The organism is Paenibacillus oryziterrae, from assembly GCF_042610485.1.
In the GTDB taxonomy this organism is placed as follows: domain Bacteria; phylum Bacillota; class Bacilli; order Paenibacillales; family Paenibacillaceae; genus Paenibacillus_AQ.
Genome location: NZ_JBGJZO010000008.1, coordinates 1 through 57671 on the forward strand (window position 1 = coordinate 1; position 57671 = coordinate 57671).

General features: G+C 48.5%; 47 protein-coding genes and 11 tRNA genes (1 of these 58 running past the window's edge). 37 read left to right on the plus strand and 21 right to left on the minus strand.

Going from position 1 to position 57671, the window contains the following annotated elements; all coding sequences use genetic code 11:
• Window positions 1-145 precede the first annotated feature (145 nt).
• From ACAN55_RS10800 to ACAN55_RS10850, 11 genes are all read left to right on the plus strand, one after another.
• A tRNA-Glu gene (locus ACAN55_RS10800) sits at window positions 146-220 on the plus strand.
• Window positions 221-227: 7 nt separating this feature from the next.
• A tRNA-Val gene (locus tag ACAN55_RS10805) sits at window positions 228-303 on the plus strand.
• Window positions 304-330: 27 nt separating this feature from the next.
• Window positions 331-407: transfer RNA gene (locus tag ACAN55_RS10810), tRNA-Met, on the plus strand.
• A gap of 4 nt (window positions 408-411) precedes the next feature.
• Window positions 412-489: transfer RNA gene (locus tag ACAN55_RS10815), tRNA-Asp, on the plus strand.
• Between the two features lie 153 nt (window positions 490-642).
• A tRNA-Gln gene (locus ACAN55_RS10820) sits at window positions 643-717 on the plus strand.
• Window positions 718-727: 10 nt separating this feature from the next.
• Window positions 728-800, plus strand: a tRNA-Lys gene (locus ACAN55_RS10825).
• A 16-nt stretch (window positions 801-816) separates the two neighbouring features.
• A tRNA-Leu gene (locus ACAN55_RS10830) sits at window positions 817-900 on the plus strand.
• A gap of 6 nt (window positions 901-906) precedes the next feature.
• Window positions 907-981, plus strand: a tRNA-Gly gene (locus ACAN55_RS10835).
• A 10-nt stretch (window positions 982-991) separates the two neighbouring features.
• Window positions 992-1068: transfer RNA gene (locus ACAN55_RS10840), tRNA-Arg, on the plus strand.
• A gap of 155 nt (window positions 1069-1223) precedes the next feature.
• Window positions 1224-1297: transfer RNA gene (locus ACAN55_RS10845), tRNA-Pro, on the plus strand.
• A gap of 12 nt (window positions 1298-1309) precedes the next feature.
• Window positions 1310-1383: transfer RNA gene (locus ACAN55_RS10850), tRNA-Gly, on the plus strand.
• Window positions 1384-1621: 238 nt separating this feature from the next.
• On the opposite strand, the gene katA is transcribed toward ACAN55_RS10850, so the two are convergent.
• Entirely contained in the window at window positions 1622-3079 is a 1458-nt protein-coding gene (katA, locus tag ACAN55_RS10855; RefSeq protein WP_379131983.1) for a catalase KatA, read from the minus strand.
• A gap of 331 nt (window positions 3080-3410) precedes the next feature.
• Window positions 3411-5027, minus strand: a complete 1617-nt coding sequence (glgP, locus tag ACAN55_RS10860; RefSeq protein WP_379131986.1) for an alpha-glucan family phosphorylase — start codon at window positions 5025-5027, stop codon at window positions 3411-3413.
• A gap of 346 nt (window positions 5028-5373) precedes the next feature.
• Here glgP and ACAN55_RS10865 point away from each other — a divergent pair, with 346 nt between their 5' ends.
• The 3 genes from ACAN55_RS10865 (at window position 5374) to aroD (ending at window position 8187) form a co-directional block, all read left to right on the plus strand.
• Window positions 5374-6291 (plus strand): copper amine oxidase N-terminal domain-containing protein, encoded by a 918-nt coding sequence (locus tag ACAN55_RS10865; protein WP_379131990.1) that lies wholly within the window; start codon window positions 5374-5376, stop codon window positions 6289-6291.
• A 177-nt stretch (window positions 6292-6468) separates the two neighbouring features.
• Window positions 6469-7383: a ribokinase gene (gene rbsK / locus ACAN55_RS10870; RefSeq protein WP_379132406.1), complete on the plus strand. Its 915-nt coding sequence runs from the start codon at window positions 6469-6471 to the stop codon at window positions 7381-7383.
• A gap of 39 nt (window positions 7384-7422) precedes the next feature.
• Window positions 7423-8187: a type I 3-dehydroquinate dehydratase gene (gene aroD, locus ACAN55_RS10875; protein WP_379131992.1), complete on the plus strand. Its 765-nt coding sequence runs from the start codon at window positions 7423-7425 to the stop codon at window positions 8185-8187.
• On the opposite strand, the gene ACAN55_RS10880 is transcribed toward aroD, so the two are convergent.
• From ACAN55_RS10880 to ACAN55_RS10890, 3 genes are all read right to left on the minus strand, one after another.
• Window positions 8175-9056: a LysR family transcriptional regulator gene (locus tag ACAN55_RS10880; RefSeq protein ID WP_379131995.1), complete on the minus strand. Its 882-nt coding sequence runs from the start codon at window positions 9054-9056 to the stop codon at window positions 8175-8177. The two genes, aroD and ACAN55_RS10880, sit on opposite strands and share 13 nt — an antisense overlap.
• Window positions 9057-9276: 220 nt before the next feature.
• Window positions 9277-10041: a MerR family transcriptional regulator gene (locus ACAN55_RS10885; protein ID WP_379131998.1), complete on the minus strand. Its 765-nt coding sequence runs from the start codon at window positions 10039-10041 to the stop codon at window positions 9277-9279.
• Window positions 10042-10200: 159 nt separating this feature from the next.
• Window positions 10201-10953 carry a 3'-5' exonuclease gene (locus tag ACAN55_RS10890; protein WP_379132000.1) on the minus strand — a complete coding sequence of 251 codons (753 nt, stop codon included), beginning with the start codon at window positions 10951-10953 and terminating at the stop codon, window positions 10201-10203.
• 223 nt (window positions 10954-11176) lie between these two features.
• On the opposite strand from ACAN55_RS10890, the gene ACAN55_RS10895 reads away from it, so the two are divergent.
• The 8 genes from ACAN55_RS10895 (at window position 11177) to ACAN55_RS10930 (ending at window position 21940) form a co-directional block, all read left to right on the plus strand.
• The gene (locus ACAN55_RS10895) at window positions 11177-12388 is read left to right on the plus strand and encodes a chromate transporter (protein ID WP_379132002.1); all 1212 of its coding nucleotides are present in this window, start codon (window positions 11177-11179) and stop codon (window positions 12386-12388) included.
• A gap of 148 nt (window positions 12389-12536) precedes the next feature.
• Window positions 12537-14654 carry a LuxR C-terminal-related transcriptional regulator gene (locus ACAN55_RS10900; RefSeq protein ID WP_379132005.1) on the plus strand — a complete coding sequence of 706 codons (2118 nt, stop codon included), beginning with the start codon at window positions 12537-12539 and terminating at the stop codon, window positions 14652-14654.
• 196 nt (window positions 14655-14850) lie between these two features.
• Window positions 14851-16422 (plus strand): methyl-accepting chemotaxis protein, encoded by a 1572-nt coding sequence (locus tag ACAN55_RS10905; protein WP_379132008.1) that lies wholly within the window; start codon window positions 14851-14853, stop codon window positions 16420-16422.
• A gap of 14 nt (window positions 16423-16436) precedes the next feature.
• A complete protein-coding gene (locus ACAN55_RS10910; protein WP_379132010.1) occupies window positions 16437-16862 on the plus strand; it encodes a chemotaxis protein CheW in 426 nt (141 codons plus the stop codon).
• Window positions 16863-16884: 22 nt separating this feature from the next.
• Window positions 16885-19434 (plus strand): chemotaxis protein CheW, encoded by a 2550-nt coding sequence (locus ACAN55_RS10915; protein WP_379132015.1) that lies wholly within the window; start codon window positions 16885-16887, stop codon window positions 19432-19434.
• A gap of 4 nt (window positions 19435-19438) precedes the next feature.
• Window positions 19439-19780: an STAS domain-containing protein gene (locus ACAN55_RS10920; protein WP_379132018.1), complete on the plus strand. Its 342-nt coding sequence runs from the start codon at window positions 19439-19441 to the stop codon at window positions 19778-19780.
• Entirely contained in the window at window positions 19777-20187 is a 411-nt protein-coding gene (locus ACAN55_RS10925; protein WP_379132023.1) for an ATP-binding protein, read from the plus strand. The genes ACAN55_RS10920 and ACAN55_RS10925 overlap by 4 nt, the downstream gene beginning before the upstream one ends.
• Before the next feature lie 64 nt (window positions 20188-20251).
• Window positions 20252-21940: a SpoIIE family protein phosphatase gene (locus ACAN55_RS10930; protein WP_379132025.1), complete on the plus strand. Its 1689-nt coding sequence runs from the start codon at window positions 20252-20254 to the stop codon at window positions 21938-21940.
• Here the strand turns inward: ACAN55_RS10930 and ACAN55_RS10935 are convergent.
• From ACAN55_RS10935 to ACAN55_RS10955, 5 genes are all read right to left on the minus strand, one after another.
• Window positions 21933-23429, minus strand: a complete 1497-nt coding sequence (locus ACAN55_RS10935; protein ID WP_379132028.1) for a response regulator — start codon at window positions 23427-23429, stop codon at window positions 21933-21935. The genes ACAN55_RS10930 and ACAN55_RS10935 overlap by 8 nt on opposite strands.
• Before the next feature lie 31 nt (window positions 23430-23460).
• Window positions 23461-25275, minus strand: coding sequence for a cache domain-containing sensor histidine kinase (locus tag ACAN55_RS10940; protein ID WP_379132030.1), 1815 nt, complete (start codon window positions 25273-25275; stop codon window positions 23461-23463).
• Between the two features lie 27 nt (window positions 25276-25302).
• Window positions 25303-26136, minus strand: a complete 834-nt coding sequence (locus ACAN55_RS10945; protein ID WP_379132032.1) for a carbohydrate ABC transporter permease — start codon at window positions 26134-26136, stop codon at window positions 25303-25305.
• Between the two features lies 1 nt (window position 26137).
• Window positions 26138-27031: a carbohydrate ABC transporter permease gene (locus tag ACAN55_RS10950; RefSeq protein WP_379132035.1), complete on the minus strand. Its 894-nt coding sequence runs from the start codon at window positions 27029-27031 to the stop codon at window positions 26138-26140.
• Window positions 27032-27158: 127 nt separating this feature from the next.
• Window positions 27159-28502, minus strand: coding sequence for an ABC transporter substrate-binding protein (locus ACAN55_RS10955; protein ID WP_379132037.1), 1344 nt, complete (start codon window positions 28500-28502; stop codon window positions 27159-27161).
• Window positions 28503-28747: 245 nt separating this feature from the next.
• Here ACAN55_RS10955 and ACAN55_RS10960 point away from each other — a divergent pair, with 245 nt between their 5' ends.
• The 6 genes from ACAN55_RS10960 to ACAN55_RS10985 all read left to right on the plus strand — a co-directional run bounded on the left by ACAN55_RS10960 (window position 28748) and on the right by ACAN55_RS10985 (window position 36469).
• A complete protein-coding gene (locus tag ACAN55_RS10960) occupies window positions 28748-31321 on the plus strand; it encodes a beta-mannosidase (protein WP_379132040.1) in 2574 nt (857 codons plus the stop codon).
• 315 nt (window positions 31322-31636) lie between these two features.
• Window positions 31637-32131: a CYTH domain-containing protein gene (locus ACAN55_RS10965; protein ID WP_379132042.1), complete on the plus strand. Its 495-nt coding sequence runs from the start codon at window positions 31637-31639 to the stop codon at window positions 32129-32131.
• Between the two features lie 248 nt (window positions 32132-32379).
• The gene (gene thrC / locus ACAN55_RS10970) at window positions 32380-33768 is read left to right on the plus strand and encodes a threonine synthase (RefSeq protein WP_379132045.1); all 1389 of its coding nucleotides are present in this window, start codon (window positions 32380-32382) and stop codon (window positions 33766-33768) included.
• A gap of 236 nt (window positions 33769-34004) precedes the next feature.
• Window positions 34005-34991 (plus strand): Gfo/Idh/MocA family protein, encoded by a 987-nt coding sequence (locus ACAN55_RS10975; RefSeq protein WP_379132048.1) that lies wholly within the window; start codon window positions 34005-34007, stop codon window positions 34989-34991.
• A 19-nt stretch (window positions 34992-35010) separates the two neighbouring features.
• A complete protein-coding gene (locus tag ACAN55_RS10980; protein WP_379132051.1) occupies window positions 35011-35886 on the plus strand; it encodes a radical SAM/SPASM domain-containing protein in 876 nt (291 codons plus the stop codon).
• Between the two features lie 166 nt (window positions 35887-36052).
• A complete protein-coding gene (locus ACAN55_RS10985; protein WP_379132054.1) occupies window positions 36053-36469 on the plus strand; it encodes a hypothetical protein in 417 nt (138 codons plus the stop codon).
• Between the two features lie 10 nt (window positions 36470-36479).
• On the opposite strand, the gene ACAN55_RS10990 is transcribed toward ACAN55_RS10985, so the two are convergent.
• From ACAN55_RS10990 to ACAN55_RS11000, 3 genes are all read right to left on the minus strand, one after another.
• Entirely contained in the window at window positions 36480-36815 is a 336-nt protein-coding gene (locus ACAN55_RS10990) for an ArsR/SmtB family transcription factor (protein WP_379132057.1), read from the minus strand.
• Between the two features lie 246 nt (window positions 36816-37061).
• Window positions 37062-37967: an EamA family transporter RarD gene (gene rarD / locus ACAN55_RS10995; RefSeq protein ID WP_379132059.1), complete on the minus strand. Its 906-nt coding sequence runs from the start codon at window positions 37965-37967 to the stop codon at window positions 37062-37064.
• Window positions 37968-38084: 117 nt separating this feature from the next.
• Window positions 38085-39002 carry an AraC family transcriptional regulator gene (locus ACAN55_RS11000; RefSeq protein WP_379132062.1) on the minus strand — a complete coding sequence of 306 codons (918 nt, stop codon included), beginning with the start codon at window positions 39000-39002 and terminating at the stop codon, window positions 38085-38087.
• Between the two features lie 157 nt (window positions 39003-39159).
• On the opposite strand from ACAN55_RS11000, the gene yicI reads away from it, so the two are divergent.
• Together yicI and ACAN55_RS11010 are read left to right on the plus strand one after the other, a co-directional pair.
• Entirely contained in the window at window positions 39160-41481 is a 2322-nt protein-coding gene (gene yicI, locus ACAN55_RS11005) for an alpha-xylosidase (protein ID WP_379132065.1), read from the plus strand.
• Window positions 41482-41613: 132 nt separating this feature from the next.
• Complete coding sequence (locus ACAN55_RS11010) at window positions 41614-42801, plus strand: SGNH/GDSL hydrolase family protein (protein WP_379132067.1); 1188 nt, start codon at window positions 41614-41616, stop codon at window positions 42799-42801.
• A 128-nt stretch (window positions 42802-42929) separates the two neighbouring features.
• Here ACAN55_RS11010 and ACAN55_RS11015 read toward each other — a convergent pair whose 3' ends face one another.
• The 4 genes from ACAN55_RS11015 to ACAN55_RS11030 form a co-directional block, all read right to left on the minus strand.
• The gene (locus tag ACAN55_RS11015) at window positions 42930-44291 is read right to left on the minus strand and encodes an ABC transporter permease (RefSeq protein WP_379132069.1); all 1362 of its coding nucleotides are present in this window, start codon (window positions 44289-44291) and stop codon (window positions 42930-42932) included.
• Window positions 44278-46743 (minus strand): COG1361 S-layer family protein, encoded by a 2466-nt coding sequence (locus ACAN55_RS11020; RefSeq protein WP_379132072.1) that lies wholly within the window; start codon window positions 46741-46743, stop codon window positions 44278-44280. The genes ACAN55_RS11015 and ACAN55_RS11020 overlap by 14 nt, the downstream gene beginning before the upstream one ends.
• On the minus strand, window positions 46733-47461 hold the full coding sequence (locus tag ACAN55_RS11025) for an ABC transporter ATP-binding protein (RefSeq protein WP_379132075.1): 729 nt from the start codon (window positions 47459-47461) through the stop codon (window positions 46733-46735). The genes ACAN55_RS11020 and ACAN55_RS11025 overlap by 11 nt, the downstream gene beginning before the upstream one ends.
• 246 nt (window positions 47462-47707) lie before the next feature.
• Window positions 47708-48544: a helix-turn-helix transcriptional regulator gene (locus ACAN55_RS11030; protein WP_379132078.1), complete on the minus strand. Its 837-nt coding sequence runs from the start codon at window positions 48542-48544 to the stop codon at window positions 47708-47710.
• Between the two features lie 147 nt (window positions 48545-48691).
• On the opposite strand from ACAN55_RS11030, the gene ACAN55_RS11035 reads away from it, so the two are divergent.
• The 3 genes from ACAN55_RS11035 (at window position 48692) to ACAN55_RS11045 (ending at window position 51924) form a co-directional block, all read left to right on the plus strand.
• A complete protein-coding gene (locus tag ACAN55_RS11035) occupies window positions 48692-50722 on the plus strand; it encodes a beta-galactosidase (RefSeq protein WP_379132080.1) in 2031 nt (676 codons plus the stop codon).
• Window positions 50723-50869: 147 nt separating this feature from the next.
• Window positions 50870-51322 carry a VOC family protein gene (locus tag ACAN55_RS11040; RefSeq protein WP_379132083.1) on the plus strand — a complete coding sequence of 151 codons (453 nt, stop codon included), beginning with the start codon at window positions 50870-50872 and terminating at the stop codon, window positions 51320-51322.
• Between the two features lie 44 nt (window positions 51323-51366).
• Window positions 51367-51924, plus strand: a complete 558-nt coding sequence (locus tag ACAN55_RS11045) for an SLOG family protein (protein ID WP_379132409.1) — start codon at window positions 51367-51369, stop codon at window positions 51922-51924.
• A gap of 195 nt (window positions 51925-52119) precedes the next feature.
• Here the strand turns inward: ACAN55_RS11045 and ACAN55_RS11050 are convergent, their stop codons facing one another.
• The 4 genes from ACAN55_RS11050 to ACAN55_RS11065 form a co-directional block, all read right to left on the minus strand.
• Window positions 52120-53577 (minus strand): amidase family protein, encoded by a 1458-nt coding sequence (locus ACAN55_RS11050; protein WP_379132086.1) that lies wholly within the window; start codon window positions 53575-53577, stop codon window positions 52120-52122.
• A gap of 134 nt (window positions 53578-53711) precedes the next feature.
• Window positions 53712-54248: a DUF4269 domain-containing protein gene (locus ACAN55_RS11055; protein WP_379132412.1), complete on the minus strand. Its 537-nt coding sequence runs from the start codon at window positions 54246-54248 to the stop codon at window positions 53712-53714.
• 24 nt (window positions 54249-54272) lie between these two features.
• A complete protein-coding gene (locus ACAN55_RS11060) occupies window positions 54273-54995 on the minus strand; it encodes a hypothetical protein (RefSeq protein WP_379132089.1) in 723 nt (240 codons plus the stop codon).
• Window positions 54996-55200: 205 nt separating this feature from the next.
• Complete coding sequence (locus ACAN55_RS11065) at window positions 55201-55698, minus strand: hypothetical protein (protein ID WP_379132092.1); 498 nt, start codon at window positions 55696-55698, stop codon at window positions 55201-55203.
• Window positions 55699-56060: 362 nt separating this feature from the next.
• Here ACAN55_RS11065 and ACAN55_RS11070 point away from each other — a divergent pair, with 362 nt between their 5' ends.
• The 4 genes from ACAN55_RS11070 to ACAN55_RS11085 form a co-directional block, all read left to right on the plus strand.
• Complete coding sequence (locus ACAN55_RS11070) at window positions 56061-56444, plus strand: (deoxy)nucleoside triphosphate pyrophosphohydrolase (RefSeq protein WP_379132095.1); 384 nt, start codon at window positions 56061-56063, stop codon at window positions 56442-56444.
• A 3-nt stretch (window positions 56445-56447) separates the two neighbouring features.
• A complete protein-coding gene (locus tag ACAN55_RS11075) occupies window positions 56448-56765 on the plus strand; it encodes a phosphoribosyl-ATP pyrophosphohydrolase (RefSeq protein WP_379132098.1) in 318 nt (105 codons plus the stop codon).
• 25 nt (window positions 56766-56790) lie between these two features.
• Entirely contained in the window at window positions 56791-57144 is a 354-nt protein-coding gene (locus tag ACAN55_RS11080; protein WP_379132100.1) for a DUF1648 domain-containing protein, read from the plus strand.
• Between the two features lie 82 nt (window positions 57145-57226).
• Window positions 57227-57671, plus strand: partial view of a Gfo/Idh/MocA family protein gene (locus ACAN55_RS11085; RefSeq protein WP_379132103.1) — the beginning only. 554 nt of this gene lie beyond the right edge of the window; only the first 445 of its 999 coding nucleotides appear in the window; its start codon is at window positions 57227-57229; its stop codon lies off the right edge, out of view.

Genomic DNA, 57671 nt, shown 5'->3' on the forward strand with positions numbered 1-57671 from the left:
CCGAGTTTGGCCGAAGGAGCACGATTGGAAATCGTGTAGGCGTCACAAGCGTCTCGAGGGTTCGAATCCCTCTCTCTCCGTTGCTGTACTTTCTTACATAAGTGTTATTACTTTAGTAAGCTGTTATCGTATGTTTAAGCTGCATGGCCCGTTGGTCAAGGGGTTAAGACACCTCCCTTTCACGGAGGTAACAGGGGTTCGAATCCCCTACGGGTCACCATAATTACGGAGGCTTAGCTCAGCTGGGAGAGCATCTGCCTTACAAGCAGAGGGTCGGGGGTTCGAACCCCTCAGCCTCCACCATATAAGTTTATAGATGTATTTTACTGACGCGGGGTGGAGCAGCCCGGTAGCTCGTCGGGCTCATAACCCGAAGGCCGCAGGTTCAAATCCTGCCCCCGCAACCAATTTGGAACCGTGGTGTAGTTGGCCTAACATGCCTGCCTGTCACGCAGGAGATCGCGGGTTCGAATCCCGTCGGTTCCGCCATTGATTTATCTTCAGGGATGAGAACAAGGTTCGTTGGAGCATAAGCTTCGACAGAGCTGCATCGCAATCTCGGAGCGGAGCGGAGAGTATCCCGTCGGTTCCGCCATTATTTTGAGGATCCCGTGGGTTCCGCCAATAGTAGATTATTATTGTTGGGGATTAGCCAAGCGGTAAGGCAACGGACTTTGACTCCGTCATGCATAGGTTCAAATCCTATATCCCCAGCCATTTTTATTGCGAGCCATTAGCTCAGTTGGTAGAGCACCTGACTTTTAATCAGGGTGTCGAAGGTTCGAGTCCTTCATGGCTCACTTTTATCAGTTTCATGCGCGTGTGGCGGAATGGCAGACGCACCAGACTTAGGATCTGGCGTTTCACGACGTGGGGGTTCAAGTCCCTTCACGCGCACCATGTTTTGCGGACGTGGCTCAGCGGTAGAGCATCGCCTTGCCAAGGCGAGGGTCGCGGGTTCGATTCCCGTCGTCCGCTCCATATAGATTTTGCGCCCTTAGCTCAGCTGGATAGAGCGTTTGACTACGAATCAAAAGGTCGGGAGTTCGAATCTCTCAGGGCGCGCCATTATTACTTCTTGAATATACAAAGTGTCCTTAAGATTCGAATGAGTGGAGTTCGTTGAAGCATCAGCTTCGATAGTCCTACTTCGCAATCGGACGCGTGAGCGGCCGTATCTCTCAGGGCGCGCCATTATTACTTTATAAATAACTTTATTCTGTCGGGATGTAGCTCAGCTTGGTAGAGCACCTGGTTTGGGACCAGGGGGTCGCATGTTCAAATCGTGTCATCCCGATTTTATATCTTTGCGGGTGTAGTTCAATGGTAGAACTTTAGCCTTCCAAGCTAATAGCGTGGGTTCGATTCCCATCACCCGCTCCAATAACAACAATCCAAAACCTTTGAGATTCAAAGGTTTTTTTATTTGTTCATTTCAAACAGGCTGCACCGTGTGAATTCGGTGCAGCCTGTTTTTTTGCAAATACTTATTTAATGATCATTATAAAAGTGACGATGCTAGCCAAGTCTCCCGTTGGAATCGTTCCCGGTGGATTATCGTTAGCTGAATCGTCAGCTAGAACTCTGAGGAGATATGGTTTATTAAAAGGTAGCTCACGTTTCATATTTTGTGAGGGACAGGCAATCCTAACCCCTCTGCGATTCGATGGCCGAACTCCGGATCAGCCTTGTAGAAATGACCGATCTGCCGGGTTTTAATTTCATCTCTCTCCACGGGTCTCATGGCATCTACGATATTTTGTACAAGACGGGTACGTTCATCTTCGCTGAGCAGACGATATAGATCGCCGGGTTGGGTGTAATGGTCGTTGTGGTCATAGGCCGTACTTTCGGCAAGGCCAGACACTTCAAAAGGAGCTGGTTTATGCTGCTGTGACTCTGCAGGACCACCGAAGCTGTTGGGCTCGTAATAGACTGAACCGCCGCCGTTGTTGCCGCTGGTCATTACGCCATCTCGCTGATAGTTGTTCACGTCCGCTTGTGGACGGTTAATTGGCAGGCTATTATGATTTGCTCCTACGCGGTATCGATGGGCGTCAGAGTAGGCAAATAGGCGGCCCTGAAGCATTTTATCAGGAGATGCCTCTATTCCAGGCACGAAGGAACCGGGGGAGAAGGTGGCTTGTTCGACTTCGGCAAAATAATTCTCCGGATTGCGGTCCAGCACCATGCGTCCGACTTCAATCAGCGGATAATCTTTCTGCGACCATACCTTAGTAACATCAAACGGATCGAAACGGTAGGTGTTCGCGTCTTCAAGCGGCATAATCTGTACATAGAGTCTCCAGGCTGGGAAATCTCCAGCAGCAATCGCATTGAACAAATCCTCTGTATGATAATCCGGGTTCTCACCAGCGATTTGGGAGGCTAGCTTCACATCGAGGTTTTGGATGCCCTGCTCTGTCTTGAAGTGGTATTTCACCCAGACTGCGGTGCCTTCTGCATTCACCCATTTGAATGTATGGCTTCCAAAACCATGCATATGCCTGAAAGTGGCTGGAATTCCGCGGTCAGACATAAGTATGCTAACTTGGTGCAGTGATTCGGGAGACAATGACCAGAAATCCCATACGGCATTCGGGTTCTTCAGGTGTGTCTGAGGGTGGCGTTTCTGTGTATGAATAAAATCCGGAAATTTAATGGCGTCACGGATAAAGAATACAGGTGTATTATTACCAACCAGATCATAGTTGCCTTCTTCTGTGTAGAATTTAACGGCAAACCCGCGGGGATCGCGGACAGTATCTGCGGAACCTAGCTCACCGGCAACGGTGGAGAAACGGATAAACATCGGAGTACGTTTACCTGCCTCTGATAGAAAGCTGGCTTTCGTATATTGGGACATGTCATGAGTGACCTCAAAATGACCATGCGCTCCGGCACCTTTGGCGTGAACGACCCTCTCTGGCACACGTTCTCTGTTGAAGTGCGCTAGCTTTTCCAGCAGATGCACATCTTGGATCAAGGTTGGTCCACGGGATCCTGCAGTCATGGAGTTCTGATTGTCGCCTACAGGAGCACCCCAGCTTGTTGTCAGATTGTTTTGGTTGGAACTCATTAATAAGCCACCTCTTTTTTTGATATTTGATTTTAGAATAAGTATAAATTTATGATAATGATTCTCATTAAAAAATGCAATCTTTTTTATAATAATTTTAATTAAAATTATTTTATTAATGGTATGCATGGTATGGAGTGCTCAGAACGAACGAAGGTACTGATATTAGTGGTATTGGGTTAGAAATGAATAGAGGGAAACACATCGGCGGAAATGGCTTTATAAGTACGATAAGTGAAGGGGTCACTATAACCGCAAGCATAAAAAAACCTCCGCGATAAGCGGAGGCTGCAGGTGTCTATAGATGCCAAGTGAAGGAATAGCGGGTATGCTATGCTTTGATGTACATCTTCTGAAAATATTCTTCAAGCATACGTTTGGTGGCGAATTCGGTACGTGTGGTCTCAATGCTTCGTTTCATCATTTGAACCCACTTCTCACGGTCCTCATAGAAGGTTGGCAAAACGCGGTTCAGCAGTGTGTCGTACAGCGCATCACTATCATGACGGTCGAGCTCCTCGAAATCCGTGGTTTCGAATCCGTCGCCGATCTGCCAGCCATTCTCACCATCGATGCAAGCTTCAGGCCACCAGCCATCCAGGATCGAACAGTTGAGCACGCCGTTCATAGCTGCCTTCATGCCGGAGGTGCCACTGGCTTCCAGCGGACGGCGCGGATTGTTGAGCCAAATATCGGAGCCGCGAGTAAGCTGTGCGCCAATGGTCATATCGTAATTTTCCAGGAAAACAACGCTTTTTGGATATTTTTTCATCATGGCTACAAGATTGCTGACAATCTTCTTCCCATTGTCATCAAGCGGATGAGCTTTACCGGAGAAGACAATCTGTACTTTTCCGCTCTCCAGATAGGGCTCAATAATGTCAGGCTGGGAGAATAAAAGGTCACTTCTCTTGTAAGGAGCGGCCCTACGTGAGAAACCGATTAGCAGATTATCCGGATTCAAGGTTATGCAGGAGCGTTCTTTAATGAAGCTGATCAGCTCCGCCTTGATTTCGGCATGTACGGCCCATAGATCACTGCCATCCTCGAAAGCACGGGTGATGCGTTCATCGACCCAGGTTGGCGTATGAATCGCATTGGTGATCCCGATAATGGAAGATCTCCCGGCCACTTCTTTCCACATTTTATTCGCCGTGTCGGCATGAAGCTGGGCAACACCGTTGGAGATGCGGGATAGACGAAGACCGGCAACCGTCATATTAAAAGGTTCGCCTCCGATCCGTTCCATTTGCTCCCGGGTCAGACTATTGAAAGCACTCATATATTCCAGGCGGTCCAGCGGGTGGGTCTCATTGCCTTCTTTGATAGGTGTATGTGTAGTGAACACGACTTCCTCGCGGGTGGCCTTCCAGGCTTCCTCAAAAGTACTGCCTCCCGACATTTTCTCGCGGATCAGCTCAGTAGCTGCCAGCGCGGCATGTCCTTCATTGAAGTGATAGACATCAATAGGAATCTCGAGGGCCCGCATGGCTTTTACGCCTCCGATACCAAGAACGATCTCCTGTGCGATACGCTCTTCACCGAACCAGCCGTAGAGCTGTCCTGTAATCCAGGCATCGTTGTTCTCAGGGATATCGGTATCCAGCAGATATAGAGGATTGTTGCCGAAGTGCTCTGTTCTCCATACTTTACAGACCACATCAGCCTTACGAACCTTTACGGTAACCTTTACACCGGTATCCTCAAGGAAGTCATATACATAGTTGTGATAGGAGTCATATGGACGCCCGTCCGCATCAATCTTTTGATCCGTATAACCTTGCTTCCATTTCAGGCCGATCGGAATAATCGGGGCACCGATATCCTTGGCTCCCTTGATGTAATCCCCGGCCAGGATACCAAGACCCCCGGCGTACATTTTGAAATCGGAATGAAGCCCGTACTCCATACTGAAGTAAGCAACTGTCGGTAATTTTATCTCGTTCACTTGATAAGCCTCCCACTCACGAATTTAGATTCAATACAGGAATACTGTCGGCATTATCTTAGATGCAAACGTTTGCTCAAAAAGCTGTGCTCAACCACCGTTGGAAGCGATTGCAGCTATATTCTAGCATACAACCTGTATGAATGCATAATATTAGTTTTTGCAGGAAGGCCACGTCAGATTCAGGGATCGGATTTTATTTTTAGGTCTGTGCGGCTAGGGCGTTGGTAGCGCTCCAATTCATCCACTGTGCTATATCTCCTGAATATCTTATAATCACTAAACATGTTCAGAGGCAAAGCCGACAATAGGATGGTTAGACACAACTATGAGGAGGTAAGGGAACATGAAAAAAGGTATTATGATTCTTACTAGCTGCATTCTGGCAGTCAGCCTGGTATCAGGTTCGGCATGGGCAAAATCTGAAAAAAGTAATGGGGCGGATAAGAAACCAGTAACCACAACTGCTAAACCCATTACCGCAACATCCAAGCCTAATGAAAAAGAAGTAAAAGAGAAGGTAACTGTAATATCGGCTACATATAATCCTAAGGATAAAAATGAGAAGCCGAAGGTTACTGTGACAACCGCTACATATGCCGTCTATGGTAATGGTCATAACGGATACAAAGGCCTCCTTCATGCGATCGAGAATGTGAAGGACAAGCCAGCCGGTGCGGTAATCGCCGATCTTTTGTTGACCAAGTATAATACACAGCTTACACCTGAGATGAAAGCGAAACTGGAAGCCATTAAGGATAGAAGTGCGGCTTTAAATGCACTTGCCGATTTGCTTCATGAAAGAGGAAGCGTAACGGATGCTGTCTACGTGGAGAAAGAAGCAATTCTGGCGAACGTCAAGAATATTAATTCATACAAAAAGCTCGGAGAGCTGTACGATAAGCTCGGTGTAGAAGGTGTTAAGCTGTTCGTTAACGGTGAAGAGATTACTTCTACTGTTGCTCCGGTACAAACAAGCACATCTGTATTGGTACCCTTCAAGGTAGTATCTGAGGCGCTTGATGCCGATGTAGTCTGGAATCAAAAGGAACGTTCCGTTGCATTGACCAAGGACGGGGTTACTGTGAAGCTGTTTATTAATAAAAAGACGGCTTTCGTAAATGGCAAAGCCGTAACTCTTCAAGCAGCGCCTACAGTTGTGAACGGTAGTACGCTGGTGCCGGTTCGTTTTGTAAGCCAAAGTCTGAATACTACAGTCCAATGGGAACCGGAATCACAGACAGTAGTCGTCTACGAGGAATAGACTTTGATTGAAAGATAGGGTACTGCCTTAGACCGGGGCAGAAGTATTAACCAAGGGGATGGAATTTGATGCCATCTCCCTTTTTGCTAAGGATTCATTTAAATGGTTTGATAAACAGAGCTAAAGCCAATAAGATATAGAGTAATAAATAGTTGGTGGTGACTTCGTTTGGGTATAGTGGTGGTCGGAAGTTTAAATATGGATATGGCTGTCCGGACAAGCCGTGTGCCGGGACCCGGCGAGACATTGTTTGGACAACAGTTTGATATGTCTCCGGGGGGCAAGGGAGCCAATCAGGCCGTGGCCGCAGCTCGTCAAGGAGGTCATGTCACGATGATCGGCAGAGTCGGGAATGACGCATTCGGCAGTGAGCTGCGGGAGATCTTACGGCAGGAAGGCATAAATATAGACCCTATCTCAGCCAGCAGCACTCTGGCGACAGGTATCGCCTCTATTATTTTGGAAGCGGACGGAGAGAATAGGATCATTGTCGTGCCGGGAGCCAATATGGAGCTGAGTGCGGAAGACATCTTCGAACTGGAGTCCGTGATCAGAGGGGCGAAGCTACTGGTAATACAGCTTGAAATGGAACTTGGAGTGTGTGAAGCAGTTGCAGCCATTGCGTCCCGCAACGGTATTCCACTTATCCTGAATCCGGCACCGGCCAGAATACTTAACGAGCAGTTGTTAAGTCAGGTTACGTATTTAACCCCGAACGAGACAGAGGCGGGATTATTGTCTGGAATGGCAGTAGACAGTCTGGAGACAGCTGAGCTGGCAGCCCGCGCGTTGATACACAAAGGAGTGCAGCATGTTATTGTGACCCTTGGCTCTCAAGGCGCGCTAATCGTTAGCGGTGAATCTGTCATGCATGTCCCGGGATTTCCAGTACAGGCTGTGGACACTGTTGCCGCCGGTGATTCCTTTAACGGTGCTCTCGCCGTGCAACTGGCCGGCGGGCAACCTCTTGAGGAGGCGGTGCGTTACGCCAATGCGGCCGGGGCATTAGCAGTCTGCAAGCAAGGAGCCATACCATCACTTCCAAGCCTGGCGGATGTTGAGCAATTTCTCAAGAATACTGAATGTGTTTGACGCAGTATCATACATAATTGCCAAAGGAGCTGGAGATATATGAGTGCCACAGTAACCGTAAGAAATGTAGTTATCGGAGAAGGGATGCCGAAGATTTGCGTCCCGTTAACCGGTGTTACACTTTCGGAGCTGAAGCAGGAAGCTGAAGCCATCAAGGACATTCTGCCGGATCTGGTGGAGTGGCGGGTAGATTTCTATGAACAAGTAGAGGATATGGATGCTGTTGTGGAGGCACTCGGAGCAATAAGATCTATTCTTCCGGAACTGCCGCTCCTCTTCACCTTCCGCAGTGCGAAGGAAGGTGGACAGAAGCAGGTCAGCGAGGCTTATTACACTGCCTTGAACAAGGCTGCTGCAGAGAGTGGTCTGGCTGATCTGGTTGATGTGGAATTATTCAGTGGAGATGAGGTTATTAGCGAGATCGTTGCTACCGCACATGCTTGTATGGTACCGGTTGTGATCTCTAACCATGATTTTAATGGCACACCGCCAAAGGAAGAGCTTGTAGCACGCCTGCGGAGAGCACGGGAGCTTGGAGCTGATCTGCCAAAAATCGCTGTAATGCCCAAACATGCCAGCGATGTATTAACATTGCTGGATGCTACGCTGACGATGAAGGAGCAGTATGCAGACTGCCCGCTGATCACGATGTCCATGTCAGGCGAGGGGGCTATCAGCCGTCTGGCTGGTGAGGTTTTTGGCTCAGCAGTTACCTTCGGCTCCGCGGGCAAGCCGTCCGCACCCGGGCAGATCGATGCTGGTGAGCTGCGTAAGGTGCTGAACCTGCTGCATTACGGTTTGTAATGGATAACGAAGTTCCGGAACATTCGTGCTGCTGGCGACATATAGCGGTTACGTACGCTTGCGAGGCAGATAAATTGCTGGTAATGCGGATGGGCAATAGTTAAAGCCTTAATATCAAAATGCCCAAGTATGTCAATGCGGGGCATGATACCGATGCCGTAGCCAACCGCTACAAGTCCGGCCATGCCGGTGGCATCTTCGATTTCGCAGGCAATGTTCGGGACTAGATCTACTTGATCGAACAGATCGTCTATCATCGGGCGCAGACCGCTCGTCTGATTGAAACAAACCATGGGATACGCCGCCGCATCCTTTAGATCAATACTGTCAAACTTGGCTAATTCGTGGTTTGAAGGCACGATCAGCACAAGCTCCTCTTCCATCAGCGGAACGAAATCAATATCCGGTTCATTATCCATATACGGGCAGAAGGCAAGATCAAAGCTGTCATTCTTCAGACCCTGGATTATGGATCCGGCATTCCCTTGATGGAAGGAGAGGGATATACTCTTGTGATTATCGTCCGTCGTGAAAGCCTGTACAAAGGCTGGTGCAAAATGCGAGCCGAGCATGTAGGTAAACGCCAAATCAATTTTACCCGTTCCGGGGCTTGTCATCTCTCGAAGCTGCCGTTCACCGTTATCAAGCTCGTCCAGTGCGCGGTTCACATATCCGAGGAAATGCCTGCCGTATTTAGTGAGGCGAATATTCCTGCCCTGTTTCTCGAAGAGTTGTGTGCCTAGCTCCTTTTCCAGTTCGGACATTGCATGGCTGAGACTAGGCTGCGAAATGGACAGCTTAACCGCTGCTTGCGTGAGGTGCTCTATCTGGGCGATGACCCGGAAATATTGTAAATGCCTTAAATTCATGATAGCGTACCTTCCTTCAATACATAGATGAAATTGATAAAGAATCACTCAGGGACGAATTAGATTCATATTAGCATTTGCTTGTCTTTTATCATGTGAAGAAATTCACAAAGTGATGAATGCAAGATAAATACAGGAAGAGTTCCTGCATTAAATAAAAAAAGCGGCAGCGGGAAGATCCGCTGCCGCTTCGCTATAATTGCCTCAATCAGGATGAAACCTACGCCTTCATCCCTGTGTAGATGTGTACCGCATCCCTTAGGAAGGCGGCGAGACCAGGCTGATGCTGATCATAGTAGACGGTGAAACGTTCATCATCCACATACATCTGCGCAACACCTGCATGTGCTTCCTTGGAGTATTGATCCCAGTAGAAGCTGAGCCACTGGCGGTGCAGATCGGCTGCCTTTTGCGCCGCTTCGCCGGCAGGATTGCCTTCCTCCATACCGATCCGCAGTGCCTCGAACATGTCCTTCTCCAGCTTCTGAATATCGGCATATTGTTCTTCTGTCATATGTTTCAGCTTCTGGTTCGATTTATCCACGACGCTGTCCCCGTATTTCTCACGAGCTTCCCGCCCGTACTTTTGCTCATTATCGTCAATCATCTTTTGCTTGAAGCCCGCGAATTTCTCCTTATCACTCATAACTATTCTCCCTTCCGTTAGTGCCATTGTCTTCTCGACGTTAGCGATAAGAACGTCCAGTTGATCTCTCCGCTGAAGCAGTTTGTCATGGTGTTCCCGCAGTGCTGCGGCCCCATCAAAGGTAGGAGCTGTTACAATTTCTTTAATCCCTTCCAGGCTGAGGCCCAGTTCCCGGTAAAAAAGAATCTGCTGCAGCCGGTCCACTTCGGCCTTACCGTAAATGCGGTACCCCGAAGAGTTGATTCTCGCCGGGTTGAGAATGCCAAACTCATCATAATACCGGAGTGTCCGCGTACTTATTCCTGCCAAAGTTCCCAGCTTCTGCACTGTATATTCCATATTGCACACCTTCCTGCCCATTCTTATGCGGATGCCATCCTGGTTGTAATCGCCAAATGAAGTGTAAGATACTCCTTACAAAATCAATGTACACCTTGACGTAACGGCAATGTCAACTGCTTTTTCAGATAAAAGAGAGGTTGTTATTGTTGAAGGAATTTATTTCTTCGTGAACTGCGCAGCGAAATATTCCTGGAGCTCAGCAAGCTTCCGGGGGTCTGCAAGCACTGTCTTATCCGGGAAGTAATGCTCGGCTATCAGATCCCAGGTAGGGACGACCTTCTGTGCAGTAATGGCCTTGATGGCAATTTTCACGGTCTTGCGTTCTCTGGCATTGGAGAACTGGTCCTTGTAGAGCTGGGAGCGGCTGAAGTCCAGCTCATCGAACACCGCGCGGAAGATCTCCGCAGTCATCTTCGCATCATCAAGTGCACGGTGCGCAGAGCCGCTTGGCTCAAGCTCGAACAAGGCCATCGCTGCTTCAACGCTGATGTCGTTCGTGAGGCTGCGCGCACGCAGAACACCTTTCAGGAGATCGAAATAGGTAGCGGCCATCCAGTAGGAATCGTCCATTTTGTGCATCCGTATATCCTGAATGATCCGCTTCATATCTTCGCCGCCCCAGGTTAGCAGAAGCACTCCGTCCGTGCTTAGGCCGAGCCATTCCATAAACGCAGTGATCACCTTTGGAAAGCGGCGGGCGACATCAATTTCCTCTTGGGGAATACCGGTCTTTTTCTTAATAAAAGAATTCAGGGTCGAGAAATATATAGGTTTGATTAAGGAAGAGAACTCATCCTTATACTGCAATGAAGCGTCTAGCCGGACAGCTCCAATCTCAATGACCTCCATCGGGTGCTCACTTGCAAATTTGCGGCCATTGAATTCGATGTCCAGAATAATATAATCCACGGGTCTTGCCTCCATTTTCCTTGACTGGCGCGGTAATAAGCTGCACGCCGACATTTCTATTTTAGCAAAAAAAACGGAGGACAGGTAATCGAAGTCAGAGAACCACTTTTTTAAGTTGAATTGTAAATTTTCTGTAAAAGGCTTGAATGTATAGATTCATACCCCTTACTATGAATTCAAATTCTAAAATTCTTAAAAGCGTAGAAGAGAGGTAGCCCACGATATGGAAGAGATCCGGCCAAACGCTCCACAGCTCACGCAAAAAAGGAAATTCGCTGCACTTATCGAGGTGCTAGGTGTATCAGCTAAACTTGGGTTAACGTCTTTTGGAGGACCGATTGCTCATTTAGGTTATTTTCATAACGAATATATCCGCCGCCGGAAATGGATGGATGAACAAAGTTATGCTGACCTCGTAGCCTTATGCCAGTTCCTCCCCGGACCAGCTAGCAGTCAGGTTGGAATTGGCATCGGGATTGCCAGAGCAGGGCTGCTGGGTGGAATAGTTGCCTGGATAGGTTTCACACTGCCTTCTGCTATCGCCTTAGTTGCGTTTGCCTTCCTGCTGCAAGGCTTTGACATCGGGAATGCGGGCTGGCTTCATGGCCTGAAGATTGTGGCGGTAGCGATTGTAGCGCAGGCGATCTTGGGAATGGGACAGAGGCTTACTCCGGACCGCAGCCGTGTCACAATTGCAGTGATTGCCGCAGCCATTACCCTATCCTGGCAGACGGTATATGCACAGACCCTTATTATTGTAGCAGCAGGGATTGTCGGTTTATGGTTATATCGAAAAGAGCCTTTGAAGGAATCTCCTGACTTCTTCTTTGTTATAAAAAAATCGTATGCGGTGATTGCTCTTATTGTATTCTTTACGCTTCTGCTCGGACTGCCATTGCTGCGGCAATGGGATGGTAGCCGGTCGATTGCGATGTTCGACAGTTTCTACCGTTCAGGTGCACTGGTGTTTGGGGGAGGACACGTCGTATTGCCGATGTTGGAGCGGGAATTGGTTCCTACAGGTTGGATAAGCCGGCAGGATTTTCTGGCTGGTTACGGTGCAACCCAAGCGGTCCCAGGGCCGCTGTTTACGTTCGCCGGCTATCTCGGGGCTATGACAGGCGGATTGGGGGAAGCCGTTCTGGCCATTCTGGCCATCTTCCTGCCGGCATTTCTGCTAATTGTCGGTGTGCTCCCCTTCTGGAATGGTCTGAGACGAAATTCAAAGGTTCAGGGCGCGCTTATCAGTATAAATGCTGCTGTTGTGGGGATTCTGTTGGCCGCACTATATAATCCTTTGTGGACTACGTCGATTGTGAAGCCTATGGATTTTGCACTCGCTGCAATTTTATTTGTTATGCTGGTATTTTGGAAACTTCCACCCTGGGTTATTGTGATTGCTGGAGCGGCAGGAGGACTGGTGTTGTTTAGTTAATAGATGCGAGATTTACTGTAAAATATTGTATTCCAAAAAAAGGGAAAATTATCTATGTTTTTCTGACGTCATCGTGTTATATTTAATGTGTAAAAATAGTCCGAAAGATAGAATAAAACTTCCAAATATTGGAATGGGGATAACGACAATGATTAAGCTTTTACAAAGTCTCCAGGAGGCCTACTCTTCCTTAACGGGTCTCACCATTATGATACGGGATTTAGAGGGCAACCCTTTGACGCAACCTTCGGGGCTTACAGAGATTGCAAGCCTCCTTTTGGGGTACCATAATAAATCGGTGGAAGACTCCATTGTGAAGATTATGGACAAGGTCAAGGATATCGAAAAGCTGATTGTATATGAGACAACAACTGGATTTAAGCTCCTCGTTATGCCTGTTAGAATCAAGGGGAGAACGCGTTATTTTATTGTTGCCGGGGTCTATGTAGAGGATAGCAATAGAGGCCTTATCGAAGATAGAATTTCGGAAGATTTAACGCTGGACGAACTGATTGTCTGGAAGAATGCCTTGAAGGCTGCACCTGCTTATCATCAGGAAAAAATGTCTGCCGTTATTGTTCAACTTGAGGAATTAGCAGAAATGATTGAGAAACTTCTGGATAACGAAGAAGACAAAAGGGAGCGCGCGAAACATCTTCAGCTTCTGAACCTTACGTATTTAATGAATTCTCATGATCCAAGCTGGCTTCAAGGGATTCTAGGAGTGTTTACCCGGATTATGAAAATGGAGTTTGCCGGATTTGCCAGGCAATCAGCTAAAGAGGAACAATATACCATAATTGAAACTGTCGGATTTCAGCACAATAGGAAGCTTCAGGGGGAGTCCTTTTTTCAGGGAGAAGGGTTACTCGGTCAGGTGGGGCTTACCAAACAAATGAGTTATTGGGAAAGGTCGGATCGGGATCCCAGAGTATCCTTTTTCACCAAGAGAGGAATTGAACCTAAGGTTATTATATGCTACCCCATCAAATACAAGGAGCAATTCTTCGGGTTATTATTCGCCGGAGACTCCGTAGTACAAGAGCTTTCAGAAGAGCAGGCGGATCTGGGAGCCTTGTTAGCCAACCAGTTGGCTATTGAATTGAATACTTTGGCAAACGATGACTACAATGAACGGCGAGAGAACCGTATGCAGGTATTTAGGGATATCTCGCAGGGTGTTCTGGCAATTAAGGACAAAGATAACTTCTATCGAAATCTTATAGACTCGCTGCAACGAACGTTCAATCTATCCTTCATTTGTCTGATGCTTAAACGGCCGGGGGAAGAGAATAGAACCCTGTACGCATCTTCCGGAAGCTCTGAAGAACAATATAGTGCTTATGCGCTTGATGTGGAGAATAACTATTTCGGAGAGGGAAACCAAGGTTTAAGCTTTATGTATAAGCCTGCCCAAAGGAAATGGAATGGCATCAATATGCTGGAGGTTCCCTTGCTTCTGGATCACAAGCTTTATGGCATACTGGGTATCACTATTAATGAAGAGGTTAAAGACAAGGAGAATAGGCCACTGCTTAATGCAATGAATGCCATTGTAATCACTAGGCTTAAGCTTGAATCTCAAGCAAGCTCATTCTCAAGCTCAGATGCTGCCGCTTTGCTTCATCAGGCATTGCTGGTCTGGAATCCGCAGGCGTACTATAAGTCAGTTAAGATTAAAGAGCTTGCCCAGGCGTTCCTGAAGCAGGTGAATGGAGCTGCTGAAGATCTGGAATGGATTGGTCAGGCGGGACTGCTCTTGGAATACGACCCCGATATGCTCTCATCCTCCATTGGAGAAAATCCCGCAGTTGTCTGGCTTCGGCAATTACGGCGCTATACATCTGGAGATATTAGCAGAACTAAAAGTTCAGAAACAATACACCATACATTAGCCGAGAAAATCTTCTGCATAGTCCTCTGGTATTATGAGCATGGAGAGAAGAATTGGTTAACAACGCTCCCTTGTGTGATAGATGAGCCTTTGAAACACTCCTTTGAATTGTTTATCTCGACACATAAGGAGCTGGTAACCAGACCGCTGCTTGAAAGACACTTTCATCTAACACCCCGTGAGGAAGAGATCCTGCAACTTGTTCTTCAGGGGCTGAACAATCTTGAGATTTCAGAGAAACTCTTCATCAGCTCTCATACTGTTAAGAATCACATTACCAAAATCTACGAAAAGCTGGAGGTTAGCGGCCGCGCACAAGCGATTGCGAAGATGTACCAAGCAGCTGTTACCGATCCGGTTCAAAAGCGATAGCACCGCATTTCTGCGGGCCGTCGCTTTTTTTTTGTGCGTAAATGCATTCATATAGGAACAAGTTCCTGTATCGAATCGACAAAATACCTCAAATCAGGACAAGGTGGTGATAGGCAATTCGACCCACCGACTGCCATAATAAGGATGAAAATAATCGTGTTAGCGCTATCAAAATAAGAATCTGGGAGTGTTTCACTTGAAATTAAACATTCGGACAAAATTATTGGGAAGTTTCATGATTGTCGTGGCCATGCTTGTGGCAATAAGCTGGTTGTCCATTGATCGTATGGGGCAGATGAAATCCAATTCAGAGAAGGTACGAGATAATGGGCTTCCTGGAGTCGTTAATATGGAGAGCATACGTACAGACCTATATAAGCTCCGCGGAGATATGATGAAGGTAATACTTGAAACCGATGACACTGAAATGGTGAAGATCCAGCAGATCATCAAGGATGATCAATCGAAGCTTGCAGATAATTTGAAAGCCTATGAAACGCTGGCACTTAGTGATGAGCAGAAGACTACCTTAACTGTAATAAAGGAAAATGTAGATGTCTACAATACCTTCGCTCCAAAAGCCATTGAGTATGGTCTTAAGAACGACACTGTCAATGGTTATGCGGTGCTGGTGGAAGCATTGCCTAGTTTGCAGGCAGCGCTTGAGGCATCGGAACAGTCGGTAGAAGGTGTTGTTCAAGCTGCAAGTGATAATGTAGATAATATTTTAAGCAGCTATAAATCGGGCAGTACAACCATAATCATTGTTGCTGTAGCGGCTGCTGCTGCGGCAATTCTGCTAGCCTTCTTTATCTCACAAGGAATTGTACGTTCGGCTAACAAGCTGCTGTACTTAATGGGAAAAGTAGCCGGTGGTGATCTTAGAGAAACTGTGGATATTCAAAGTAAAGACGAATTTGGTAAACTTTCGGCAACAGTCAATGATATGGTTGCTAGCTTAAGGAAATTAATCGGAGGAACCATTGAGGCTGCTCAGAGCGTTGCGGCTTCCTCCGAAGAAATATCAGCGACAACAGAGGAAATTGCCAGCAGTAGCCAGTCCCAGGCAGAAGCAGCTCAAACCATCAATCATTTGACGAAAGACCTTGCCCGTGGAATTGATGAAGTGGCGAAAAATGCAGAACAAGTGTCTGAATTGTCCATTCAAACACGACTAGGAGCGGAAGAAGGTAGCAAGGCTGTAAGAGAATCAAGCTTGGGAATGAGTAAATTATCAGAGAAGATGGGGCTTCTGGAGCAGGATTCTCAAAAAATCGGCGAAATTATCGAGGTTATTGACGAGATTGCTGAACAAACAAATCTGTTGGCCTTAAATGCTGCAATTGAAGCTGCACGTGCCGGAGAGCAAGGACGCGGTTTTGCGGTAGTCGCAGATGAAGTCCGCAAGCTTGCAGAACGTAGCGGTGAGGCTACTAAGCAAATCGCTCATATTATACGGGGAATGCAGCAGAATACAGTATCCAGTGTTCAAGCAGTGATGGAAGCATCTTCGTTATCTGATAAAACAGAGCGATTAATTGAAGGAATCGTTGCTCGTGTGGATGAAACCTCCCAACAAATTACCAGTATTGCTGCAGCCTGCGAAGAACAATCTGCACAATCCAATGAAGTGCTTCTCTCTATTGAATCAATAGCTTCAGGAAGCCAGGAAGCAGCCGCTGCGGCTGAACAAACAGCGTCATCTTCACAAATGCTGGCGGAATTAGCTGATGAATTGAATGCCTCTGTGTCCGCATTTAAGATATAAGGGGAGTGATGACATTGTCAGCAGTCACTGAGCAGTATATTGTCTCCCGGCTTGGAAGTGAACGTCATGCTTTTAACATTCGAGATGTAAATGAGATTATTAAAATGGAGCATATCACAGATGTGCCGAATAGCAGGCCCTACATTCAAGGGGTCATTAACTTACGGGGGAAGATTGTTCCTGTTGTAAGCATGTGCAAAAGATTTGGTATCCCTGAAACGCCCATTGGCAGCCTGTCACGGATTGTTATTGTACGGTATGAGAATGAAGCCACAGGTATCATTGTGGATGCTGTTGAGAAAGTGACTTCATTCCAAGAGATCCAGCCGCCGCTGGATGCCAATGAAGCTTATGGTATTCAATTTATGGATGGCATTGCCCAAGGGAATGATGGGCTGGTGGGCATTTTAAGCATAGATCGTTTGTTTGGTGAAGGATAGCAGGAGAGGAGGTAATTTTGGGATGAATGATTTTCATAACTCTACTTATTTGGGCGTTTTTCTTGATGAAATGGATGAGCAGTTACAATGTTTGGATGAATCTTTGTTAGTGCTGGAGAATGACGGAAGCAAGAATGATACGATCCAGACGATTTTTCGTGCAGCGCATACCCTCAAAGGTTCTTCGGCAGTAATGGGCTTTGAGAAGCTGAACAAACTCACACATCAGATGGAGAGCGTGTTTGATTTAATCCGTAACGGGCAGCTTGAAGTGACTTCGGATCTGTTAAATATTTTATTCGATTGTATTGATTATATTAAGCAGCTTCGTCAATCCTTCTTGGCTGGAAATATGGCTGAGGGGGAGACTTCTACCCTGTTGATACGGCTGGATGAAATCCGGAGTCAGGCAGTAGGTACTACTGCTGAGATCAATGCTGGCATAGAAAAAAAGGAAACGTCTGCCCTGCACGTAATTTTTGATGAGGCTCAGAAGGAACAAATTCAGCAAGCTTTATGTGGTGGCTCTGAAGTGATGGCGATATATATTCATCTGTCACAGGAAGAGTCCATGAAGTTCGTACGTGCAAAGCTGATTGAGATCAATTTGATGGAACAAGGGGAAGTTGTTGTCTGTTATCCTGAGCTGAAATTGCTGGAGACCGATACAGAATTCTCAGGCACCCTGGTATATATTCTGATTACGAAAGAGAACAGAGATGCGATTATTAGCAGTTTGAATCAAATCTCCCAAATCCATTCGGTGCACATTGAGTCGATTACGAAGCAGAACTTGCATACCTTTGTGGCAGGGAAAGAAGTTCAAGTGGTAGAAGCTTCGACAAAAGATCAAACCATAGTTAAAGAGATTAGCATATCCGAGAGTAAGGTACAGGTTACCCAGACGGTTCGGGTTGACGTGGAGCGTCTGGAGAGCCTGCTCAATTTAGTAGGCGAACTGATTATTGACCGGACAAGACTTAGCAGCACTTGCACCAAATTAAACGAACAGTTCAGGAATAATCCGGAGGTCATGCTCCTTAACGATATTGCCAATCATTTGGGTGCAGTTGTTACGGATCTGCAGGAAGGTATGATGAAGACGAGAATGTTGCCGATTGAGCATTTGTTCGGCAGGTTCCCGCGGATGGTCCGTGACCTGGCGCATAAGTCGAACAAAGAGATTGAACTTATCGTGGAAGGAAGAGAGACCGAACTAGACCGTACACTGATAGAGGAGATTAGCGATCCGCTAATTCATATTCTGCGTAACTCAGCGGATCATGGTATAGAGCTGCCTGAAGAGCGTATTCAAATGGGTAAGCCGCGCAAAGGTACCATTGTCTTAAGAGCCAGCCATCAAGGGAACATGATAGTCATTACGGTTGCTGATGACGGAAGAGGTATCGATGTGGACAAGGTGAAGGCCATGGCGATCCGGAAAGGCTTTGTAACAGAAGAAGAAGCGGCAGCGATGACGGAGAAGGAACTTATCTTCCTCATATTCCGTTCAGGAGTTTCAACGGCGAACCAGGTAACAGACTTATCTGGACGGGGTGTTGGAATGGATATTGTGAAGTCGCACATTGAGAAGCTGAATGGTGTTATGGATATTGAAACCACCAAGAATGAAGGAACGGTTTTTACAATCAAGGTACCTTTGACATTGGCCATTATTCGTTCCTTGCTGGTTAAATTTGGTACAAGCACTTATGCTATCCCACTTGTAAATGTGATTGAGATCTTTAGAATCAAGAATAATGATATCCGGTTGGTACAGGGAAGAGAAGTATGCATGTTCCGTGGCCAAGTACTGCCGCTTGTCCGTCTTCACAAGAAGCTGGGGATTCAGGAGGGCGAGGGACATGGAAATGAACATTTGTTTGTTGTCATCGTCGGACTGGCTGATAAACGAATCTGTCTGGTCGTCAATCAGACCATCGGAAACCAGGAAATTGTGATCAAATCTCTAGGGAATTATATTGGAAGTGTTCCATACATTGCCGGTTCAACGATCCTTGGGGATGGCCACGTTGCACATATACTGGATATCGGATCCGTTGTCCGCGAAGCAGGCACTTACGATAAAAAAGTGCTGGATTACACTGAGGTTTCACAGCTCGACTCCAGAAATGAGAAGTATGTTACCTTTGGGTTGGCAGGTATTGATTTTGGAATACCAATTAGCAAAATGAAGGAAATCGTTCCTGTACCAGAGATTCATCCGCTGGTTTCAGCGCCAGTACATGTGCTGGGTATGATTAATCTGCGTGAAATATTATTGCCTGTTTATGATTTGAGGTTTAGATTAGGTATAGATGTCATAGACCGCAGCTCTGATTCACGAATTATGATCTGCGAAGTATCCGGACACGAAGTGGGCCTCATCGTTGATAAGGTTTCTAAAGTCAGCCGGCTGTCCCAAGCTGATCTGGAAGAGGCTCCTGATCATGTGCTGCGGAACTCAGATTACTTAGAGGCTATTTATAAGAAGGATAACGAATTTATTCATCTGCTCAATCTAGAGAAACTGTTGAATTTAGAACAAACTAAGAAGAAAGAGGCGGGCTAATCCAATGACGAATTCGGTGCAGGACAATGTCTTTTTATTAAGCTGGGACAAAGATGTGACTTTAAAGAATGTGGATGAATTCCGCGCGACAGTTCGTACGTTGCTCGAAAGTGACAAAAGAAAGCTTCTTCTCAAGCTATCGGGTGTTTCCTATTTGAACAGTGCTGCACTTGGGGTGATCGCTGATGCGGTTCTGGCTTCAGGGAGGATGGACAAGGAACTGGTTCTTGCCGATATTCAGCCGACAGTTGATGAAATCTTCCAAATCGTTCATTTCAGTACCTTTATGAAAATATTCATGGATATCGAAGATGCTTATGCTTATTTCCAAGGTGAAAATGGATGAGTATAAACCCGACTCCTAGAGAGACTTTAATTGTACACGGCAGTGACGATATCGTGCTTGCTATGGAGACTACGCGCAAAATTGCGGAAACAGCAGGATTCTCAGAAAGAACTTCCGTTCTTCTCCAGCTGGTTACAGAGGAAGCGTGTATGAATGCCTTTGAGCACGGTTGTCCCATAGGAAATTGCGAGTTTATTGTAAGCTGGGTGGTTGAGTCAGAGGTTATAGAAATAACGGTTCGACAGAATGGAGAGGCTTACGAGTTGCAGCATGATCTCCCAAATCCCATCAAAGGAACATCACGTGGAAGAGGGCTTGTACTTATTCAGGGAATTATGGATGAGGTCAAGCTGATCCCGACAGGGGCTTATGTAACACTTTCAATGCGTAAAAGCAGAGGAGCTTGAAATGAATACGATTCCTGTCTCTTTTAAGAAGTGGGCTATCCGAAAAAAGTTTGCTCTTATAATTATGATTCTACTTGTACTGAATCTGTACAATTTAATATTCGTAGATAAAGCCTTTAAGTATGAGTTTGTAGTGGATATTATCACGCAAGGTTTCATATTAACTCCGCTGATTGTAATGTTCAAACGGCAAGATAGCAATATATCAATGCTGATAGATAGTGAACAGCGGTACAAATCACTATTCAGGTACAATAATGCGGGGATCTATGTCGTGAATCTCGATGGGACGTTCAATACCGCAAGTCCGAACCTGATCGAAAGTTTGGGTTACAAAGAAGATGCCCTTATCGGACAATCATTTATGTCCCTGATCGCTCCGGCAGACAGATCTGCTATTATGCAGGCATTTTCCGATATCATCTATGGCAAGGTAACTTCTTCATCCAGTAAAGCAAGAATATTGCATAAAGACGGCAAACTGCTCACCTTTGATCTGTCCAGTGTGGCGCTGATGGTTGAAGGACAGATCGAGGGTGTTATCGGATTTGCCAAAGATATAACTGAGCTTGAAAAAGTTCAGAATAAACTGAACGAAATGCAGACACAGATGAGACATATATTTGAAACGATTGATATTGTGTTGTGGTCCATGGATGTGAGGAGGAATAAAGTCGTCACTCTTTCACCCGCGAGCAAGAAGCTGTCCGGGTATACGCCGGAGGAATATTTCAAGAATCAGGATTTATGGCACAAGTGGATCTATTATGAGGACAGAGAAGCAACTGTGAAAAGGCTGGAAGACGTCTCCCAAGGTGTTAAGTACTTTAATAATCTGGAATACCGCATTGTCAATATGAGTGGTGAAATACGCTGGGTGGAGAGCCGCCTATTTCCTTCCGTCAATGATTTGGGGGAAGTTACTGTTGTAAATGGAATCATTTTTGATATCACACAGAAGAAGCTGGTTGAGCAGAGCAAGCAAGCTGATCTAGAATTGGCGAAATTAGTACAAAAAAGTGTGCTTAGTCTGCCTGTTCAAACTCCATTCTTCTCCATAGATGCACGTTACATCCCTTCAGAACAACTGGGGGGAGACATGTATGCCTGGTATCCGATCGATGAGCACCGATATGGGGTTTTGATCATGGATGTTATGGGACACGGGATCTCCTCATCCCTGATTTGCATGTCGATTCGTTCATTATTAAAAGGAATTATCCAAGCGTGTCCTGATCCCGTTGAAGTCATTCAGGAGCTGAATGGTCATATGCATAAGCTGTTTAGCGGGACAAAATCGACTGCCAATTTCTTTTTCACGGCGATATCTGTGATTGTGGATAAGAAGAATAACACCATCGACTATATTAACGCAGGGCATCCGAGTGGTTTGTATATGAATGATTTAGGGGAGATCCTGACGTTGGAATCAACCTGTATTCCGATAGGTCTGATTCCAAACATGAACATCCAGAAGCAAACTATACGGATAGATGGCCCCGCAAGATTGTTGCTGTATACAGATGGACTGATTGAGACTCCGGGGATCTTATTACAGGAACAGCTTGGTCTAGTGCGGAATTTGATGCTGCAGTCCCGTACGGATTCCAAAGAGGAGTTTATGGACAAGCTCCTTATGTTCAGCGGCGAGAATAAAAATGCCCATCAGGATGATATTTGTCTGCTCTGCATGGATATTAACCGTAAAGCTGAAGAAGTTAATCCTCCCAAGGCGCAGGAGTACCTCATATAAGCGCTATTCGTTTATATTCGTTAGGAGTAACACCGACGACACGCTTAAAGAGTTTATTAAAATAAGCGGGATCGGAATACCCAACCTCGAAACCGATTTCGTGAATTTTTAAGTCTGGAGAGTTCTTAAGCAGCAGCTTGGCTTTCCGGATCCGGATTTCAATGATGTAATCAGTAAGGGTGAGACCGGTCTCTTGCTTAAACAGCTTGCTCAAGTAGCTTGGTGTCAGAAATACCATACCTGCAAGTGTGTTCAATTCTGCATGCTGATTGTAATTCGCTGATATCCAGCGTTTTATGGTCTCAACAGCAGTACCGGACATCTCCAGGCGGTGTGAACGGAATTGATTCAAGGCCGCATAGAGCCTGGATGCGAAATGTTCCTGGGTAGCATCAAAGTTCATAGAGGTACGGATCTCCTCCTCCAGCCGTGAGCCGGTATGGAATCTGTATACTTCATCGAACTCCTGAATTTCCTTGCCTGCGGTTTCTATAATCAGACGACAGATCTGGTGTATCACTTCCGTATCGGCTTGCTGTGACTTAAGAGTCCAGAAGAGGTTGTGTATCCGCTCCATAATGGCCTGTACGTTCAGGATTTGTAAATCATGAATCAGAGCTTCCCGGTGTTGAATGAACAGCTCCACCGGACCGGTCTCCGGCAGCTTAATATCTTCAATATGGGCATAATGCATCTGGCCCGGACTATAAATGCCGGCGTCGCAGGCTAACCTGGCTTCCAGAAAAGCCTTACTGATTCTGGCGGCATCCTGATAAGAACGGCTTGAGCCTGCGTGTACAACATAGCCTTGGGGGATGGAACGAAGGGCATCTGCATTTTCAAGCAGCATCCCCCGGGTGTGAGGTACCTCTGAATAACAGATACAAAGATGAAGCCCCGGAAACAACTCCAAATGGTCGAACACGGAATCCTTTTCTTGCCGCAGACTGTCTGTAGCCGCACAGACCGCTTCGTAGCTGCTCCCTTTAAGGGCAAACATCGAATAATAAGGCTGGGGCAAAGTAAGGGAGGTAAGCAGAGCAGGTGAGGGCTCATCGATATGAAGCAGCGACAGCAGCAGTCCGGATCTCTGGCGTTCTTCCTTCTCGCATTGCATTCTGCGTTCATTCTCCAAACGATGCAGCAATTCGAACAACTGCTCTTTGTTGATCGGCTTGAGCAGATAGTCCACCGCTGAGCTGCGGATCGCTTCCCTGGCATAATCAAACTCAACAAATCCGCTCATCAGGATCGAACGAATCTGCGGATGGCTGACTTTAAGCTGCTTGATTAGTTCAAGCCCATCAATCTGCGGCATACGGATGTCCGTAATAACGACTTCGAACTGGAGGGCAGACAGCTCTTCAAGCACCTGCTTCCCGTCGGGATAGGTGCCTACGATCTGAAAATTGCTGCTTTCTTTACTAATCATGCGGGCCAGGCCCTCGCGAATCAGAACTTCATCATCTACAATCACTATTCGCAGCAAATGAGATCTCCCCTTTCTTTGCAAGCTTAGGTTATTCACAGTTCCTCTCAGAAAAGAGTTCAATTCGTAAGGTGACACGGGTTCCCTGTCCCGGTTCACTCTGAACGCGAAGTCCGAAGGCATTCCCGTAATGCAGGCGAATCCGTTCATTCACATTTCTCAGGCCGATCCCGAACTTTTCTCCGGCAGATCCATCCGTTAGGCTGCTATTCAATGCCTTTAATGTATGCTCATTCATTCCAACCCCATCATCCTCAATGCAAAACACGGCATTATCGTCTTCTCCCCAAGCGGTGATAGACAACGTTCCAAGCCCTTCTTTCTGATCCAGTCCATGGAACACCGCATTCTCCACAATCGGTTGGAACACCAGCTTAATGATAGGAAGGTCCAGAAAGGCTTCAGGAACATCAATGTTCAGGTTGAATTTATCAGGAAAGCGGATTTGAAGCAGGTGAAAATAATTCCTTACATGATCCAGCTCATGACGGATCGTAACAGCTTCCTCGCTACGGACGATGCTGTAGCGCATTTGTTGTCCCAGTAAATACGTCAGCTTAGCAACCCGCGGATCATCGTTGCTCTCCGCCAGCATGCGGATGGACTCCAGCGTGTTGTATATAAAATGTGGATTAATCTGATTCTGCAGTGCCCGCATATCCGCCTTTTGCTTACGTTTCTCGGTGACCGATACTTCGTTCAGCAGATCTTTGACACGGATAATCATCCGGTTGAAATGACTGCCAAGCATTCCAATCTCATCATTATATTTCGGATGGACCCAGACGTCCAAATTACCATGCTGTACCTGCTTCATTAGCCGGACAAGGGACTTCAGCGGTTTGGTTAAGGCATGGGAGATGACGGTGGCCACAATCAGGGCGAACAAGATAATCAGCAGTGTGGTCAGAACCACAGTGTTACGGTTCTTCTGTACAGGCGACAGAATTCGTGACAGCGGAATGGTAACCATTGTTGTCCAGCCGGTCTCTTTGGAGACAGTATAAACGCTCAAGTATTTCTGGCCGTCCAAATCCATCTGGAAATGACCTTCCGGCTTAGTAGCCTTTTTCAGCAAAAGTTGCGTATTCCGGGCTTGCTTCTCGGCCAATTGTCCCTGTGTGTCATTCCCGGCATACATGAGGACGCCTGTACTATCTGTTATTATCGTGTTCCCTTGGGTAACGGCATTCACCGGATCGATAATGGCCTTGAATAGCTTAATGTCGATATCAAAGTTAATAATTCCTATCGTCCGGAGTGTACTAACAGAAGAAACAGTACGCATGATGCTAAAAACTTCTTTATGCTCATTTGAATTAACCCGGATGGTATGTCTGCCTTCAATGACAGGAGCTACACCCGCCGCTTCACTGAGAGCTTTCCATTTCGCCTGCCGTTCCGCAGGGAATAATTGATTAATCGGCGGATTCTTATCATAAAAGACAGTGCCGTATTTATCTACAAGATAAACGGCAACGACTTCGTCTTTGGTATGGCTCAGATAACTCAGGAACATCGCCATTCCCGTATTCTTTTCCCAGTCGGTACCCTCCTGCTCCAGATAGAACTGCACATCCGTATTGTACAGGGGCAGTGCTGTGTATCGCTTCAAATCAGCCACATAACGGTCGATGGTATCCGAAGCGTTCGTTGTCATTTGGCCGGCGCGTTCAGTCGTATTGACCAGCGCGGAGTTGAACATGGAGGAGGAGGAGAGGTAGGTGACGTAAGTGATCGGCATTGAGATCAGAAATACGAAGATGACGATCAGCTTACGCTCCATCGGCAGATTGGCAAGGAACAACCACATGCTGCGAAATACCTTCCGGGTGAATGACATCATAGCTGTAATTCCTTTCTGGCCTCTTCCTTATTTAACTGCGCCGCTGGTTACTCCTTCAAAAATGTAGCGTTGAAGGAAGAGGTACAGGATGACTGTAGGCAGCAGAATAAGCAAAATAGCTGCACAGATCAGATTCCATTCTCCCGAATTGACGCCTTGGAAGCGCATTAAAATGGTTGTAACGACACCGAGGCTTTGTTTGGGCATATATAGGTAAGGGATGTACATGTCATTATAAATACTGATCGTCTTCAAGATTACCAAGGTTGCTGTAGCAGGTGTAAGGAGCGGGAAAATGATCGAACGGTATATTTTAAACAGGGATGCACCTTCAACCATTGCACTTTCGTCCAAATCGTAAGGGATATTACGAATAAACTGCAAATACAGAATAATCTGGATGACGTCCGCTCCAATGTACAGAACGATAGGGGCACCCAGCGTGTTGTAGAGTCCCAGACTTTTAATAACTCCGAAGGTTGCTACTTGTGTAGTGATGCTAGGAATGATCGTTGCCACCAGGTATGCGCCGAATACTAACGGTTTCAGCTTAAAGGTGAACCGTCCCAGCACGTATGCAACCATTGTGCCAAACAGTATGTTCAGGGTCAATGTAATAATAATGATGACCAGGACGTTGCCGAAGCCGCTGAGCAGACCTCCGCGTTGAAATACGGCAATAAAGTTATCGAATTTTAGGAAGCTTTTCGGAAGAGCCATGGAGCTGCTGGCATTAAATTCATCCGTAGACTTGAAGGCGTTAACAATAACTACGTAAGGAGGGAAGAGCACCACGAACACGCCGATAAGCAGCGAAACGTATTTCAGGAAATCGATCAAGCGGAATTTGGAATGTGTCATACTACCTATCTCCTCCCCGGTTAAGAACAAATTGCTGAATCAGCAGGACGATGACTACAAAGAAGAGCAGAATAATGCTCATTGCTGAAGCGAGTCCATAATTATTAAAGGCAAATGCGGTATCGACCACACGCTGTACATAAGTCTGGCTGGCGCCCGCGGGTCCACCTTTGGTTAGGACGAATGGCAGATCGAATACTTCGAGCGCACCGGTAACGGTCAGGAAGAGGTTGAGTTGAATCACAGCTTTCATATTTGGCAGTGTAATTCTCCACAGCGTTTGTAAGGAGTTGGCACCATCAATTTTGGCTGCTTCATAGATATCACGGGGGATAGCCTGCAAAGAAGCGATGTAGATGACCATGTTGTAACCCATAAAACGCCAGAAGCCGGTGGAAGCAAGGGAATAGTTGACCAGTCCTTCGGTTCCAAGCCAGCTGGTCTGTCCAAGGCCGGTGAGTCCAATACTGTTCAGGAATAAGTTTAGCGATCCGTTGGTGGTGTCAAATACATAACCGAACATGAAGGCAACAGCGACCCCATTCATAATGTATGGGAGAAAAAGCATGATCCGGAAAGCGTTTCTGCCCCGCAGCTTACTGTTCAACACGACTGCAAAGTAGATCGCGAAAATATTCTGGATGATCCCCATGACGAAGTAAGCGAAATTGTGCTTGAATACACTGAAAATGTCGGGGTTATTAAAGACCTCACGATAATTGTCCAGTCCAACCCAAGGCTTCTCGGGGCTGTAGCCATCCCAGTTGGTGAAGCTGTAATAGATCAGTTTCAGCGCGGGATAATAGGTGAACATTCCTAACAGAATCAGGGGAATCAGCAGGAATGACACGATAATCAATGTTTTCTGTTTTTTGTAGGATAAGGTTCCCAACATGCCAGTGCCCTTCTTTCTAAAAAGCATTGATATTGACGACAAAATGGATTATCCATTAAGGCGATAATCCATTGTGCGCCACCGAATAATTAGAAGCAGTGTCTAAGCTTCAATACCTAATTGTTTCTTAATAGCCCAGATCCTTCTTGGCTTTGGCCCATGCTTTGTTCCATTTGTCGAATACACTTTGCGGATCTTTAGCCAGAACGAATTCCTGGGCAACAGCCGGAAGGTCAAGCTGAGCTTTATTGGTAATTTCGGTTACTTTGGCATCATCCACTGTGCCTTCTTGCAATACAACACCGGTGGATTGGAATTCTTTCAGCTGCGCCAGTGAAGATTCCTTGCCTTTCAGCGGAGAGATGAAGCCGGCGAAATCCTCGTAACCGGAATCCACGATCATCCATTTCACAAAAGCTTTGGCAGCCTCCACATTTTTGCTGTCTTTGGCAACCGCGTAGAAGAAGTCAGGGCTCAGCGGAGCAGCTGGTGTACCCGAGTTATCATAAGGAAGCGGGAAGAAACCTACATTGTCAGCCGTTGTGCCTGCACCGATGACTTGATTGATCACCCAGTTACCCAGGAAGTACATGGCGAACTTGCCGGAGGCAATATCTTTTTTCGATTGTTCCCAGTTGGTCGAGTTGATGTCTTTCTCCAGATATCCTTTTTCATTCAGCTCTCTTAGCAGGCTGAGAGACTTGCCGTAGCCATTATCCATAGTAAACGGAGTATCTGTAGTCAATTTCTCATTCGGGAAGTCAGGCTTGCCTTCAATAACACGGGGCACGGCATATACCCAGTCGTTAAGCGGCCATTTATCTTTGAAGTTGGAAGCCAGCGGAACCACACCTTTGGCTTTCAGCTTCTCGCAGGCAGCGAGGAACTCATCCCATGTTTTAGGGATTTCGGTAATTCCTGCGTCAGCAAATGCCTTCTTGTTGTAGACAATACCGGAAGTAGAGTTACCGGTTGTAATACCGTAAAGCTTGCCGTCAAAGGATTTGAAGTCTTTGAACGTAATTTGATCGTTCAGCCCCAGGTCATCCAGTGAAGCGAAATATTTAGGCAGATCAGAGTTTGGAATGGTAGGAATGAACATGACATCGGGAAGCTCACCGCTGGCCATTCTAACCTTTGCTTGCTGATTATAGTCGGTCTGGGAGGCTTCGAACTCGACCTGTATGTTCGGATACTTCTCGTTAAAGCGTTTCAAGTATTCGTCATACTCTTTGCCGATCATGTCGGTTCTGTTCGTAAGGAAGGTGATTTTACCGCTGATGTCTGCTCCTTCGGCAGCGGGCTCAGCAGTTGCATTTCCGGCGGCATCGTTTCCGCTATTTACAGCGGCGCTTTCTGTGGGTTCGGCGGTATTTCCTGCATTGTTATTATTGTTAGAACCGCAGCCTGCCAAGGATAACGAGAGAATTATGACGATAACAAAATCTAACGAAAATAATTTGTTTTTCACTGCATTCGCCCCTTTGTAATTGTTGTTAGCGTTTACATGCTTATTATATCGTCGATTGGTAGCGCTTTAAATGTTCTGGATTATTATTTATTGTCTTTATTTATTTAGTTCGTAATAATATAATAATGATGTTACTAACGAAAATAACAAAATACAAGAAATATTAAATGCGTTCAATGCAATGTCCGGGCGCACATGTTATTTTGTTGGAAGGTACGTCCATTACAGTTTAAGCAGGAGGTATTATGGAACAGCTGTATCTGAAAGATACCGATTGGGAATTCAAGGCATGCCAGGATAAGGAGTGGCTCCCGGCGAAGGTGCCGGGCACCGTTCATACCGATCTGCTGCGGAATGGGATCATTCCGGCGCCCTTTTATGGAAGGAACGAGCATGAACTCCAGTGGATCGACAAGAAGGACTGGGAATACAGGTCAATATTTCATTTGGATGAAGAATGGCTGAGACTGGCTTGCACTGAACTGGTCTTTGAAGGACTGGATACTTATGCAGACGTCTACATCAATGATAAACACGCCCTTTCGGCGGATAACATGTTCCGGGAATGGAAGATCGACACCCGCGGACTGCTAAAAGCTGGAGACAATACCCTGAGAGTGGTATTTCGTTCTGTGGTGGCTGAAGACCTTCCCAAGCTTGCGCAGCTGGGGTACTCTCTCCCGGCACCTAATGATCAAAGTGAGCTTGGAGAAATGGGGGAGAAGCGGATCAGTGTGTTCGCCCGCAAAGCTCCTTATCATTACGGCTGGGACTGGGGTCCGAGATTTCTGACCAGTGGAATCTGGCGGGAAGCCGTTCTTACGGGCCGGAATACAGCGTCCATCACCGATCTATTTATACGCCAGAACACGGTGAGTCCAGAGGAAGCCCGGTTGACGGCAGTCGTGGAGATCGATGCGCCTGAAGCATGGAAAGGTCAGCTTAAGGTTACTGCGGACGGACAAGAGTGGACACAGGCGGTTTCGCTTGAGAAAGGCCATCAGGTGATCGAGCTTGATCTGGTGGTGAACCATCCCCGCCTATGGTGGTGCCGGGGTCTGGGCGAAGCCCATTTATACCGCTTCCATGCGGAGCTGGTACAGGGTGAGGCGGTCGAAACTTCCGCTGACGTTGTCACCGGACTGCGGTCCATCCGGCTGATCCGGGAGAAGGATAAGCGCGGCGCTTCATTTTATTTTGAGCTGAATGGAGTTCCGGTCTTCGCCAAAGGCGCTAATCATATTCCGGGAGACAGCTTTATTACGGAAATGACTGAGGATCGTTACCGGGCAGAAATTGCGGCTGCTGCTGAATCGAATATGAATATGCTGCGGGTATGGGGCGGCGGATTCTATGAGGAAGAGGTATTTTACCGGCTGTGCGATGAATTTGGTCTGCTGGTTTGGCAGGATTTCATGTTCGCCTGCAGCATGTACCCGGGAGATGAGCCTTTCCTGACGAATGTGGCAAAAGAAGCAGAGTATAACGTGAAAAGATTACGCAATCACCCGTGCATCGCTGTATGGTGCGGCAATAACGAGATCGATTCCGCCTGGTCGCATTATGAGGAGGAGATGGGCTGGGGCTGGAAGCAGGATTACTCGCCGGAAATCCGGGAGGTTCTGTGGGGGCATTATGAAGAGATTTTCCATCGTATTCTGCCGGAAGCTGTAGCTGCGCATCATCCGGGTGCGGATTATTGGCCGTCCTCACCGCTGCGGGATTTGACCGGGGATGAAGATCAGCATGCGACCCGGATTATGGGCGAAGGAGACATCCATTACTGGGGCGTCTGGCACGGAATCGAGCCTTTTGAGAACTACAATCTCAAAGTCGGGCGTTTCATGAGTGAATATGGCTTTCAGTCATTCCCTGAGCTGAAGTCCGTTATGAGTTATGCAGAGGAAGAGGATATGGAGCTGACCTCAGATGTGATGCTGGCCCATCAGAAGAATGGCCGCGGCAACCTGCTTATTAAGGAATACATGGATATGTATCTGCCGCAGCCGAAGGATTTCAAATCATTCCTGTATATGAGCCAGATTCTGCAGGCTGAAGCCATCCGGATGGCAATTGAGGCTCACCGGAGAAATAAACCATATTGCATGGGCACGCTGTATTGGCAGATGAACGACTGCTGGCCTGTGGCATCCTGGGCGGGCATTGATTATTACGGGCGCTGGAAAGCGCTGCAATATACCGTTCGCAGAAGCTTTCAGGATATTCTGCTGTCTGTGGATTCGACGGATAAGGACAACGTAGATGTTTATGCAGTATCCGATCTCCGTAGGAGTATGAGTGCCGAACTCGCGGTCGCGCTCTATGATTACAGCGGTTCGGTGCTGGGAGAATGGATAACGCCGGTAAATGTGGAGGCGGATTCAGCAGCTGTTATTTTCTCAGCTTCGGTGCAGGAGCTGCTGAAGGGTTATGAGCCAAATTCCGTGGTGCTGTCCCTTGAGTTAAGGGCAGAAGGCAAGGTGCTGGATCATAAGCTGCATTATTTTGTCCCGGCGAAGGAGATTACGCTGAAACGTCCCTTTATTACGGTGTCAGAAGTAAAGGATAGCGGAGGTGTGAGCGTTACACTCGCGAGCGATGTTCTTGCTAGAGGAGTATATCTTGCTTCGGACAGTGAAGGGATATTCTCGGATAATTTCTTCGATCTGCTTCCGGGGCAGTCCCGGACGGTTGAATTTCTGGCCCGGGGAACCGGGGAATCGGAGTGGACTCCGGCTGTTCCCGTAGGGCTCCAGGTTCGGTCGATGGCAGATTATATGAATGAAAGCTTGTTGTTATCTCTGGGAGAGAAGGCATAAGGTGCAGATAGAAATACAGTAGATAGACGAAGGGAATAGAAGTGTAGATAGAAATATAGACATCGGGAATCATAGGTAAGGTATAAGGGTAACAAGTAGGCGTTCTAATACGGGGGCAAGCTAAGGAGTACTTAGCTTGCCTTTTTATGTTTGTGAGGTACCATCCGAAATGAAGCGCATAAATACACTTTAAATAGCTGAAACGTGCCAAGCAGCAGAAATCTGAGAGCGGACTGAACCCTTTCACTGCATTGACTTGCTTATTTATCGCCCCTATAGTGTTAATAAGCAAAAGAAGACGAGGAGAGAGACATCATGGCTATGGAGATTGAACGCAAATTCCTGCTGCCGGATTATCCGGAGCAACTGATTAAAGAAGGCCAGCTTAAAGTGCTTACCCGGCACAGCATCGATCAGACGTATCTGGCGATTGAGGACGGCCAGGAGCTGAGAGTACGCAAAATTACTGATCTGGATTCGGGTGAGGTTACGTTTACACATACCTTCAAGGATGGCAAGGGCATCAGCCGCCAGGAGATTGAATATGCCATCTCGGAAGGTTTATATACCCAAATGATCAAGGCAGTTAACGCGGTGCCGCTGGTTAAGGAGCGGATCACAGCTGTGTGGAACGGGACTACAGTGGAGATTGATATCTACACCCAGTTGGAGCTAACGGTGATTGAGGTTGAGTTCGATTCCTTGGAGGAAGCAGAAAGCTTCACGGCTCCAGAATGGTTCGGCAAGGATGTCAGCGTAGATAAACAGTACAGCAACAAAACCGTCTGGAAGCAGCTGCAGCGGAAATAAAGGACGCGATATGAAGTGCCATAGGCTCCACGGTTGGAACCAGCGTACTCATTATGAGTGGTGACACGTCATCCTGTGAGAAATTTATACCCTTCCGTTGCTGACAGCGCATATGTATATTTTTCGGAAAAGTTGACACAGAAGTAACGGACTTTAACGCTTAAACGTGTTACTATGTAGAGTGAGCTTAGCATCGGAATCAGCTTATACAGGTTAAATAAAGAGGGGTTCAGGAGGATGAGTCAGGTATGGAGTATATAAGTACAAGAGGCAATGTGGAAGCTAGGGGATTTATTGATACGGTTCTTATGGGGCTTGCGGATGACGGCGGGCTGATGGTACCGAATAAGATCCCTGTAATTTCGCCTGAAACTCTGAAGGAATGGAGAAGCCTCAGTTATCAGGAGCTGTTTCTGAAGATTTTCTCCTACTATACGAATGATGAAATTCCTTACGAGGATTTGAAAGAAATGGTGTACACCAGCTATGCCAATTTCCGCGCTATGGAAGTGACTCCGGTGCGGCAAATCAACGATTCTTTATATATCCTTGAGCTGTTTCACGGGCCAACGTTTGCTTTCAAGGATGTGGCGCTGCAGTTTATGGGCGAGTTGTACTCCTACATCTCCAAAGTCCGGGGCGAAATCATCCATATTCTCGGAGCAACCTCGGGGGATACCGGAGCAGCAGCCATTCAAGGCGTCCGCGGTAAGGAAGGCATTAAGATCTGCATCCTGCATCCGCATGGCAAGGTAAGCAAAGTGCAGGAACTCCAAATGACGACGGTGGATGACAGTAATGTGCTCAACCTGTCCGTCAAGGGTAACTTCGACGATTGTCAAAAGGTAATCAAGGAACTCTTCGCCGATCTGGATTTCAAAAGCAAATATCACCTTCGGGCGATCAATTCGATTAACTTTGTGCGCATTCTGGCGCAGACCGTTTATTATTTCTACGCTTATCTGCACATTGAAGGCAGCGAAGAGAAGACCGTTAACATCAGTGTCCCTTCCGGCAACTTCGGCAATATTTTCTCCGGATATCTGGCTAAGAAGATGGGTCTGCCCGTGGGTAAGCTGATTATTGCCACGAATGAAAATAACATTCTGGAGCGTTTCGTCACTACCGGAGAGTACAAGCCGGGTACCTTTAAAAGCACGTACAGCCCTTCCATGGACATTCAGGTGGCAAGCAATTTCGAACGATATCTCTATTACCTGCTGGGTGAAGACTCCGCGAAGCTGTCACAATATATGGCCGCGTTGCAGAGCGATGGCGTGATTACGATTGCAGGCGAGATGTTTGAGCAGGTACAGCGTGATTTCGCCGCTCTTGGCGTGAAGAATGAACAGTGCTTGAATATGATCAGCACATATCAGCAGGAGTACGGTTATCTGCTTGATCCGCATACGGCTTGCGGCATAGCGGCATACGAAGCTTTTAACGGCCCGGATGAGATCGGCATTACCTTTGCTACGGCGCATCCTGCCAAGTTCGATGAAGCGATTGCCCTGATTGACATCAAGCAGGAATTCCCGGAAGAGATCGCGGCCCTTTCCTCCATGCCTCAGCACCAGACGGTGGTGGAGCACAGCAAGGAAGAGATCGTCCAGCAGCTGCAGGCATTTTACGAATAAACCTTTGTTGGAAAAAGATATCAGACCTCGTTCTTGTTAGAAGAACGGGGTCTGTTTTTTCTATACGTGTGATTGGGGTGGTCGAAAGGGATTCATGGATTACAAGTGTATTTTTTCACATGAGTTATTTTGCAGAAATTGTCGGAAATCATCCCTGAAAAAGTAGACATCCCTACCCTAGGAGTGAGAGAATAGCATTTAGAGCCAGTAAGAACAAAAAAGGACGGGATATCATCATGACAATTCGATTCGGGGTTATTGGAACCAACTGGATTAGTGACCGCTTCGTGCAGGCCGGGCTGGAGAACGAGGAGTTCATCCTGACAGCTGTGTATTCCCGCACGGAAGAGAAGGGTAATTCTTTTGCAGCCAAATATGCCGGAGCGGCTATATATACAAATTTGGAAGAGATGGTGTCGAGCGAGGATGTGGACGCGGTGTATATTGCCAGTCCCAATTCCATGCATGCGGAGCAGGCGATCATCTGTCTGAATCACGGCAAGCATGTACTCTGTGAGAAGCCGGCTGCTTCCAACAGCGCTGAGCTGAAACGTATGATTGAAGCTGCACGGAGCAACAATGTACTGCTGATGGAAGCTTTGAAATCAACGTATATGCCGGGCTTTAGAATTATGAAAGACAATCTGTACAAAATCGGACGGGTGCGGCGGTATTTTGCGAGCTATTGCCAATATTCCTCCCGTTATGACGCTTTCCGCCAAGGGACGGTTCTGAATGCGTTTAATCCGGCGTATTCCAATGGATCGCTTATGGATCTCGGGATCTACTGTCTGTATCCGATGGTTGCGCTCTTCGGCAAACCGGAATCGGTACAGGCCACCGGCGTGCTGTTATCTTCAGGAGTAGATGGAGAGGGAAGCATGGTGATGCGTTATCCGGATATGGACGCAGTCGTGATGCATTCCAAAATTACAGACTCGTATCTGCCAGCTGAGATTCAGGGTGAGAACGGTACGATGATTATTGATAAAATCAATCAGCCTTACGAGGTGAAGATCCTGTACCGCGACGGAACGGTGGAAGAGCTGACACTGCCTCAGGTTTATGAAACGATGTACTACGAAATTGAGGAATTTATCACGCTGTTGCAGAACGGTGAGCGGGAGAGCCATGTGAACAGTCATGCCAACTCTCTGGCTGTAGCGGAGGTTATGGAAGAGGCCAGAAGACAAATCGGGCTTCGATATGCCGCTGATCTATAGATGAAATGGGGAGCAGAACTTGAAGACTTTTAAGAAGGTATACATCGAGATTACAAGCGTCTGCAACCTGGCCTGCAGCTTCTGTCCGCCAACAGAGCGGCAGAAGAATTTCATGAAGCTGGATACCTTCAATACAATACTTGATGAGATCAAACCGCACAGCAATCATATTTATCTGCACGTCAAAGGCGAACCGCTGCTGCACCCGAAGATCGGGGAACTCCTGGATGCGGCTCATGCCAAAGGCTTCAAGGTGAACATTACGACGAACGGTACGCTGATCCGCAAGGCAGGACCCAAGATAAGCGGCAAGCCTGCGCTCAGGCAGATGAACTTCTCCCTGCATAGCTTCGACGGTCATGAGGGTTCTGAGAACCGGGAGCTGTATTTAGGGGAGATCATTTCTTTTGCCAAGGAAGCAGCTACGCTGGGGGTTATCATCTCTTTCCGGCTGTGGAATTTAACAGAGGACAACCGGACGAATCTGGAGAAGCAGCGTAACCGGGAGACGCTGGCGGTGCTGGAGGAAGCGTTTGGCTTGGATTATAAAATTGATGAGAAGGTCGTACCTGGCACAGGAGTGAAGATTGCCGAGCGAATCTATCTCAATCAGGATCATGAGTTCAAATGGCCGGATCTGAAGGAGCCGGAGGATGACGGAAAAGGCTTCTGTCACGCTCTCCGTGGCCAGGCGGCAGTTCTAGTAGATGGTACAGTGGTGCCTTGTTGTCTGGATGGCGAGGGTGTCATTAATCTGGGGAACATCCATGAGACCCCTTTCTCCGAAATTGTTGAAGGAGAACGCGCAAATAAGCTCTTCTACGGCTTCTCCCGTAGGGAGGCTGTAGAAGAGCTGTGCCGCAAGTGCGGATATCGTCAACGCTTTGGCACCTGAATCCGGTTATACGGACTCAGGTGTTTTTTCTTGCTGACGCCGAATAAAGTAATACACCGGCAGTCCAATTAGTGTTATATCAATGGCCAGCATACAATCCGCAAAAATAGCTATTTCCGACAAGTAATTAAAGGAGGGAACTAACATTAGATTCCATAAGGTTATATTGGTCTTCCTGCTGGTGTTCCTCTCAGGCTGCAGTGTGACCTCTCACGTGCCGAATGAGGCAACAAGACAAATCAGCCGTGATCTGAAGGAGAATTCCAATATCCAAAGGGTAAGGTTCACCTTTATGAGGCCATCTGTTACCTGTGAGATCAAGGTGAAGGAGTCCCTCACGAACGAGGAGATCAATGAGATCCTGAATGAGGTTAAGCGCTTGATCACAGTGGAGTTCATGCGGGAAATTGCCCGGGATGTGGATTGGAATCTTGAAATCTCCGCGTTTTATTTATATATCAAACCGGATTCCGGCGGAGTGACCAAACGGTATTTCACGAAGTACTATAAATCCAGTAATGCAAGTGATCCGTCCACGGAGAATATTGACGGGTATAGAACCTGGTTTGAGGAATCCGAATAGCCAGGATCAGCTATTTGATCGACAGGCGTTCTGCTTCACCTGAGGCACGGTAGGCTTCAAGGATAGAAGCCAGCAATCCCGGAAACCGGGCTTCTAAATCCTTATAACGGACCGTGGAGAAACGCTGCGTACCCTGAACACGGACTTGAAGAATGCCGGCTTCACGGAGCGTCCGGTAGTGATGAGACAAGGTAGATTTCACGATGGGAACCACGATATCACCGCATCTGCGTTCTCCTGTCTTCTGGATCACATCAACAAGATACAGGCGGATCGGGTCACTCAGCGCGTATAGAACGGAAGATAATTCAATATCCTGACGGTCCGGATGGTTCAGTACTTTCATAATCTAATTCTCCTTCTATATAAAATGAAATTAAGAACTTAACAAAAAAGTAAAGGTAACGAAGGGGGATTTTTGGAACTGGAGGAGCGGTAGCGTCCGCCCGAAAGCTTTCCGTAGGAAAGCTCGCATCGAAAGCATATGCTGTCTCCGGATTTCAACCGCGGCCGGAAGTCCAACCATTCACCGTAGTTACGACCTCCACTACATGGCAAAATCTTAAACTCAATTTATATAGGTGTTAAGAGGTCAAAGTGTCTCTGCCTGTTTGACTTGAATCGGGACAGGCTTTGGTTTGGGAGCTCTGAATGTGGAGAAGCTGTATACGATCAGGGCAAACCAGATGAACGAGAAGCTGACCAATTCACCATGCGAGAACGGTTCCCCGAAGAGGAATACGGCCAGCAGAAGGGTCGTCGTTGGCGCAATGTACTGAATGAATCCGACCAGAGAAAGCGGCAGCAGCTGCATGGATTTAGCGAACCAGAATAACGGCATTGCCGTAGCTACTCCGGAGAGCAGCAGAAGTACGGTAGTGACAGGCGAAAGTGAAGCGAAGCTTCCATGCCCCTGAGACTGAATATAAATAAGGTACCCTGCCGCGGCGGGGAGTGCAACGATAGTCTCTCCGGTCAGGCCGAGGAGGACATCCAGTCCGGCAATTTTTTTGGCGAGCCCATATAGGGAGAAAGAAACGGCTAATGCGATGGCAATCCAAGGGACTTGTCCGAATTGCAGCGCCATGATCAGTACGCCGATATCCGCAAGTACGATGGAAGCCCATTGGCCAAGAGATAGCCGCTCCTTCAGAAATGCCACTGCGAACAAGACACTGATCAGCGGGTTCATATAATACCCCAGGCTTGTCTCAATGACATGATTGTTGTTAACAGCCCAAATGAACAGGAACCAGTTCGAGCTGATAAAAATAGAGCAGAGTACAACCGCCGTGATACTTCGTCTGCTGGAGACAACAGCCTTCATCCGTTTCCACTGACGAGTTACTGTGACCAGAACGGCTACAAATACGAACGACCAGAGAATGCGCTGCGCCAGAATATCCCAAGCGGGCAGTGTGGAGAATAACCGCCAGTACAGCGGCAGAAATCCCCAGGCGAGGTAAGACAAAACGGCATAGATAATTCCTTTTTTCATCAGCTACTCCTTACCATAAAACCCGGATCATACACCCGCGGGTCTAATGTTTGATTATTATCGAACAAACGAAATATAGCACGGAGTCACAAGTAAAGCAATACAAGCCTCTCTATATTATGGATATAGTTGTACCTTCTCGGTCACCGGCCCGGCTTCTTTACGGAACTCGGAAGGGGAGCATTTCATCTCTTTGCGGAACACTTTGATAAAATAGCTGGCATTATCGAATCCGGCCTCCAACGCAATGTCAGAGATTTTGCGGTCGCTCTGCTGCAGCAGGGCCGCCGCCTGACGAACCCGGTAGGAATTGATATATTCCACTGGGGTCTTGCGTGTCATGGATTTGAAGAACCGGCAGAATTGGCCCTCGCTCATAGGGATTAAGTCTGATAAATCCCGGGTGCGTATCGGCTCCTGATAATTGTCCTGAATATAGAGAATAACCTTCTTTAAACGGCTGATCTTGGTGGTACTGGTGTCGCCGGATTTGCTGCGATTCTCATGCCGGTCCTCAGCGGCGATCTGAGAGAGCATAACTAACAGCGTTCCTTTTATAAATGCCTCAAATCCGGGCCGCTGTTCAGCATAGGCATCCATCAGCTCCTGCAGCTGATCCAGTAATTTCTTGTGCCAGGGAATGGCGGGAGTAATATGGCGTGGAAAGCTTTGACGCTTCTCCAGAAGCGGGAGTATCGTATTCTGTTGAATGGCGTCATACTGGGCGCTGGCGAGCAGATCCGGATGAAAGACAAGCGCGCAGAATTTGCAGGAGGTATCGTGTAGTGCATAGGCTGCGTGAATATCGCCTGATTCAATAAAGACGGCTTCTCCGGCCCGCAGCGATATATATTCCGTATCGACCTGAAATTGAATTTCCCCTTCCAGCAGCATAAAGAACTCAGCCTCTTCATGCCAATGCGTATCCAGAACATGTGTCCCTCCGGGCAGCTCGACCCAATAAGCAGCCAGGGGAAACATAATATTGCCGTGAACACGGTCTTCCTTGAGCAATCGCTGGGATGTGTGGTCCATAATTTTCTCCTCCAATGATGAAAAGATCAAAATTGTGTTATGAATAAGCTATATTTTATAAGTTTGGCAACAATCTTATCGGTATAATACAACTATACAAGATAGTCTTGAGTATGAGAAGTGAATACACACCAAATTGAAGGGTGGCAATCAAGATATGAAATTTACAGACGGACTTTGGCTGGTTCGCGATGGAATCAGCATTAATGGTGCGGTTCAGAATTATGTAGTGGAGAAGACCTCCGAAGGCTTGACGGCAATTACCCAGACGACTCCGATTACAGGGCGTGCAGCAACGCTGAACTCAACCCTGCTCACCGTGAAATTCCATTCCCCGCTTCCGGGCGTTGTAGGCATTAAGATCATCCATCATGACGGCGTGAAGGAACGCGGCCCCGTTTTTGAACTGACTAAGGGTACCGGCGATCATGTGCAAATCGAAGAAACCGAGGCACAAACCGTGCTGATCAGCGGCGGGCTTCGTGTCGTTATCAACAAAGGCACTCACTGGTCCGTAGACTTCTACCGGGGCAGCGAACGAATTACAGGCAGCGGTTACAAATCGATGGCCTACATTACTGACCAGGATGGCAACACATTTATGCGTGAAGAGCTGGATCTTGGCGTAGGAGAATTCGTATACGGCCTTGGCGAACGGTTTACTGCTTTTGTTAAAAACGGACAGGTCGTAGATATCTGGAACAAGGATGGCGGAACCAGCTCCGAGCAGGCGTACAAGAACATTCCTTTCTATGTGACGAGCAAAGGCTACGGCGTTTTTGTGAATCATCCTGAGTTGGTTTCGTACGAAATCGCTTCGGAAAAAGTGAAAAAGGCCCAGTTCAGCGTAGCTGGCGAGAGCTTGGAATACTTCGTGATTGATGGACCTACCATTAAGGATGTCATCAGCAATTATACTTCGCTCACCGGCAAGCCTGCGCTTCCTCCGGCATGGACTTTCGGCCTGTGGCTGACGACTTCGTTCACAACGGACTATGACGAAGCAACAGTGAACTCTTTCGTAGAGGGCATGGCAGAACGTGACCTTCCGCTGCATGTATTCCACTTCGACTGCTTCTGGATGCGTGAATACCAATGGACAGATTTCCAGTGGGACTCGCGCGTATTCCCGGACCCGGTAGGTATGCTGAAGCGCCTGAAGGAAAAAGGATTGAAAATCTGCGTCTGGATCAACTCTTATATCGGACAACGTTCACCGCTGTTTGAAGAAGGTAAGAAGAACGGTTATTTGATCAAAAAAGCAAACGGCGATGTCTATCAGACAGATCTGTGGCAAGCGGGCATGGGACTTGTGGATTTCACGAACCCTGCAGCTTGTGAGTGGTATGCCGGTTACTTGCGTGACCTGGTGGATATGGGCGTTGACAGTTTCAAGACTGACTTCGGTGAGCGTATCCCTACCGATGTCGTATACTTCGACGGCTCTGACCCGTTCAAAATGCACAACTATTACACTCAAATGTATAACAAGGTTGTCTTTGAAGTATTGGAAGAGAAACTTGGTACAAATGAAGCCGCGGTCTTCGCGCGTTCGGCTACCGCAGGCGGCCAGCAGTTCCCGGTTCACTGGGGCGGCGATTGCTTCGCCGACTATGAGTCGATGGCAGAAAGTCTGCGCGGCGGGCTGTCGCTTGGCCTGTCCGGGTTTGGCTTCTGGAGCCATGATATCGGCGGCTTCGAGAACACCGCTCCGGCTGATGTATTCAAGCGCTGGTTAGCTTTCGGACTGCTCTCCAGCCACAGCCGTCTGCACGGCAGTACTTCGTACCGTGTGCCTTGGGCGTATGACGACGAAGCAGTTGATGTTACCCGTTTCTTCACTAAACTTAAATGCAGCCTGATGCCGTATCTGTACGATGTGGCAGGGCAAGCTCATGAGCACGGCTGGGCTTCCATGCGGGCCATGGTTATGGAATTCCCGGAAGATCCTACTTGTGAGATTCTGGACCGTCAATATATGCTGGGTGACTCCTTGCTTGTAGCACCAATCTTCCAGGAGAACGGTGAAGTGAAATACTACCTTCCTGCCGGACGATGGACACATCTGCTTAGCGGTGAAACCGTACAGGGCGGATCCTGGCGTAAAGAGCAATACGACTTCTTCAGCTTGCCGCTGTTTGTCCGCCAGAATACGTTGCTGGCCCGGGGCAGCGAAGACAGCCGTCCGGATTACGATTTCGCTGACGGCGTGAAATTCGGATTGTATGCACTTGAACACGGCGCGGCGACCTCTGCAACCGTACGGGATATGAAAGGTACACCGGAGCTCGTTGTGAAGGCTGAACGCACAGGCAGCACCGTAACTGTTACTGCGGAAGGCAGCGGTAAGGAATTCACACTGGTACTGCACGATCTGGGAGCCATTGCCTCTGTTGAAGGTGCAGAACAAGTGGATGGAACCTCGGTGAAGGTAACAGCTGGAGCTAAATCGGTAAGCTTCAAGATTGAATTGAAATAGGTTAAGGCCTAACGAACCTCTCCCGGCAGACTGGATTTGAACCCCAACCTTGCCGGGAGAGGTTTTTGGTGCAGGCCAGTCTATAGATGGCTGCACCGCGTAGAGAGATCATGCAGAGGAGAAGAAGTATAGATGAACGACTTCAATAAATTTGGCCAAGGCGTGTTAAACCAGGCTGAATATACTTCAGCAACAGTGGTGTCAGCCGCTGCCAATTTCATTATGAACCGGGACGAAGCTTACACGCATACGTTCCGAACCTATATCCGATTAAGGGAGAATGGAAGGCTGAGTCTTAAATTCTGGCACGGTAATGCGGTGGATTCGACCTGGGATATGGGGCAGGAGGCGGCGGCAGGCGAACCGGGCGGTGAATGGAGTATTGAAGCGGCTTATGTGGCCGACGGCGGACTTGTAGCGGATGGAACCGTAGCGGTAGGCTCTGCAGTGGCTGTCACTTACGCGGGTAACAGCCACCGGCAGGTTGCACCCGGAGAAACTTTCTGGAGCGATGAAGTGCAGCTTGAACTGCCGGAAGGACACTATCTGGCGTTTAGCTGGACCCTCAAATCGGATTCCCCCGGCAAAAGCGTTCCCTATAACGTGGAAGGTATGCTGGTCCCGGCCTATGACGCCCCGGGGAATCTTGCTGTTCAGGAAACTGCGGAGAGTTATACGGAATCGGACAAGCTGCTTGTGATGCCGGCCTATATCGGCTACAAGAAAAAAGTGAAGAAGAAGCTCGTATTCCTGGGGGATTCGATTACCCAAGGGGTGAGAACAGAGAAGGATGAGTATACTTACTGGGCTGCGCGGATCGCTAAAGAGCTTGGTACCGGCTACGGACTGTGGAATATCGGCTCGGGATGGGGCAGAGCCTATGATGTCGCCGCTGGTGGAGCGTGGCTGAACAAGGCGCAGCAGGGCGATGAAGTGCTGATCGTGCTGGGTGTCAATGATCTGGATATCGGACAACGTTCGGTGGAAGAGCTCCTGAAGGATTTGGCGGTAATTATCTCATTGATTAAGGAAGCGAACCCTGAAGCCGAGATTATCCTGAGTACGGTGCCGCCGTTTAATTTCGAAGGCGGCCGGGAGTTGGCCTGGCGTCATGTGAATGGTGAGATTCGATCAAATCCACCGGAAGGAACGGCACGCGTATTTGATATTGCTGCAGTTCTCTCCATGCCGGCGCCGCATGAGCACCTGGTCCGTGCTGAATATATGAGCAACAGCGATGATCCGCATCCGAACGGGTTGGCCGGGCAAGCGGTGGCAGAGGCATTCATGAAGTGGTATTCAGCAGGTAATAATTTGTAATCAATAACAGAGCAGCGATTCTCCTATTATTGGAGGATCGCTGCTCTGTATTTTTAGTCCTTTGCAGCTTGCTTCAGGTGCTTGTTCTGTTCAAAAATAGCAGTCCCGGCCTAAGTGTAAACCGGGTGCTATTCTGTCTTGATGGCTTCCAGCGCACTGAGCCGCATTGCACGGCGGGCGGGATAGAAACCGGATATTAACCCGACGAGGGTGGCAAATGCAATGGAAGACATCATCAGCCAAACCGGAATAATAGAGATATCCGATTGGATAACATTCGGATCGACCATTCCGCCGCCAAGAGAACCCAGCATGCCCCCGCCGAATTTGTTGAGCAGGAAGGAGGCAGCCAGGCTGAATAGCACTCCGGATAGTCCCCCGAGGAAGCCAATAAAGCCGGCTTCCATGAGAAATAACTTCCGGATATCACCCAGCTCGCAGCCGAGCACCTTCATAATGCCGATTTCGCGTGTCCGTTCATAGATGGACATGACCATCGTGTTGGTAATGCCCAGCGCGGCGACCAGCAGGGAGATTGCGCCGATGCCGCCAAGAATCATCTGAATCGTCCGGGAGGTTTCCTGCATGCCTTTCAGCACATCCGTCAGAGCACTGGTGCCAAAGCCTAATACCTTAATCTTCTCACGTACCGGTTCGACATCCTTCATCTCTTTCACCCGGACAATCGCTTGCTGATAACCCTGCTGTACCCCCGTGCCCATGCCCTGTTCCTTCTGCGTCTTCGCATTCTCGCGCAGCAGCTTCTGGAGATGGTCGATATTCATGTAGACTGACCAGTCCTTCTCATTTCGTGCTTCGGCCAGCAATCCTACCGCCTTGACTTTGTAGAGCTTGGCAGGCTTCTTGTTCTCGTCCGGGGTCTCGCCCCCGGCAGTCTGGGGCTGCTTGTCACCATATGTCATATCAAAGGTCATTTGCAGCTTCTCAGTCATCACATCCACAGGTGCGGTTTGTCCATAGCCCATGGAGGACTTCGGATTATAAAAGCTTAAAGGAAGCTGGGAGCCAAACAGCAGCTCATCGTCGTCCAGTGTCGTCAGCAGTCTGCCGCCAGCCGGGATGAAATCCAATTTCTCCAAGGCCTCCGGCCGGATGCCCACCAGATTTATATAGGTCAAATATTTGCCAGCCGCAAGCTTGGCGGAGGTCTGGATCATGGGTGTTGCCACCTCCACGCCTTCAAAGCCGGAGATCGTCTGCATTGCCCGGTCATCGAGCTTAACGGTTGAACCCCCGCTGCTGCCCATTCCTCCGGCCATTCCGCCTCCGTCCAGAAAGACGTTAATCACCGTCAGGCTACCCATCTGGCTGACCTGCTGCTTGAAGCTTTCGTTCATTCCAATCCCGAGCGACAGCATCACGACAATGGCCGCCGTACCGATAACTACACCAAGAATGGTCAGGAAGGAGCGGACCTTACTGCGCAGGAAATTAATTAATGCCAGCCGGATCAGGTCAAAAGTCGTCATCCAGTTCCAGATCCTTTCGTCTGCGGCGTTTGGCCTTAAGGATCATCACTCCTGTGATGCCCGCCGCAATGAGCAGCGCCGGAATCCCGATGATGAGATAGGTGCGCAGTTTGCCGGAGGAGGTTTCGGGACCTTCCAGCGGCTGGTCCGGCGGGATATTCTCCATAGGCGGCATTTCATTGACCATAACGGTAAACGGTTTGCGGATTTCGCTTGGCTTGCCTGCCGCATCCTCAAAAGTGAACACGATTTCTCCGCTTAATTCTCCAGCCGCATTTGGCGTAATTGAAGGCTCGAAGGAATCACTGCGGCCGGAAGCAAAGTTGCCGACGTAATAATTGCTGTTTGTGCTCTGGAAATCGCCTTCTACCGATACCATCAGGTTATACAGAATAGACTTACCCATGTTGTAGAATTGCAGCGACAGCGGCACAGGCTGCATCGGGAAAGCTTCACCCAGGACACTAACCTCTCCAGCTGTCAGCCTGGCTGCCTGGAGCACGGGAATGCTGACCGTTTCTTTGGTTGTATAAGGATTGCCCTTGTCGTCTTCATATTCAAAGTTCAAGGACAAGGTGTACATTTTGGGCTCAGCATCGGCTTTTGCACGGAGAGTTAAGGCTTCCTCCATCGCACCGCGTGCCGGAATACTTTCGATATAAAATGTATTGCTGCCGTTCACGGTGAAGGTGCCGTCATCGGAAGTAATGGTCAGCTTAATATTGCCAATGTTCATCAGGCTGCTTGTATTTAAAAAAGATAGCGATAGACTGGTATCTTCTCCTGCAAGTGCCTCCGCAGGCTCCAAAGCATAACGGTTCACGATAATACGGGGAACCGTCTTCTTCTCCCCGGCTCCGGCGGTTCCTTCTACATAAACACCGGCATACTGGAGCAGCGAGGTCTTGACGGGCTGCCCGCCCTGGATGACTTCATAATCCACCGCGATCGAGACAGGATAACTTTTGGTAGGGGCATCCGGAGCAACCGAAAGAGCGAAGCTTAACGTCTTACTCTGACCCGGAGAAAGTGAAGGAATAATCACATTGCTCAGTGACACGGGCACCAGCTCTTTGTCAGCAGTTACGGCCACCTTCACATTGTGCGCTTTAACCCCGCCGGTGTTCGTTACTTTAAAACGGATGTTGAACTTTTCCTTTGGCAGCAGAGTAGTATTCGGTGTACTCAGACTTTCGATGATTACTGCAGACGAGGAGCCATCTCCGCTCTTCACGGGGATAAAAATCTGACTCTCTTCACTGACCGCCGTACCGGTCTCATCCTTGTAATCCCATTTCACTCCGAGCGGCTGGCTGCCGCCGGCAATGCTTGAGGACACCGTCAGGTTAAACGTAGCCTCCTGCATCATTCCACCGCTGATCCGCGAAATTCTTCGTGTCCCTGTATCACCATCCAGAGCGAAACCCTCTGATTTAAGCCCGCTCAGGCTGAGCTTAATATCTTTGGCTTCCAGTGACCCTTCATTGGAGACACGCACAATTAGCTTCAGCTTTTCGCCGGGAACGGCTTGGGCAGGCGAGCTGGTTATGCCGTACAGGGAAAGGCGTGAAGGCGTGCTGTTGTTATTTACTTTGATATAGAGTCCTTCACTGGAAGTGAAGGGATCGCCAAAGGCATTGCTGTACTGGCCGTTAAGCTTTAGCGCATAAACACCGGTAGCGGTATCTGGTTTAATCGCCAGATTAAAGGTAATTATCTTTATTTCATTGCCTGCCATCTGTGATACCGATTGTGTCAGGTTTACCATGCTTGGAAGGTAAGGGATTTTGTTCTTATCTTCCGGCTCCAGTGTCAGAGTGATATTCTGTGCCGTATGCGACGACAGGTTCTTGACGGGTATATTCAGCGTCAGTGTTCTGCCAGCATCCACTGCCGGCATCGAATCGCTGCCTGTAATGACAAGCTTCGGCGCATATTTGGTGGTATCTGCCGGCTGAGGAGCGGGTGTTGCGGTTGCTTCAGGGAGTGTGGGGACAGCCTGAGTAATCGACAACGTCTGTTTGGGTCCTTTGGTATCTACTCCACTGTTCTTGTAAGCGAAACTCACCGCAAGCTGAGTGCCTTTTCCGCTATAGACAACAGGCAGATCGATGGTGAATGCTGCTTTTCCGCCTGCAGATGAGAGATCCGAAATTTCGTTGCTCGTCTTTCCGTAAAAGGAGCTGGAGTCTTCGATCTGCATGCTTGCCGGGATATACAATGCCGGGTCCGCATTCTCCACAGTTAACTGCAGGGTCACTTCCGTACCCTCGTTAATTTGCGAGGTATTGCCTTTAATAATTTTGTAACCTGTTACTTTAATCGCGTTCGGATCTGAAACTGCAGCCCCGTAAGAAACTTCGGAATTCCATGAAATACAGGATAGGAAGAATAATAATGCCAGTGCAAGCGAGGTGTATTTCCTGCTCCAGACCGCTTGATTATGTTTCATGATTGACCACTCCAAAGGCTTCATTTTGTATAACTATTTCTTGAATCCTGCCGTCGATGATCCGGATCACCCGATCGGCAACTTTCGCAATTTCATTGTCATGGGTAACCATAACCAGCGTCTGCTCCCGTCTGCGTGCCAGCGTCTTCATCAGTTCAAGTACCTCAAGCGTGGTCTTGGAATCCAGATTTCCTGTAGGCTCGTCTGCAAAAATAATGGAAGGCGCTGCTGCGAACGCCCGGGCAATGCCCACGCGCTGCTGCTGGCCGCCGCTCATCTGAGAGGGCTTGTGCCGGGCATGCGACTGTAGTCCGACCGCGGTCAGCAACTGCGCGGCTCTCCGCTCCCGCACTTTGCGCGAGATTCCCTTGAAGGTCAGAGGCAAGGCGACATTTTCCAGTGCGGTTAACGCAGGGAGCAGGTTATAGGATTGGAAGATGAATCCGAGATAGTTCTGGCGGAAGCGTGCGAGCTTCTTCTCCGACATGGCACTAACTGTTTCGCCGCGGATTTTAACCGAACCCCGGGTTGGTTTCTCCAGCCCGGCCATCATATTCAGCAGCGTGGATTTGCCGGAGCCGGAAGTGCCGAGCAGGCAGCAGAATTCGCCTTTTTGAATGGTAAGGGAGATGGAGTCCAGTGCGACGACCTTCTCGGAGCCGATCCGGTAAATTTTTCGCAGATTCTCCACTTCAATAATTGGGGGTAAGGGTTTCACAATAGGGCTGTGCTCCTTTTGGCGGATAACCGCTTTTTATATGTAGACAGTACACTGGCATGATCTGGCAGTATATAGGAAGTATAAGAGAGAAGGCTGCCCGCTTTGTTTCAATTTTTTCTTAATAAGTTCTCAATTTCTTAACCTAACGGGTCCTAAAGATAAAAACTCCGGATTGCACGGGAGATTCCGTCTTTTCGGAGTGAAATTAGTGCGTATGAAAGACTGGCGACAGAAGTTACATCGTTAATGCAGCCTTCTGAACTGTTCAGGTGTCGTTCCTGACTGTTTGCGGAAGGTGGCGACGAAATGGCTGACATCGCGGAAGCCGACCTGCTGAGAGATGGCTTTTACCGTGGTGTCCGGGTGGCTGACGAGAAGCTCCTTCGCCTTGCGCATGCGCAGCCGGACGAAATATGCATAAGGAGACAAGCCGAAGGTCTGGAGGAACAGGCTGTTCAAGTAACGCCCGGAGACCCCTAGTTTTAGAGAGAGGTCATGGAGACCGATGTCGGGATCACCGTAATGCAGATCCATCCACTGCAGCAGCGGCTGTAGCTTGTCGATATTGCGGGAAATAGAGGTGTTGTTATGGAGCTGGCCGTATTTGCTGAGTGTCAGCAAGAAATGATATGCATCGGTTGAATTCTGCAGGCCGAACATATCCTGCTGTTTCTCCTGGCGGTCCAGCATGTCACCCAGCATCCGGGATAAGGGTGCTCCATGCTCCCAGCGGTAATAGGCGGATGAAGTGATGCCAAGCGAATCCAGAACATGTTGAGCAGAATCTCCACCGAAGGTCAGATAATAGGAGCTCCACTCCCCGGAGGATGCTTCATAGCGGTGAGGAATATGGGGGAAGAGCAGCAAGCCGCTGCCTTTCGGCAACAACAATGTCTTATTGTCAAAAACAATCTTTCCTTCACCGGAGTCAGTTTGAATCCAGTGATACATAGGATAACCGTTCGGCCTGGAGACTGCCTCCTGTTCAGGGTTGAACCCCACGCTGTCAACGGTGATAGGCAGAGACTGTCCGCCCTCATGGGTAAATACGATTCTTCTGTACAATGCGGCAGCTATCAATACCTTCATCTCCTGTCGGATTCGTGATTCTCAGGCTCAAGTTCTTGTTCTATATTATTATATGTCAGGTATTTAATTTTATATTTAAAGCTAAAGTTCAGAGGATTACAATGAATATATAATTATACTATAAAGGATGTGCAAATCTTGATCAACGATAAATTGCCGAAGATTTGGTATGGCGGAGATTACAACCCCGAGCAGTGGGAAGCACCGGATTGGGCCGAAGATGAACGTATGTTCAAGCTGGCCGGAATTGATGTAGCTACGATAAATGTGTTCTCCTGGGCGCTGATCCAGCCTTCCGAGGATACGTATGATTTCTCCGGCCTCGATGCCATGATGGACCGGTTATATAAGAATGGCACGTATGTATGCCTTGCTACGGCGACGGGGGCACATCCGGCCTGGATGGCGCACCGTTTTCCGGAAGTAACCCGCGTGGATGTCCAAGGGCGCAAACGTAAATTCGGGGGACGGCATAATTCCAATCCGAACAGCTCTGTATACCGGAAGTATGCTGCACTTTTGGCTGGCAAGCTTGCAGAAAGATATAAGGATCACCCAGCCCTCGTGGCATGGCATATCTCTAATGAATATGGCGGTTATGATTATTCGGAGCAGTCCGAGGCTGCTTTCCGGGTTTGGCTTAAGAAGCGTTACGGTACGCTTGATACCTTGAACAAGGCGTGGAATACCCGTTTCTGGGGACATACCTTCTATGATTGGGAAGAAATTGTAGCACCGAGCGAGCTTAGCGAAGAGTGGAACGGGAACCGCACCAACTTCCAGGGGATTTCACTGGATTACCGCTGTTTTATGTCCGACAGTCTGCTGGAATGCTACAAGCTGGAGTACGATGCAATTAAGCAGCACAGCACCAATGTTCCAATTACCACGAATCTGATGGGCTTTTATCCGGAGCTGGATTACTTTGAATGGGCCAAGCATATGGATGTCATCTCCTGGGACAACTATCCTTCCCTGGATACGCCGGTCAGCTTTACCGCGATGACCCATGACCTGATGCGCGGCCTGAAGAACGGGCAGCCGTTTATGCTGATGGAGCAGACGCCAAGCCAGCAGAACTGGCAGCCGTACAATTCACTGAAACGTCCAGGCGTAATGCGCCTGTGGAGTTACCAGGCCGTAGCCCGTGGTGCGGACACGGTCATGTTCTTCCAGCTGCGCCGTTCCATCGGAGCCTGCGAGAAATACCACGGCGCCGTGATTGAGCATGTCGGCCATGAGCATACCCGGGTATTCCGCGAGAGTGCGGAGCTTGGCAAGGAACTGGAGCGGCTTGGAGATAAGCTGCTGGATGCCCGCAGCGAAGCTAAGGTGGGTATTATCTACGACTGGCAGAACCGCTGGGCGCTTGATTTGTCGAGCGGTCCTTCGGTAGCGCTGAATTATGTCAATGAAGTACACAAATTTTATGATGCGCTGTATCAGCAGAACATCGAGGCTGACATGATTGGCGTTGAGGAGAACCTGTCCAAATACAAGATTGTCATCGCGCCGGTGCTATATATGATCAAGCCGGGATTTGCTGAAAAGGTCGAAGCATTTGTCCGTGCTGGCGGAACGTTTATCACGACCTATTTCAGCGGCATCGTGAATGAGAATGATCTCGTAACCGTAGGCGGATACCCGGGAGAACTGCGGAAAGTGCTTGGCATCTGGGCGGAAGAGCTTGATGCGCTGCTTCCGGGAATGAGCAATGAAATGGTGATGAACCAAGAGTGGGGCGGTCTAAGCGGGTCGTACACATGTGATCTGCTCTGCGATCTGATCCATTCGGAAGGGGCAGAGGTTCTGGCGCAGTATGGCTCCGATTTCTACAAAGGCATGCCGGCACTTACCGTGAACACGTTCGGTGAGGGCAAAGCCTATTATGTAGCTACAAGTCCGGAAGCCGGATTCCTGCAAGGATTCCTGGGCAATATCTGCGCTGAGAACAGTGTGCTGCCGCTGGTGAAAGCACCGGAAGGCATTGAATCCGTGCAGCGCGTGAAGGACGGTGTTCCTTATCTGTTCCTGCTGAACCATAGCGCAGAAGAGCTGAGCGCCGAGATCGGTTCTGTTGAGCGCACCGACCTCTTGACCGGTGCCGTCTTCAGCGGTACAGCCAAGGTTCCGGGACGCGGCCTCCTGATCCTGGAAGGCACTAAATAAGAGTCTTCGTTGAACTTGGTTCCGCTTTTCTCCCGGCTGGGAGGAGAGCGGGATTTTTTATGATAAAGAGGGGTGCAGACATCCAAATGGTGTCATGACTGGTCTGATAAGCAAGCCGGAAATACAACAACAAAGGAGGCAATGCACATGGACAAGGGAATTCTCAGCACGCAGGTGATTACGCAGATCGGCATTATTGTGAAGGACATAGAGAAGACGGCGAAGAGTTATGCAGACTTCTTCGGTATTCCTCAGCCGGAGGCGTTCTGGACCGATACGCAGAATTTGGCGCAGACTGAGCTTAGAGGGGAGGCGACGCCTGCCCGGGCCAAGCTTGCTTTTGTGGATGCGGGTCAGGTCCAGATCGAGCTTATCCAGCCGGACGAACAGCCGTCGACTTGGCGTGAATTTCTCGATACCCAGGGAGAAGGTATTCACCATATCGCTTTTGCCATTAAAGGAATGAAAGAGAAGATCGAACTGCTGGGGCAGCATGGGATGCCGCTCATCCAGAAAGGCGAATACACCGGAGGACGTTATGCGTACATGGACAGCTTCAGTGAATTGAAGGTGCTGGTGGAGCTTCTTGAGAACGACTAGTGTATAATAGGCGGATAATAACTTCCCTCAAGGGGGCCGCCAGACTGAAAAATTTACTCGTAACCGGATACCGGGCGCATGAGCTTGGCATCTTCGACAACAAACATCAAGGAATTCCCTATATCAAAAAAGCGCTGTCCTCACGCATTGTTCCGTTGGCAGAGGAAGGGCTGGAATGGGTACTTACGCCAGGGCAGTACGGAGTGGACCTGTGGGCCTGCGAGGTTGTATTGGAACTAAAGAATCATTATCCCGGACTGAAGCTCGGAATTATTACAGCTCATGCCGCGCCTGAGGAGAAGTGGAAGGAAGAGAAGCAGGAGGAGTATCGCCGAATCGTTGGCCGTGCGGATTATTACGGTGCGGTCAGCAAGCAGCCATATGAAGGAAGCTGGCAGTTTAGGGCAAGGGATGATCTGTTACTACGTAAGAGCGATGGCATGCTGCTGTTCTATGATGAGGAGGCCGCCGAAGGCAGCCCGAAATTCTTCAAGGAACGGGCAATGAAGCTGCATGAGGCCACCGGCTATGGGTTATATATCATTCATTCAGAGGATATCCAGGCCATTGCCGAAGAGGAGAATATGAGCCGTTACGAATAGCGGCTGGGGAGGCGCTCACAGCCAAATCTATGTGCTCTCCGGTATGTGGATATAGTCCAATAACATAAACGTGACAACGCAATAACCCGGTGCCGATGGCTCCGGGTTTTTGTCATTGCTGGTTGTCGCACTCTGCTAAGAGGTAGTACCAATAGAACTGTGCAGAAGTCAATGCCATTCGTCAAGGCAGGCGCCCTAGATAAAGCTGTGCAGAGAAGGGGCTTTGCGTGCCTTCGTGTGCTGCTCGAACGCATACGCTAAGGAGATTAGCACCGGCTCTTCATAGGCCCTTGCAGCAAAAGCAACGCCAAAAGGCGGGCCGGCAGCGGTATAACCGGCAGGAACCACAATGGAGGGATATCCTGCCCGGGAGGTGATTCTTGCCCCGAAATCAGCCGGGAACAGCAGTGCATCCAATTGGTGCTCCTTCATGACAGCATCGATGCCCTCCTCCTTGCACAGCCGGAGGTCTGTGAGCCGGTCACGAAGATACTGTGGTTCGGTTAATGTCCCGGAAGTATTATACTCGGCATCGATTAGCGTTGCCTGTCCATAACGCAGCGTCTCCACCGGATGCGCGTGGTTGTAATCGATAATCTCCCGAAGTGTACGCACCGGTGCTCCGGGACCCAGCTTCGAGAGGTAAGCATTCAGTGAGGTTTTGAATTCATTGAGCACGACAGAAGAATATTTAATCTCCCGGGCGGTTCGGATATCGGCGGGATCGATAATGGTTGCGCCCAGCTCTTTCATTCGTGCTACGGCAGCATTGAATAGAGCAAGCTGCTCCTCAGTCAGTTCTTCGAAATAGTAATCACGCGGAATGCCGATGCGGGCACCTTGCAGGCCGTTTATATCCAGGTATGAAGTATAATCCTCATGCACCTTCCCGGTGCCTGATCCCATCGCGGGATCATTGGCATCAAATCCGAGCATGGCATTCAGTAGCAATACGGCATCTTCAACGGTTCTTGCCATCGGACCTGCGGTATCCTGCGTATTCGAAAGCGGCAGAATGCCGCTGCGGCTGAGCAGACCGACAGTAGGCTTAAGGCCGATAACTGAGCCGAGGTTACCGGGATTCAGAATGGAACCGGAGGTTTCGGTTCCGACAGAAACGGTACAGAAATTGCATGCGACCGCCACGGCGGAGCCGGCGCTTGACCCTCCGGTGGGTGTGGAAATATTATACGGGTTCAGGGTTTGACCACCGCGGGAGCTGTAGCCGGAAGGCATGCCGTTCGTCATGAAATTGGCGAATTCCGTCATGTTGGCTTTACCCAGAATGACCGCCCCGGCATCACGTAGCTTCGCTGCAATGAATGCATCCTCGCCCGCGAAATTATCTTTAAGTGCCAACGATCCGGCACTGGTGTGCATTTTATCGCCGGTATTGATGTTGTCCTTTAATAATACAGGTATGCCGTGAAGCGGGCCGCGCGGGCCCAATAAAGCGCGTTCGGTATCCAAGGCTTCAGCAATGAACAGTGCATCAGGATTGATCTCCAGTACGGAGTTGATCGTCAGGCCGTTTTTGTCATGATTCGTGATCCGCTCAAAATACATAAGGATTAATTGCTTCGATGTGATTTCTCCGGAATCCAGGGCCGCCTGGATGTCGGCAATTGTGGCCTCAACGATTTCAAAGCTCATGCGGGCGCTCACTTCTTTCACTCGAATTAGGGTTGCTTACCTAAGTATAACCATAGTTTGGCAGTGCTGACAGCGTTCTTTTGTGAAAAAAGCGCGCAAGGAGATATTCCCCTTCCGCGCCTTATGTACAAGAATTATTCGGAATACAGCCCAAGCTGTATCCCAAGTGCCAGGAGCTCCTCGTAAGGATCACCGGTAAGTCCCATGACCTGGGCAAAAGCAGGCTCAGTCTTGATTCCGTTCTCCTTAAGAGAGAGAACCGATGCTTTGATGGAGGGATGCTTCAGCAGCAGATGATGTTCCACCAGCATATGGCGGTAGGCGTGCTGCCGGTGTACGGCCTGAGGCTGGCCAAACAGTTCGAAATGGAAACCGCCGGATGTGAAATTTGCTTTGATCACAGGCATACCTCTGATGGACTTTTCTTTGATCCGGAATCCTGCATATTTTCCATACAACGAGACTACTTCGTCTTCAAATCTAGGGAAGTCGGATACCTCCATGATAATGTCCAAATCCGAAGCCGCAGTATCAATTCCGATGGGAATCGTGCCGCAGAGTACTGGAGTATACGAGGATAACCGATTCCATATTTCTGTATCCATGATGGCCTGATACGCCAGCCGCTGCTTGTTACTGCCCGATTTCAAATATGTAATGTCTCTGAACAAGCTCACGTCACTCCCTCACAAATGTTAGAAGTTGAATGGAGATACGCTGCCGATTAGCCCGCCGATGGCGCCTGCTACAACAGAGGTAATCAGTTTATAGAATATGTATCCAGTAACCGCATTGGTTAGGATGATACTGTAGATGACATCGACAGAACCAGCAGAGTCATGAATCGGGTACTGAAACACTACCGCATTGATAGCTGCGAAGATGAAGAGGAACGCCAGTACGAGCAAGTACAGTGAGAAGGTATAGAGGCTGACAAGCAGGAATAGGTTGGCTAATACCAGGACCGCAACAGCCGGAATAAGCAGTGTGCCGAACCGGGCCAGCAGGAGCTTAAGTGAGAAGCTTACCTTCTCCAGACGCAGCACAGCAAAGATCAGTCCAAAGGCAACGGCAATGCCGAATGCTGTCAGGAACAGAGGCTTTAGGAAGCCGGGGCCGAAGGCCGGGGAGATATCCCACTTCAGAAACCAGAATAGAAAATAAAAGGCGGAGAAGGCTGAAACTAAGGCGGCGGTAATAATTCCGTTAAGAGTTTGTTCTTCGCCCACAGTTCTCATGGTGCGGTAAGGCCGTACCAGAGCACTGAGGAAAAAGCTGAAATACTGCTTGCTTACCTGTCTTGCCTGCTGAACCCGCTCATCCTGGATAAAAGAGTTCCATGAATCCTTCGCTTTCTGGGGTCCTGGGTTCTGGCCTTCCGGATTCGTAAAGGGTGTTCCGCCATCAAAATTGCTCATTACTATTCCTCCTCATAAATTATGGAAATGTAGTTATTACTTATATTATAAGGTACATATTGAATATGTACTATGATTTTGTCGTTATTTGCCATATGAATTGTAGAATACAAGAGAACAAGCCTGCCGTATACCGGCAGGCTTGTATTACAATCATGGAAGTTATGAAGCACAGCCAGGAGAGTGTCCTCGCCGCTATCCGCCACTATTCCTGGGAAGCTGGTGCAAAGCCTTCTTCCATCAGGTACTCTTCCGCTTCTTCAATGGTTTCGAATGCCATCTCCAGATTCAGGCCGGCATACAAATACCACAAATCTTCTTCCCTAGTAAGCTTCAGAAGGTTACCTTCCGCGTTGCTCCAGAATGAGTCTGAAGCTGACGCCGCTTTCTTCTTCCGCTTGCTGACTACAGGCGCATCAGGAATAAACATGGACAGCGAGGTAATGGATGCGTCTATTAATTCCCGCAGCTCGGCTTCCGAGTAATCACGGATGTTAACGAGCCCCTTGGCATCACTCTCATACCCGCGCAGCAGTCCTGCGAATATATAGCCATTGCCGTTTGGGTGCAGATGAGAAGCGATCGTCTTCTTCTCATGCCGGCTCCCCTCAAAATGATAATTCACGCGTCCAAGTGATACATTCCTGCGCTCAAGCTGTGGGTACGAATCAAGAATCGCTAATTTTTGTTCAAAAGTAAGCATATACATCCTCCGGTTTACGGTGTCATTGTGCACATGATTATAACACGCAGAGATGCTGTACACTACATCTCTTGTTCCAGCGGCCGCGACAGGATAAAAGTACAGTCCTACCCCGGGCTCTTGCCCAGAACCAGAATGCCAGCAAGGCCGTCGGCTGCCCGCGTGATGAAGAGAACAACGATAACCTTGATCATTGCCGGTGTAATTATTGTAGGTGCGGGTATGGCCTACACTGTATTGATCTCGGGGGAGCCTTCTATTTGCGTTAACCGGGTATGCTTCAAGCAACGTCTTCGATTCATAGCAACTGGATATTTCCACCTCTCAGGAGTATATTCCTTATAGAAAGGCAGGGATGTACCGTGATTGAAGTAGCTGCGGCGATTATACATAATAAGGAAGGCCGAATACTGATTGCACGCCGCAGGGCAGGCAAATCGCAAGAGGGACTCTGGGAATTCCCCGGCGGTAAAATCGAACCCGGCGAAAGTGTGCCGCAATGCCTTAAGAGAGAGCTAATGGAAGAGATGTCGCTTTCGATCGTTCCACTCGAAGTTTTTGACATCAGTGAGCATGACTATGGCAGTATCCACATCCGGCTGATTGCCTGGAGAGCGGAATACCGGGGAGGAGAGATTCATCTTTCGGATCATGATGACTACCGGTGGCTGCTGCCGGAGGAGCTGGGAGAGTTCTCTTTTGCCCCGGCGGATATCCCATTTGTGGAGAGATTGAAAGGAGAATGATTCATGCCTGTATATAACAAGCTGGTGCGTGACGGGATTCCGGAATTGATTGCATCCCAAGGAAGAACCTGCAGAACCCGGATACTGGATGCCCAGGAATACACATGTGAACTTCGGAAGAAGCTGGCGGAGGAGACGGAGGAATATCTGCAGAGTGAGAGCGACCCCTTGGCCCTTGAAGAGCTGGCCGATATCATGGAGGTTATCCTTGCTCTGGCGGAGAGACATGGTGGAGACGAAAAGGTGCTGGAGAGCATCCGGGTGAACAAGGCGCAGGCGCGAGGCCGGTTCAAGGAACGGATATTTCTGCTGGAGACATAGCTGGTAAGATAAAGGAGGAAATTTGATGGCTAAAAAGAGAATGCTACTGATTCTGAACCTGATGATCGCTATTGTTCCATTCTTGGTGTATTATCTTCTATTTCCGCATATGCCGGACGAGGTGCCGATCCATTATAACGGAAGCGGGGTTGCCGACAGATTTGTGCCGAGAACCAGCTGGGAGCTGCTCTTCCTTAGTGCCCTTGGATTCCTGGGGCTGATTATGATGAAGCTGCTCTATGCGGTATTACATAAACGCCAGCTGCCACCCAATGCCAAGGATATACCGGCTGCAATTTCTATTTGGGCAACTGCAACGATATTCGTTACCACGCTGTTTGCCGGAATCGGAATTTCAGCTTTTTTTATGATGGTGTAATCATTTTGTAAGCGTTGTATTTGTGTATCGTTGTTTGATACAATCAAAGTGACGGAATGAAGACCGAGGAGGAGAGACAAGGATGAGTGAAGATACAGCCCGCAAGATTAAATGGGGCATCATTAGCACGGGCTGGATTGCCAGCCAGTTTGTGAGGGATTTGACGCACAGCAAGACAGGTGTGGCATATGCCGTAGGTTCTCGTTCACAGGAAAGTGCCGATGAATTTGCGCAAAAGTTCGGAATGCCCAAGGCCTATGCAACCTATGAGGAACTGGTGAACGATCCTGAGGTCGAAGCCGTGTACATCGGCACACCACATCCGTTCCATAAAGATAACGCCCTCTTGGCACTTCGCGCCGGGAAAGCCGTGTTGTGCGAGAAGCCTTTTACTGTGAACAGCGGAGAGCTGGAGGAGGTCGTCGCTTACGCACGGGAACATAAGCTGTTCCTGATGGAAGCCATGTGGAGTCGTTACATTCCGGCTATTGTGAAGGTCAGAGAATGGATCGCATCGGGCCGTATCG

Excerpts from the sequence above, each read along its gene's own strand:
- katA (WP_379131983.1), bottom strand. The coding sequence starts at position 3,079 with ATGAGTTCCAACCAAAACAATCTGACAACAAGCTGGGGTGCTCCTGTA.
- ACAN55_RS10865 (WP_379131990.1), top strand. The coding sequence starts at position 5,374 with ATGAAAAAAGGTATTATGATTCTTACTAGCTGCATTCTGGCAGTCAGC.
- aroD (WP_379131992.1), top strand. The coding sequence starts at position 7,423 with ATGAGTGCCACAGTAACCGTAAGAAATGTAGTTATCGGAGAAGGGATG.
- ACAN55_RS10880 (WP_379131995.1), bottom strand. The coding sequence starts at position 9,056 with ATGAATTTAAGGCATTTACAATATTTCCGGGTCATCGCCCAGATAGAG.
- ACAN55_RS10885 (WP_379131998.1), bottom strand. The coding sequence starts at position 10,041 with ATGGAATATACAGTGCAGAAGCTGGGAACTTTGGCAGGAATAAGTACG.
- ACAN55_RS10895 (WP_379132002.1), top strand. The coding sequence starts at position 11,177 with ATGGAAGAGATCCGGCCAAACGCTCCACAGCTCACGCAAAAAAGGAAA.
- ACAN55_RS10900 (WP_379132005.1), top strand. The coding sequence starts at position 12,537 with ATGATTAAGCTTTTACAAAGTCTCCAGGAGGCCTACTCTTCCTTAACG.
- ACAN55_RS10915 (WP_379132015.1), top strand. The coding sequence starts at position 16,885 with ATGAATGATTTTCATAACTCTACTTATTTGGGCGTTTTTCTTGATGAA.
- ACAN55_RS10920 (WP_379132018.1), top strand. The coding sequence starts at position 19,439 with ATGACGAATTCGGTGCAGGACAATGTCTTTTTATTAAGCTGGGACAAA.
- ACAN55_RS10925 (WP_379132023.1), top strand. The coding sequence starts at position 19,777 with ATGAGTATAAACCCGACTCCTAGAGAGACTTTAATTGTACACGGCAGT.
- ACAN55_RS10930 (WP_379132025.1), top strand. The coding sequence starts at position 20,252 with ATGATTCTACTTGTACTGAATCTGTACAATTTAATATTCGTAGATAAA.
- ACAN55_RS10940 (WP_379132030.1), bottom strand. The coding sequence starts at position 25,275 with ATGATGTCATTCACCCGGAAGGTATTTCGCAGCATGTGGTTGTTCCTT.
- ACAN55_RS10945 (WP_379132032.1), bottom strand. The coding sequence starts at position 26,136 with ATGACACATTCCAAATTCCGCTTGATCGATTTCCTGAAATACGTTTCG.
- ACAN55_RS10950 (WP_379132035.1), bottom strand. The coding sequence starts at position 27,031 with ATGTTGGGAACCTTATCCTACAAAAAACAGAAAACATTGATTATCGTG.
- ACAN55_RS10960 (WP_379132040.1), top strand. The coding sequence starts at position 28,748 with ATGGAACAGCTGTATCTGAAAGATACCGATTGGGAATTCAAGGCATGC.
- ACAN55_RS10965 (WP_379132042.1), top strand. The coding sequence starts at position 31,637 with ATGGCTATGGAGATTGAACGCAAATTCCTGCTGCCGGATTATCCGGAG.
- thrC (WP_379132045.1), top strand. The coding sequence starts at position 32,380 with ATGGAGTATATAAGTACAAGAGGCAATGTGGAAGCTAGGGGATTTATT.
- ACAN55_RS10975 (WP_379132048.1), top strand. The coding sequence starts at position 34,005 with ATGACAATTCGATTCGGGGTTATTGGAACCAACTGGATTAGTGACCGC.
- ACAN55_RS10990 (WP_379132057.1), bottom strand. The coding sequence starts at position 36,815 with ATGAAAGTACTGAACCATCCGGACCGTCAGGATATTGAATTATCTTCC.
- rarD (WP_379132059.1), bottom strand. The coding sequence starts at position 37,967 with ATGAAAAAAGGAATTATCTATGCCGTTTTGTCTTACCTCGCCTGGGGA.
- ACAN55_RS11000 (WP_379132062.1), bottom strand. The coding sequence starts at position 39,002 with ATGGACCACACATCCCAGCGATTGCTCAAGGAAGACCGTGTTCACGGC.
- yicI (WP_379132065.1), top strand. The coding sequence starts at position 39,160 with ATGAAATTTACAGACGGACTTTGGCTGGTTCGCGATGGAATCAGCATT.
- ACAN55_RS11010 (WP_379132067.1), top strand. The coding sequence starts at position 41,614 with ATGAACGACTTCAATAAATTTGGCCAAGGCGTGTTAAACCAGGCTGAA.
- ACAN55_RS11015 (WP_379132069.1), bottom strand. The coding sequence starts at position 44,291 with ATGACGACTTTTGACCTGATCCGGCTGGCATTAATTAATTTCCTGCGC.
- ACAN55_RS11020 (WP_379132072.1), bottom strand. The coding sequence starts at position 46,743 with ATGAAACATAATCAAGCGGTCTGGAGCAGGAAATACACCTCGCTTGCA.
- ACAN55_RS11040 (WP_379132083.1), top strand. The coding sequence starts at position 50,870 with ATGGACAAGGGAATTCTCAGCACGCAGGTGATTACGCAGATCGGCATT.
- ACAN55_RS11050 (WP_379132086.1), bottom strand. The coding sequence starts at position 53,577 with ATGAGCTTTGAAATCGTTGAGGCCACAATTGCCGACATCCAGGCGGCC.
- ACAN55_RS11060 (WP_379132089.1), bottom strand. The coding sequence starts at position 54,995 with ATGAGCAATTTTGATGGCGGAACACCCTTTACGAATCCGGAAGGCCAG.
- ACAN55_RS11065 (WP_379132092.1), bottom strand. The coding sequence starts at position 55,698 with ATGCTTACTTTTGAACAAAAATTAGCGATTCTTGATTCGTACCCACAG.
- ACAN55_RS11075 (WP_379132098.1), top strand. The coding sequence starts at position 56,448 with ATGCCTGTATATAACAAGCTGGTGCGTGACGGGATTCCGGAATTGATT.
- ACAN55_RS11080 (WP_379132100.1), top strand. The coding sequence starts at position 56,791 with ATGGCTAAAAAGAGAATGCTACTGATTCTGAACCTGATGATCGCTATT.